Annotated in this window: 49 protein-coding genes and 1 tRNA gene; 29 read left to right on the plus strand and 21 right to left on the minus strand. The window is 73.5% G+C overall.

Going from position 1 to position 55,000, the window contains the following annotated elements; translation table 11 throughout:
* Positions 1-262: 262 nt before the first annotated feature.
* From RKE29_RS03560 to RKE29_RS03575, 4 genes are all read right to left on the minus strand, one after another.
* On the minus strand, positions 263-1,516 hold the full coding sequence (locus RKE29_RS03560; protein WP_312003523.1) for a vanadium-dependent haloperoxidase: 1,254 nt from the start codon (positions 1,514-1,516) through the stop codon (positions 263-265).
* Between the two features lie 272 nt (positions 1,517-1,788).
* The gene (locus tag RKE29_RS03565; RefSeq protein ID WP_312003524.1) at positions 1,789-2,202 is read right to left on the minus strand and encodes a DNA-binding protein; all 414 of its coding nucleotides are present in this window, start codon (positions 2,200-2,202) and stop codon (positions 1,789-1,791) included.
* Positions 2,199-2,462, minus strand: a complete 264-nt coding sequence (locus RKE29_RS03570) for a CopG family transcriptional regulator (protein ID WP_312003525.1) — start codon at positions 2,460-2,462, stop codon at positions 2,199-2,201. Before RKE29_RS03570 ends, RKE29_RS03565 begins: the two co-directional genes overlap by 4 nt.
* 120 nt (positions 2,463-2,582) lie before the next feature.
* Positions 2,583-7,022, minus strand: a complete 4,440-nt coding sequence (locus tag RKE29_RS03575) for a 5'-methylthioadenosine/S-adenosylhomocysteine nucleosidase (protein WP_312003526.1) — start codon at positions 7,020-7,022, stop codon at positions 2,583-2,585.
* A 319-nt stretch (positions 7,023-7,341) separates the two neighbouring features.
* Here RKE29_RS03575 and RKE29_RS03580 point away from each other — a divergent pair, with 319 nt between their 5' ends.
* Positions 7,342-7,923 (plus strand): DUF262 domain-containing protein, encoded by a 582-nt coding sequence (locus tag RKE29_RS03580; protein WP_312003527.1) that lies wholly within the window; start codon positions 7,342-7,344, stop codon positions 7,921-7,923.
* Here the strand turns inward: RKE29_RS03580 and RKE29_RS03585 are convergent.
* The 12 genes from RKE29_RS03585 to RKE29_RS03640 all read right to left on the minus strand — a co-directional run bounded on the left by RKE29_RS03585 (position 7,895) and on the right by RKE29_RS03640 (position 20,231).
* On the minus strand, positions 7,895-8,566 hold the full coding sequence (locus RKE29_RS03585; protein WP_312003528.1) for a TetR/AcrR family transcriptional regulator: 672 nt from the start codon (positions 8,564-8,566) through the stop codon (positions 7,895-7,897). The two genes, RKE29_RS03580 and RKE29_RS03585, sit on opposite strands and share 29 nt — an antisense overlap.
* A 61-nt stretch (positions 8,567-8,627) precedes the next feature.
* Positions 8,628-10,487, minus strand: coding sequence for a TIM barrel protein (locus RKE29_RS03590; protein ID WP_312003529.1), 1,860 nt, complete (start codon positions 10,485-10,487; stop codon positions 8,628-8,630).
* A gap of 93 nt (positions 10,488-10,580) precedes the next feature.
* Positions 10,581-11,441, minus strand: a complete 861-nt coding sequence (locus RKE29_RS03595; RefSeq protein WP_312003530.1) for a shikimate dehydrogenase — start codon at positions 11,439-11,441, stop codon at positions 10,581-10,583.
* Entirely contained in the window at positions 11,438-11,908 is a 471-nt protein-coding gene (aroQ, locus tag RKE29_RS03600; RefSeq protein ID WP_312003531.1) for a type II 3-dehydroquinate dehydratase, read from the minus strand. Before aroQ ends, RKE29_RS03595 begins: the two co-directional genes overlap by 4 nt.
* A 97-nt stretch (positions 11,909-12,005) precedes the next feature.
* Positions 12,006-13,379, minus strand: coding sequence for an MFS transporter (locus RKE29_RS03605; protein ID WP_312003532.1), 1,374 nt, complete (start codon positions 13,377-13,379; stop codon positions 12,006-12,008).
* 320 nt (positions 13,380-13,699) lie between these two features.
* A complete protein-coding gene (gene pcaD / locus RKE29_RS03610; protein WP_312003571.1) occupies positions 13,700-14,806 on the minus strand; it encodes a 3-oxoadipate enol-lactonase in 1,107 nt (368 codons plus the stop codon).
* Between the two features lie 5 nt (positions 14,807-14,811).
* Positions 14,812-16,167 carry a 3-carboxy-cis,cis-muconate cycloisomerase gene (pcaB, locus tag RKE29_RS03615; RefSeq protein ID WP_312003533.1) on the minus strand — a complete coding sequence of 452 codons (1,356 nt, stop codon included), beginning with the start codon at positions 16,165-16,167 and terminating at the stop codon, positions 14,812-14,814.
* Complete coding sequence (gene pcaG / locus RKE29_RS03620) at positions 16,164-16,781, minus strand: protocatechuate 3,4-dioxygenase subunit alpha (RefSeq protein WP_312003534.1); 618 nt, start codon at positions 16,779-16,781, stop codon at positions 16,164-16,166. The genes pcaB and pcaG overlap by 4 nt, the downstream gene beginning before the upstream one ends.
* A 4-nt stretch (positions 16,782-16,785) precedes the next feature.
* Entirely contained in the window at positions 16,786-17,556 is a 771-nt protein-coding gene (gene pcaH, locus RKE29_RS03625; protein ID WP_312003535.1) for a protocatechuate 3,4-dioxygenase subunit beta, read from the minus strand.
* A 41-nt stretch (positions 17,557-17,597) separates the two neighbouring features.
* Positions 17,598-18,806: a thiolase family protein gene (locus RKE29_RS03630; RefSeq protein WP_312003536.1), complete on the minus strand. Its 1,209-nt coding sequence runs from the start codon at positions 18,804-18,806 to the stop codon at positions 17,598-17,600.
* The gene (locus tag RKE29_RS03635) at positions 18,803-19,450 is read right to left on the minus strand and encodes a 3-oxoacid CoA-transferase subunit B (RefSeq protein WP_312003537.1); all 648 of its coding nucleotides are present in this window, start codon (positions 19,448-19,450) and stop codon (positions 18,803-18,805) included. The genes RKE29_RS03630 and RKE29_RS03635 overlap by 4 nt, the downstream gene beginning before the upstream one ends.
* Positions 19,451-19,457: 7 nt before the next feature.
* The gene (locus RKE29_RS03640) at positions 19,458-20,231 is read right to left on the minus strand and encodes a CoA transferase subunit A (RefSeq protein WP_312003538.1); all 774 of its coding nucleotides are present in this window, start codon (positions 20,229-20,231) and stop codon (positions 19,458-19,460) included.
* 146 nt (positions 20,232-20,377) lie between these two features.
* Between RKE29_RS03640 and RKE29_RS03645 the strand changes: the two genes are divergently transcribed.
* Both RKE29_RS03645 and RKE29_RS03650 read left to right on the plus strand, forming a co-directional pair.
* The gene (locus RKE29_RS03645; protein WP_312003539.1) at positions 20,378-20,839 is read left to right on the plus strand and encodes a MarR family transcriptional regulator; all 462 of its coding nucleotides are present in this window, start codon (positions 20,378-20,380) and stop codon (positions 20,837-20,839) included.
* 292 nt (positions 20,840-21,131) lie between these two features.
* The gene (locus RKE29_RS03650) at positions 21,132-22,277 is read left to right on the plus strand and encodes an extracellular solute-binding protein (protein ID WP_312003540.1); all 1,146 of its coding nucleotides are present in this window, start codon (positions 21,132-21,134) and stop codon (positions 22,275-22,277) included.
* A 26-nt stretch (positions 22,278-22,303) separates the two neighbouring features.
* On the opposite strand, the gene RKE29_RS03655 is transcribed toward RKE29_RS03650, so the two are convergent.
* Positions 22,304-23,047: a TetR/AcrR family transcriptional regulator gene (locus tag RKE29_RS03655; protein WP_312003541.1), complete on the minus strand. Its 744-nt coding sequence runs from the start codon at positions 23,045-23,047 to the stop codon at positions 22,304-22,306.
* Between the two features lie 423 nt (positions 23,048-23,470).
* On the opposite strand from RKE29_RS03655, the gene RKE29_RS03660 reads away from it, so the two are divergent.
* Entirely contained in the window at positions 23,471-24,925 is a 1,455-nt protein-coding gene (locus RKE29_RS03660) for an APC family permease (protein WP_312003542.1), read from the plus strand.
* Positions 24,926-25,036: 111 nt separating this feature from the next.
* Entirely contained in the window at positions 25,037-26,698 is a 1,662-nt protein-coding gene (locus RKE29_RS03665; RefSeq protein ID WP_312003543.1) for an amidohydrolase, read from the plus strand.
* A 16-nt stretch (positions 26,699-26,714) separates the two neighbouring features.
* On the opposite strand, the gene RKE29_RS03670 is transcribed toward RKE29_RS03665, so the two are convergent.
* A complete protein-coding gene (locus RKE29_RS03670) occupies positions 26,715-28,076 on the minus strand; it encodes an aspartate aminotransferase family protein (protein WP_312003544.1) in 1,362 nt (453 codons plus the stop codon).
* 272 nt (positions 28,077-28,348) lie between these two features.
* Between RKE29_RS03670 and RKE29_RS03675 the strand changes: the two genes are divergently transcribed.
* The 3 genes from RKE29_RS03675 (at position 28,349) to RKE29_RS03685 (ending at position 31,886) form a co-directional block, all read left to right on the plus strand.
* Entirely contained in the window at positions 28,349-29,803 is a 1,455-nt protein-coding gene (locus RKE29_RS03675) for a gamma-aminobutyraldehyde dehydrogenase (protein ID WP_312003545.1), read from the plus strand.
* A gap of 116 nt (positions 29,804-29,919) precedes the next feature.
* Positions 29,920-31,314 carry an FAD-dependent oxidoreductase gene (locus RKE29_RS03680; RefSeq protein WP_312003546.1) on the plus strand — a complete coding sequence of 465 codons (1,395 nt, stop codon included), beginning with the start codon at positions 29,920-29,922 and terminating at the stop codon, positions 31,312-31,314.
* An 86-nt stretch (positions 31,315-31,400) separates the two neighbouring features.
* Positions 31,401-31,886, plus strand: coding sequence for an Lrp/AsnC family transcriptional regulator (locus RKE29_RS03685; RefSeq protein WP_312003547.1), 486 nt, complete (start codon positions 31,401-31,403; stop codon positions 31,884-31,886).
* Positions 31,887-32,351: 465 nt separating this feature from the next.
* Here the strand turns inward: RKE29_RS03685 and RKE29_RS03690 are convergent, their stop codons facing one another.
* Both RKE29_RS03690 and RKE29_RS03695 read right to left on the minus strand, forming a co-directional pair.
* Positions 32,352-33,599: an XRE family transcriptional regulator gene (locus RKE29_RS03690; RefSeq protein WP_312003548.1), complete on the minus strand. Its 1,248-nt coding sequence runs from the start codon at positions 33,597-33,599 to the stop codon at positions 32,352-32,354.
* 157 nt (positions 33,600-33,756) lie between these two features.
* The gene (locus tag RKE29_RS03695; RefSeq protein WP_312003549.1) at positions 33,757-34,107 is read right to left on the minus strand and encodes a winged helix-turn-helix domain-containing protein; all 351 of its coding nucleotides are present in this window, start codon (positions 34,105-34,107) and stop codon (positions 33,757-33,759) included.
* 1,045 nt (positions 34,108-35,152) lie between these two features.
* On the opposite strand from RKE29_RS03695, the gene RKE29_RS03700 reads away from it, so the two are divergent.
* The 14 genes from RKE29_RS03700 to RKE29_RS03765 all read left to right on the plus strand — a co-directional run bounded on the left by RKE29_RS03700 (position 35,153) and on the right by RKE29_RS03765 (position 46,468).
* Positions 35,153-35,431: a DUF6284 family protein gene (locus RKE29_RS03700; RefSeq protein ID WP_312003550.1), complete on the plus strand. Its 279-nt coding sequence runs from the start codon at positions 35,153-35,155 to the stop codon at positions 35,429-35,431.
* A complete protein-coding gene (locus tag RKE29_RS03705) occupies positions 35,428-36,093 on the plus strand; it encodes a GGDEF domain-containing protein (RefSeq protein WP_312003551.1) in 666 nt (221 codons plus the stop codon). The genes RKE29_RS03700 and RKE29_RS03705 overlap by 4 nt, the downstream gene beginning before the upstream one ends.
* Entirely contained in the window at positions 36,090-36,710 is a 621-nt protein-coding gene (locus RKE29_RS03710) for a hypothetical protein (protein ID WP_312003552.1), read from the plus strand. The genes RKE29_RS03705 and RKE29_RS03710 overlap by 4 nt, the downstream gene beginning before the upstream one ends.
* A complete protein-coding gene (locus RKE29_RS03715; RefSeq protein ID WP_312003553.1) occupies positions 36,707-37,624 on the plus strand; it encodes a DUF2637 domain-containing protein in 918 nt (305 codons plus the stop codon). The genes RKE29_RS03710 and RKE29_RS03715 overlap by 4 nt, the downstream gene beginning before the upstream one ends.
* On the plus strand, positions 37,624-38,013 hold the full coding sequence (locus RKE29_RS03720; RefSeq protein WP_312003554.1) for an RRQRL motif-containing zinc-binding protein: 390 nt from the start codon (positions 37,624-37,626) through the stop codon (positions 38,011-38,013). Before RKE29_RS03715 ends, RKE29_RS03720 begins: the two co-directional genes overlap by 1 nt.
* A complete protein-coding gene (locus RKE29_RS03725; protein ID WP_312003555.1) occupies positions 38,010-38,429 on the plus strand; it encodes an NUDIX hydrolase in 420 nt (139 codons plus the stop codon). Before RKE29_RS03720 ends, RKE29_RS03725 begins: the two co-directional genes overlap by 4 nt.
* Before the next feature lie 78 nt (positions 38,430-38,507).
* On the plus strand, positions 38,508-39,017 hold the full coding sequence (locus RKE29_RS03730; RefSeq protein ID WP_312003556.1) for a hypothetical protein: 510 nt from the start codon (positions 38,508-38,510) through the stop codon (positions 39,015-39,017).
* A gap of 15 nt (positions 39,018-39,032) precedes the next feature.
* A complete protein-coding gene (locus tag RKE29_RS03735; RefSeq protein ID WP_312003557.1) occupies positions 39,033-39,374 on the plus strand; it encodes a hypothetical protein in 342 nt (113 codons plus the stop codon).
* A gap of 108 nt (positions 39,375-39,482) precedes the next feature.
* Complete coding sequence (locus tag RKE29_RS03740; protein ID WP_312003558.1) at positions 39,483-39,929, plus strand: hypothetical protein; 447 nt, start codon at positions 39,483-39,485, stop codon at positions 39,927-39,929.
* 19 nt (positions 39,930-39,948) lie between these two features.
* Complete coding sequence (locus RKE29_RS03745) at positions 39,949-42,126, plus strand: FtsK/SpoIIIE domain-containing protein (protein WP_312003559.1); 2,178 nt, start codon at positions 39,949-39,951, stop codon at positions 42,124-42,126.
* A gap of 332 nt (positions 42,127-42,458) precedes the next feature.
* On the plus strand, positions 42,459-43,388 hold the full coding sequence (locus RKE29_RS03750) for a bifunctional DNA primase/polymerase (protein WP_312003560.1): 930 nt from the start codon (positions 42,459-42,461) through the stop codon (positions 43,386-43,388).
* Entirely contained in the window at positions 43,385-44,572 is a 1,188-nt protein-coding gene (locus RKE29_RS03755) for a DUF3631 domain-containing protein (protein WP_312003561.1), read from the plus strand. The genes RKE29_RS03750 and RKE29_RS03755 overlap by 4 nt, the downstream gene beginning before the upstream one ends.
* Before the next feature lie 241 nt (positions 44,573-44,813).
* Positions 44,814-45,008, plus strand: coding sequence for a helix-turn-helix domain-containing protein (locus RKE29_RS03760; protein ID WP_312003562.1), 195 nt, complete (start codon positions 44,814-44,816; stop codon positions 45,006-45,008).
* Entirely contained in the window at positions 45,005-46,468 is a 1,464-nt protein-coding gene (locus tag RKE29_RS03765) for a tyrosine-type recombinase/integrase (RefSeq protein ID WP_312003563.1), read from the plus strand. The genes RKE29_RS03760 and RKE29_RS03765 overlap by 4 nt, the downstream gene beginning before the upstream one ends.
* Before the next feature lie 133 nt (positions 46,469-46,601).
* Here RKE29_RS03765 and RKE29_RS03770 read toward each other — a convergent pair.
* Positions 46,602-46,673: transfer RNA gene (locus RKE29_RS03770), tRNA-Arg, on the minus strand.
* Positions 46,674-47,026: 353 nt separating this feature from the next.
* Here RKE29_RS03770 and RKE29_RS03775 point away from each other — a divergent pair.
* From RKE29_RS03775 to RKE29_RS03805, 7 genes are all read left to right on the plus strand, one after another.
* Positions 47,027-47,458 (plus strand): response regulator, encoded by a 432-nt coding sequence (locus RKE29_RS03775; protein ID WP_312003564.1) that lies wholly within the window; start codon positions 47,027-47,029, stop codon positions 47,456-47,458.
* A gap of 110 nt (positions 47,459-47,568) precedes the next feature.
* A complete protein-coding gene (gene nrtL / locus RKE29_RS03780; RefSeq protein ID WP_312003565.1) occupies positions 47,569-48,618 on the plus strand; it encodes an ArgS-related anticodon-binding protein NrtL in 1,050 nt (349 codons plus the stop codon).
* A 33-nt stretch (positions 48,619-48,651) separates the two neighbouring features.
* The gene (gene lysA, locus RKE29_RS03785) at positions 48,652-50,043 is read left to right on the plus strand and encodes a diaminopimelate decarboxylase (RefSeq protein ID WP_312003566.1); all 1,392 of its coding nucleotides are present in this window, start codon (positions 48,652-48,654) and stop codon (positions 50,041-50,043) included.
* A gap of 115 nt (positions 50,044-50,158) precedes the next feature.
* Complete coding sequence (locus tag RKE29_RS03790; protein ID WP_312003567.1) at positions 50,159-51,451, plus strand: homoserine dehydrogenase; 1,293 nt, start codon at positions 50,159-50,161, stop codon at positions 51,449-51,451.
* Positions 51,452-51,542: 91 nt separating this feature from the next.
* Complete coding sequence (gene thrC, locus RKE29_RS03795) at positions 51,543-52,637, plus strand: threonine synthase (RefSeq protein WP_312003568.1); 1,095 nt, start codon at positions 51,543-51,545, stop codon at positions 52,635-52,637.
* 529 nt (positions 52,638-53,166) lie between these two features.
* On the plus strand, positions 53,167-54,081 hold the full coding sequence (thrB, locus tag RKE29_RS03800) for a homoserine kinase (RefSeq protein WP_312003569.1): 915 nt from the start codon (positions 53,167-53,169) through the stop codon (positions 54,079-54,081).
* A 386-nt stretch (positions 54,082-54,467) separates the two neighbouring features.
* A partial coding sequence (locus RKE29_RS03805) for a Rho termination factor N-terminal domain-containing protein (RefSeq protein WP_312003570.1) occupies positions 54,468-55,000 on the plus strand: 533 nt, incomplete at its 3' end.

Here is a 55,000-nt window from a genome sequence, read left to right on the forward strand (position 1 = left end):
GTCCGCGATACGCCGCAACCGCGCCAGTCGATCACCGAGGTGCTCACTCGCCATGAAGACGACGGTACGCCGTCGTTGGACCCGGCCCTGCTGCGGCGGGAATCACAAAGGGCCGGTTGTCGGGCTTGGCCGACCGGTGCGGACTGCCCGGACGAAGGATTCCCGCGTGCTGTACCTGATCGCCTGCGCCGCGCCGTCCGTCCGGCGCGTCCGTACCGGTGTCGAACGGGCCCGGCCGCCGGGTGGGCCGGGCCCACCGGGATCACAGGTCGCCGAACAGCCGCCAGGCGTCCCGCAGCGCCGCACCGGCCACCCGCCTGCCGAGCGTCGCCCCGACCTCGTCCGCCGTGCGGGTGTGGATGCCCGAGAAGACCCGCGCGTCGACGTTCTCCTCCGTCAACTGCCGCCAGGCGGTGTACGTGCGGGTGACCCCCGGGGCCGTGGCGCTGGTCAGCTCGAACGGGCCGGTACGCGGCCCGGTGAGGGCTGCGAGCACCGCTTCCGCCGCGCCCGCGTAGGCGCCGTGGCCGCTGGGGTACTCCGGCTGCGGCGGGGCGGCGTGCAGCGGGGTCCAGGCCGGGTCCGGGTCGATGGCGCCGGTGCGGATGGCGGTGACCGGACGCCACCACACGTAGGCGAACTTGCTGTCCGAGATCGCGATCTGGGTGTCCACCGACGCCACGTGGAACAGCGCCACCAGCCGGGCCCGTTCCGGCACCGGCTGCCGGGACCGGGCCAGCGCGACGCGCAGCGTCCCGGTGTAGACGTCCAGCGGCACGCCGTACCAGAAGGCGGCCGTCTGCGTCTGGTGCGCGGTGCGGCGGGTGCTGTCCAGCGCCCCGTACGCGCGTACCTCGGCCAGATCCTCGCGGTAGCGGTCGGAGTCCAGCGCGGGCGGCGGGCCAGGGCGGAACTCGTCGGCGCTGTCCATCAGGAATGGGCGGGCCAGGCGGCTGCCGTACCCGGCGGCCGGGGCGTAGGCGGGCGGCGTGGGCTGCCAGACTCCGGGGCCGGGCGGCGGCGTGGTGAAGGGGGCCGACACCGACGCCGGGTCCAGCCCGTCGCCCGCGCGGGAGGCCAGCACGGCGTGGGCCTCACGCGCGCCCGCCGCCACGCCCCGGTCCTCGGCCGGGCCGTCCGGGATGCCGTCGAGGGTGGCGTGCCAGGCGGCGTCCAGCTGTTCGGCGCGGGCGGGCGCGAGGGCGACCAGGGAGTGGTGCACCGCGGTGGCCAGCGCCGCGTCCTGGAACGCGCCGCGGTCGACTCCGGCGGGCGCCCGGCGGGTGGCCCGTGCCGCCGCGAGCCAGCTGACCGCCCAGGTGCGGCTGTTGGTCACCTGGGTGGGCGCCTTGGCCTTGGCGACGGTCTCGGCCGTGATGTCGTACCAGGCCAGCGTCACCGTGCCGCCGCGCTCGGCGGGCGCCGCGGCGGTGGTCGGGGCCATGGCCGCGGTGGCGGTCAGCAGCGCGGCGGTGCCGAGGGCCAGTACGGCCGGGCGGATTCCGAGCGGACTCAACGCTCACTCCCCTTCACATTCCTCGTCGTTGCGAGTTTCGTTCCCCTGTGCCGCACGGGCCGAGCCGGGTCCCCGGCCAGCAGCCCCTGGACCCGCCCACCGCTGCCTGCGCGTCGACATGACGTCATGGCGGTCCGATGTCGCCCAGAATCCAGGTGAGGTCCTGGTCGGTGCGCTGCCGGTGGCGGGTGCCGAGCTGGTCGCTGGCGCCCTTTCTCACCGACTGTGGACGTTCTCGGATCGGCTCACTCGCACACTGCGTGACATGCGGCTCATACTTTTACGGCGGTGGCGCGCCCGCCGCACAGGACGGTGAGGTCCTCCGGGTCGGAGGTGAGGATGGTGACCGGTCCGGGGGCCGCGAGTGCGGTGGCGCCGAGCATGGCGTCGATGGCGTACTTGTGGCCGTGCAGGCCGGAGTCGGTAAGGAGGGCGGCGGCCTGGTAGGCGATCGACTCGGTGACCGGCTCGATGACGACGCGGGAAAGTGTCCACTCCAGGGCGGGGCGGTTGATCCGGGGGTGGATCACCTCGACGAGGGTGGCAGCCGATGTGATCACCCGTAGGTCGTCGGCGCGAGCGAGGGCGAGCCAGGCGGTGACCGCCCGGTCGCGCAGCACGGCCTTGGCCAGCCCCTCACTGTCGAGGACCAGCGTGCCGCCGGGGACGGCGGAGGAGCGGGTCACGCGGCGTCCGCTCCGCTGTGCGTCTGCTCGCGGCGCGCCTGGTGGAGCTGGTCGCGTAGCGTCTGGACCTCCTCGTCTGTGATGGGGCCGTGCTCGGCCTCGGCGACGGCGATGAGCTCGTTGAGGTTGTCCCTCTCGATCTGCCGGGCGACGGCGGCGGCGACGTAAGCGGACAGGCCGGACGGGCCGCTGCGGGCCTTGGCGGCTTCGGCGATGTCACGCGGCATGGTGATCGAATATTTGCCGGTAGGTTCGCTCATGCCACTGATCCTACCTTTCATCCTCCTGTCGATGTGTGTGCGACGCCGAAGCGCTGTCGTACCCGGGCACACCGGCATACGGATTCCGGGCGGTCCGTCCACCCACGCCGACGCAGGCCGTCACGGCGGCCCGTCGTCGCCCAGAATCCAGGTGAGGTCCTGGTCGGTGCGCTGCCGGTGGCGGGCGCCGAGCTGGTCGCTGATGCGCTTTCTCACCGACTGCGGCGTTCTCGGATCGGCGAGGAGGTCTTCCAGCGGTTGGCGGGTGGTTTCGTACGCTCTGCGGATCGCCGAGCTGACCAGTGACAGGGCGTATCTCTCCGGAAAGACGAAGTGCTCCCCGGCGGCATTCTCCCCGGTCGCCCGCAGGTGGTCCCACAGCAGGGCGTTCGCCGCCGGGGAGCCCCGGTCGAAGACGCTGTCCATCGCGCCCCGGAAGGCCTTGGACAGGTGGTTCTCCGCCGCCGCTCCCTGCCCCGACCCGACCGCCCGCCTGATCACGCGGACCAGCAGCCGCGCGGCGGGCACCGGGCCGTGAGCGGCCGCCGTACGGCGGACGAGCTGTCCGAGGTGGGTGATCAGCCCCGCGTCGGTGGGCGGAGCGAAGGCGAGGCCGATGGCGGCGTACACGGCGTCCTCGGCCAGGGATCCGGTCTCGCAGGCGGCGTGCAGGAGGGCCCTGCGCGCGGCGGACCTCCGCTCGCCGTCCGGCACGCCGCGCAGGGGCGCGAGGGCTCCGTCCGGCGCGTAGAGCAGCCCGGACAGGAACCGGTGCGCCGCGGGGTACTGGCCGGGGTCCCGGGCCGCCGCCGTGCCCACCAGCCCGAGGAACGCCGCCTGGCTCTTCTGGTCCGACAGCGCGTCGTAGCGCCGCAGCAGGCGGTCGACCTCCGGGGGCGGCAGCACTCCGGCCAGCACCGAGCACTCCCAGAGGGTGAGCGCCTGGCGCAGCCGCTTCCCGCTGCCGCCGTGGTCGAGTTCGGCGTCGATGAGCGCGGTGAGAGCGGGCGCCGACCCGCGGAGCGTCGACAGCACCCGGTCGTGTGCCGGGGGCGGCAGCGCGCTGGTGCCCTTCTTCGCCCGGCCGGTGGTGACGGCCTCCAGCAGTACGGTGTCGGCGTCCAGGAGGCACAGGTCCACCAGCAGGCCGGTGTGCTGTTCGGCGGCGGTCCGGCCATCGGCGACGGCGCGGTGCAGCGACCTGCGGACGAAGGCGCGGGCGGCCGGGGGCGCCGCCGTCGCCTCGCTGATCCCGCGCACCGCGGGCGGGTGGTCGGCGAGCGCGGCGGGCAGCAGCAGTTTCGCCAGGCCGTCCGGGCGCAGCCACAGGTCCGGGGCGGGCGCCCAACCGGAGGACTCCAGCGTCTGCCGGACCCGCCGGGGCGGCACGTTGCGCTGGGCGAGGATCTCGCGGGCGACGGCCGCCCACCGCTGGGAGGTCGTCAGGGACCGGCTCTCGTCGCTCGGCAGGCCCCTCAGCAGCGCGCCGAGCCTGCGCACCAGCGCCTCGGCCGCCGCGCTCCGGCCGGCCAGCAGCCGGGGCAGGGCCGCCTGCTGCTGGAGCGCGCGCGGGGCGCCCTGGCCGGTCAGGGCCAGGAGCCGGTCGAGGGTCGGTTCGACGGCCCAGTGGCCCGCGGGCAGGCCGTCGAGGACGGTGGTCGTGGCGAAGAGTTCGGCGTTCGCGACGGGGTCCTGGTGGTCGGCCTCCAGGCGTGCCGCGCAGCGGTCCAGGCGGTACGGCCACGGGTGGCCGTCCGCGGCCGACGGCGCCGCACCGGGGAGCCGGTGGTCCACGGTCCACGACGCGGCCAGGACCTCGCCGAGAGCCGTCTGGAAGAGTTCCGCGTCCCGGGACTTCGGCGCGGCCCGGGCCCGTACGACCCGGTCCCGGACGGCGTCCGCCTCCCGCGGCGAGCCCAGCAGGCGCCAGTGCCGGGCCCACAGCGCCATGACGGCGTGGGCCAGTTCGGCCAGCCGCGCGGCGAACGCGAAGTCCAGGACGTCCCGGAAGCCCTGCCGGGCGGCGGCCGCGTCCACGTGCGCGGTGAGGACCAGCAGGCGGGGCACGACCTCGACGCCCACGGTGTTCCGGCGGCGCCCCAGCAGCTCGGGCAGGCAGCCCCAACCGGTGAGGGCGGCGTGGACCGCCGGGGCGTCCTGGGCCGCGAGCCGTTCCAGCGCCTCCAGGACCGCGACCTGGAGACTCGGCTCCTTCCGCTCCCACAGGCCGCGCAGGTGGGGCAGGATCGTGCCCACGTCGGCGTCCCGCACGCTCGGCGCCAGCACCGCGTACCTGCGGCTGACGGTGTGCGGGGCCCGGTCGAGCAGGGGGCCCACCGGCGGGCCCACCGCCGGGTTCCGGGCGGCGACGGCGACGGCGATGGAGTGCAGCACCACCGCGTCCGGCCGCGACACCATGCGTGCCAGGGTGTCCTGTACGGCCGGACGGTGCCGTTCGTAGGCGGCGGCCAGCATGAGGAGCTGTTCCAGGATCGCGCCGACGAAGAAGTCCCGCTCGTGCCGCTCGATCCACGCGCACAGCCACTCCAGGGCCCGGGGCCCGCGGTGGCGGAACATGCCGCGGGCGGCCGCGTACTCGAACATGGTCTGGTGGAAGAAGCGGACGCCGCCGTCCGCGCCCGCCGCGAGCACCCCGCGGGCCAGGAGGCGGTCGAGGTCGGCGTGCGCACCGGAGGGCGTGCACGGAGGTAAGGGCCCCGGGCCGCCATGCGCGGAGGTGAGCAGTTCCACCAGGTCTTCCCGGGGCAGCTCCGTACGGCCCGCGGACATCAGCGCCACGGCGACCGCCCCGGTGGCCTCCGACAGATCCTCCCCTGTGTCGGCGGGGCGGCCGGGGCGGCGGTCGGGCAGGGCGCGCCGGTCGGCGACCACCCGGTGGTTCCAGTACCGCTGGTAGAGGCCGGTGACGTCGATCTCGGCGCTCGGGAACGCCCGGTCGTCCCGGGCCAGCTCGAACAGCAGCCGCAGGTGCAGCGGGCTCCGGCACACCTCCCGCACCGGCAGCCCCCGGGTGACGGGCTCCATGAGCCGGCGCACCCGCGCCGCGTCGTCGCGCGGCGCGGCGTCCGGGCAGTAGTGGGCGGCGTGGCCGCGGATCGCGTGCGGGATCTCGTGGTCGTCGTACGGGCCCAGGGTGATCGCGGTGAAACCGGCGCGCAGGCGCTTCGCCTCCTCCGGCCGCGAGGTGAGCACCAGGCGGGCCCCGGCCGCGACGAGGTCGTCGCACAGGTCGAGCAGCACCATCTCGTGGCGGTCGTCGTGCAGCAGCAGGTCCGCAGTGTCCAGCAGCACGACCGGGGAGCGGCCCCGCGCCCGGGCGTGGACGGCCGCGTCCACCACCGCCGGCGGCGACAGCGCCCCCGGTGAGCCGGCCGCGGGGTGCAGCAGCCAGGCCGCGTTCACCAGGAACACCTCCGCGTCCCGCGGCGCGGCCAGCTCCCGCGCCACGCCCCACAGCAGGCTGCTCTTGCCGTGCCCCGCCTCGCCTCTCACCAGCACCGGTTTCGGATCGGCGCCGTGCAGCGCCGCCACGACCCGGTCCTGGGCGGCCCGGCGCACGTACAGGCCCTCGCTGAGGTGGGACGGCGCGTCGTCGCCGCCTTCCGCGGGCGGCCGGGAGTCCACCACGTCCAGGTCGTCGGAGAACCGCCGCGACCAGCGCTGGAGCTGCCGGTAGGCGGCCGGGTCGCCGGGCCCGTCGCCGGGCCCGGAGCCGCCCGGCCCCGCGCCCTGCGGCTCCGGGCCCGGCCGCCCCGCGCCCGTCGGCCCGTCGGGCGGGTCGAGGGCGCGCAGGACGCGGAAGGCGAAGGCCGCGGCGTTGCGGGCCGCGACGGCCTGCCACCCCTCCGCGTCGGTGTCGCTCTTCCGGCCGTCGGCGTGGTCGCTGATGCCGCGGACGATCAGCGCGGGCAGCGACGCGTTGAGGTGCGCGGCCTGGGCGACACCCGCGGCCTCCATCTCGATGGCGGCGGCGTCCTGGTACGTACGGCGAAGCTGCCGCCGCAGCGGGGAGGCGGCGGAGTTCAGGACGACCTCGCCCGCCGCCACCGGCTTGAGGTGCACCGCGGGCGGCCCCTCGCGGACCCCTGCCGGCAGCGAGCCGCCCCACGCGCCGTCCCTGCGCACGGCCTTGGCCGTCTGCTCCAGCTCGTGGCTGAGCGCCCACACCCGCGGCCGGGCCAGGAACTCCCCGTCCTCGTCCTTGCCGCCGTGATACGCGTAGACGTGCGTGGCCACGACCACGTCCCCGAGCCGGACGTCCTGCTTGAGGCCCCCGGCGACGCCGACGAAGGCCACCGCGCGCGGATCGAACACGGCCACCGCGCGCTCGGTCAGCGCGGCGGCCCCCTGGTTGCCCTCACCCAGCTCCGCCAGGGCGACTTGCCAGCCGGTGCCGTCCAGGCGGCCCACCTCGAACCGGGTGCCCGAGCCGTGGCGGTACGGCCGCAGGTCGGACAGGTGGGCCCGTACCGCCAGATACTCCACTTCCAGGGCCGTCAGCACGACAAGCGAGCCGCTGTGGTGACGTCCGTCCGCCACGAAATCCCCTGTGCCGTCATGCGCCGATGCCGGGGGAACTCTACCCGTCCGCGGAGGCCTGCCTGGCAGGGACAGCCGTGGGACACGTTGCGGGGGCGGGCGGCCTCGGCGAGGTCGCGCGGCATGGTGATCGAGTACGTGCGGCCGGGCTCGCTCACGCGACCTACCCACTCCCGGTAGTCCACTCCCAGGCCTCCGCCTGATGGGGACCTGTGCGGACCAGGCAGGGAGATTCGGCCCGCGTCGCTTCTGACATGCGGGAACAGGCGTTGTCAGTGGCGGCACGTACGATCGCCGCGAGAGTCGATGGGGGAACAGCATGGTTGGTCTGTCTGCACAGCGTCGCGAGGTTCAGGACCCGGAACCCGCCGTGCCGAGGCTGGAAGCCCTGGCGAGCCGGGTGTTGAGCGGAGACATCGTCCTGCCCAAGTTCCAGAGAGGCTTCGTGTGGAGCCGTCAGCAGACCCTGGACCTGTTGGACTCGGTATCCCGCAACTATCCCATCGGCAGCGTTCTCCTCTGGCAGAGCACGGAACGACTCGCCAGCGAGCGTACCGTCGCGGGCCTCAATGTGGAGCCGCAGCGGCACGGCTATCCGGTGAACTACATTCTGGACGGACAGCAACGCCTCGCCAGCATCTGCGGAGCCCTGTACTGGCGCCCGGACGGTGACCCGGAGAGCTCGTGGCCGCCACGCGGCTCGGGCAGGCACCGGGTGGCACGGCGGGCGTCGTACGTGCTGGGGGGCGAGCTGCGCGTGTCCAATGGCCGAGGCATGCGAGACCGGCTCGCCGTCCGGGCCGACGAGAGGCGACAGGACGGGCTCCGGGCGATTCCGCGCCACCGGGCAGCCGCGGATCCGGCCGGGCGGTTCAGGGCCGCCGGGGGTTCTCGGCCGTGAGGTGGGCGATCACCATGTCACCGAGCATCGCGCGGTAGTGGTCGCGGCGGTCGGGAGCGGTGAGGTCGCGCCCGAAGAGGGTGCGGAAGGTGTGCCGGTTGGCGATGCGGAAGAAGCAGAAGGAGCTGATCATCGCGTGCAGGTCGACGGCGTCGATGTCCGCGGTGAAGACCCCCTCCTCCCGTCCGGCCGCCAGGATACGGGCGATGACCTCGGTCGCCGGGGAGCTGAGCGAGCTGAGGCTCGCCGATCCGGCGATGTGCTCGGCCTCGTGGATGTTCTCGATGGACACGAGCCGGATGAAGTCGGGGTGCGCCTCGTGGTGGTCGAAGGTGAGCTCGGCCAGGCGGCGGATCGCCGAGACCGGGTCGAGGTGCGCGACGTCCAGCTGCCGCTCCTGCTCGCGGATGACCGCGTAGGACCGCTCCAGGACTTCGGTGAACAGCTTCTCCTTGCTGCCGAAGTAGTAGTAGATCATCCGCTTGGTGGTGTGCGTGCGGGCGGCGATCTCGTCGACCCGGGCCCCGGCGAAGCCCTGGCGGGAGAACTCCTCCGTCGCCACGTCGAGGATCTCCGTCCGGGTCCGGGCCGCGTCCCGGGGGCGCCGGGCGGGCTGGGACGGCGGGGAGACGGCGGCTGCCATGCGGCTCCTCGGGGCGGACTTCTCCGGCGGCGGTCCGTGTGACCACGGGTCTCGTCCGGGATCATACGCCGCTGCGGCGGGCGAGCTGGGCCGCGAGCCGGACGCCCGCGTTCTGCGCGCCGTACCCGCGGTATCCGCCGGTCCGCTGCACGAGTTCGAAGAACACCCGGCCCACGGTGGCCGTGTAGCAGTGCAGGAACTCGCCGTGCTCGTCGCGGTCGTAGAGGATGCCGAGGTCCGCGAGAGCGGTCAGGAGGCCGGGGTCGAGGTCGTGGCGGGCGTCGAGGTCGTCGTAGTAGTTCGCCGGGACGGGGAGCAGGGCCGCGCCGCGTTCCCGGACGTGGCGGGCGGCCGTGACGATGTCGTCCGTGGCGAGCGCGACGTGCTGGACGCGGGCGCCGTCGGCGTCCCGCGCGTCCGGTGCCGGGGCGATGTTCAGTGCGATGCGTACGGCGCCGTCCTCGGTGGCGACGGCCCTGCTGCGCAGCAGCCCGTACGGGTCGGCGAGGTCGAGGCTGTCGTCCGCCCGCAGGCCGAGGACGCCCTGGTGGAAGAGGGCGGCCTCGTCGAACTGGTGCCAGGGCTGGGTGAGGGCGATGTGGTCGATCCGCCGGAAGGCGGCCGGTCGGGGGAGGGTCCCGGCCCCCGGTCCGGCGCCCGGGCCGGCGCCCGGTTTCGCGCCCGGTACGGGGGTGAAGTCGCCGGTCCAGCCGGGGCGGCCGGGGGCGTCGGTGCGGCAGAAGAAGACCTCGGTGCCGTCGGGGGCGGCGACCGCGTCGAGCGGCGCGTCCCGCGGGGCGCGGCGGCGGGGGACGACGGGGGCGAGCATGGCCTCGGCCCGGCGGGCGGCCCGGTCCGGGTCGGGGGTCTCCAGGCCGATGGCGGTCAGCGCGGGCCCGGGGCGGCGTCCGGCCGCCGGGGCGGTGTTGAGCAGGATCCGGGCCTCGCCCTGTTCCCACAGCTCGACGGGCTTGGAGCCGTGCCGTCCGGTACGGGCGAAGCCGAGGGCGCCCAGCAGGGAGCGCAGCGGCTCGGTGTCGGCCGCGTGGAGTTCGGCGAAGGCGAAGCCGGTCGGGACGGCGGGCGCGGGCGGGGCGGTGAGGCCGGTCGCCTCCTGGAGGAGGAGCAGGGAGCGCAGCGCGTCGACGGCGGTGGCGGCGGCGTCGGACTGCCGGAAGACGTCGTTGAAGACCTCCAGGGACAGCGGCCCGGCGTATCCGGCGCGTACGGCGGCCCCGGCCACCCCCGCGACGTCGAGGCCGCCCTGGCCGGGGAAGCAGCGGTGGTGGCGGCTCCACTGGAGGACGTCCATCGCCATCAGCGGGGCGTCGGCCAGCTGAAGGAAGAAGATCTTCTCGCCCGGGATGTCCGCGATGCCCCGGGGATCGGAGCCGCGCGAGAGGATGTGGAAGCTGTCGAGGCAGGTGCCGAGGGCGGGGTGGCCGGCCTGTTCGACGACCCGCCACGCGTGGTCGTACGTGCTGACGTGGCGGCCCCAGGCCAGCGCCTCGTACGCGATCCGGATGCCGTGCGCCGCGGCCCGGTCGGCGAGCAGGTGCAGCTGCTCGGCGGCGAGGGAGTCGTCGTCGACGGCTTCGGGCGCGACGCTGGAGCAGACGAGGAGCAGGTCGGCGCCGAGGCGTTCCATGACGGCGAACTTGCGCTCCGCGCGCCGCAGGTTGCGGGCGAGGAGGCCGGCGGGGACCGCCTCGAAGTCGCGGAACGGCTGGTAGAGGTCGATGCTCAGGCCCAGGTCGGCGCAGCGCAGCCGGATCTCCTCGGGGCTGTGCGCGCTGCCGATCAGGTCGTTCTCGAAGATCTCGACACCGTCGAAGCCGGCGGTGGCGATCGCGGTGAGCTTCTCGGTCAGCGGGCCGCTCAGGGAGACGGTGGCGATCGACGTGCGCGGGGGGAGGGGCATGGCGGTCTCTCCTCGGTGGGGGAGCGGGCGGCTCGGGAGGCGGTGGCTCGGGGCGGTTCAGCGAAAGGAGGCGGCGCAGCGAAAGGGGGCGGCTCAGGAGGAAGCGGCGGCGAGTTCGGTGAGGTCGGCCAGCATCCGCTCGGTGTGCGGTTCCAGCCCGGTGAACAGGCGGAAGGCGTCGGCGGCCTGGAAGACGGCCATGCCGCCGCCGTCGAGCGTGCGGCAGCCCAGCGCGCGGGCCTCCCGGAGCAGCGCCGTCTCCAGCGGGCGGTAGACCACCTCGGCGACCCACAGGCCGGGGCGGAGCAGGGCGGCCGGCACCGGAAGTCCGGGGTGGGCGGCCATGCCGGTCGGGGTGGCGTGGACGAGCCCGTCGGCGGCCGCGAGGCGTTCCGCCGCCTCGGCGGTACGGCCGGCCGCCGCGCGGCCGGGACCGAAGCGGGCGGTGAGCGCGTCGGCGAGGGCGGCCGCGCGGGCCGGATCGGTGTCGAGCAGGGTGAGCCGGTCGGCGCCGAGGGTGAGCAGCGCGTGGGCCACGGCGGCGCCCGCCCCGCCCGCACCGAGCTGGACGACGTCCCGGGTGGGCACGTCGGGCAGGCCGCGGGCGAAGGACCGGGCGAAGCCGGTGACGTCCGTGTTGTGCCCGACGGCCCGGCCGTCCCGGAAGACGACGCTGTTCACCGCGCCCAGCTCGGCGGCCTCGGGCGCGAGCTGGTCGAGGTGCCGCATGACGAGCTGCTTGCACGGGTGGGTGATGTTGAGTCCGTCGAAGCCCAGCAGCCGGGCGGCGCGGACGAGGTCGCCGACGGCCTCCGGGCCGGCGCCGAGCGCGTCGATGTCGAGGGTGCGGTAGAGCAGCCGGACGCCGTGCCGGTCGGCCTCGCGCTCGTGGAGGGCGGGGCTGAGGGACGGGCCGATTCCGGCGCCGATCAGTCCGGTGAGGTAGGAGGTCATCGGGGGCTCCCCTGGGGCGCGGCGGATGAGGCGCGGTGGCAGAGGTGGGCGAGGTGCGTCAGCGCCAGGGCGTAGCCGTGGGCCCCGGCGCCGCAGATGACGGCGTCGGCGACACCGGAGACGAGGGAGCGGTGCCGGAACGGCTCGCGACGGTGGACGTTGGTCAGGTGCACCTCGACGACGGGCAGCGCGGCGGCGGCGAGCGCGTCGCGCAGGGCGACGGAGGTGTGGGTGTAGCCGCCCGGGTTGATCACGATGCCGCGGTGCGCGGTGCGCGCCTGGTGTACGGCGTCGATGAGCACGCCCTCGTGGTTGCTCTGCCGGAAGTCGATGCGCAGCCCCAGCGGAGCTGCGGTGGTACGGCAGAGTTCCGCCACGTCGGCGAGGGTGCCGCTGCCGTAGACAGCGGGTTCGCGCTGGCCGAGGAGGTTGAGGTTGGGCCCGTTGAGGACGAGTACCGGAGTCATGGTGGCGCGATCCTTAGGAACTAACTTGTTAGTTCGTTGATATTCCCGGGCGGCCTTCCGGTCTTCCGAGGGGAAGGCCGCCCGGGTGCCCGGCCCGTCAGAGCGCGGCGGTCCGGCGGGGCTGCACGGGCGCGGATTCGGCCGGGGTGCGCAGGCCCAGCTCGGCCGTGGGGACGCGGTGCGTCTCGCGCCCGGTGGCCACGGCGACGGCGCAGACGACGCAGCAGGCGGCGGTGAGGACCGCCACACCGAGCCAGTTGCTGCCGTCGGGTCCGTCGATCTCGGCGGCGAAGGTGACCGCGAAACCGGCGACGGCGAAGCCGGTCTGGGTGCCGACCGCGGTGCCGGACAGCCGGACGCGGGTGGGGAACATCTCGCCGTAGAAGGAGGGCCAGATGCCGTTGGCGGCGCTGTAGACGACGCCGAAGAAGGCGAGGCCGGTGACGCAGACGAGCGGATAGCTGCCGGTGGAGATCGCCCACAGGTAGACGAAGACCATGACGCCGCTGCCGAGCGCGCCGATCAGGAAGACGGGCTTGCGCCCGATGCGGTCCGACAGCCGGGCCCACAGCGGGATGGCGAGCAGGGCGACGCCGTTGGCGCAGCCGTTGACCCAGAGCATGCTGGTCCGGTCGAGCCCGACGGCGTCGCTCGTGGCGTACGTCAGGGCCCAGACGGAGAAGATGGTGGAGACGGTGGCGATGGTGGCGGCGGCGACCACCCGCAGCACGTCCGCCCAGTGGTCGCGCAGCAGCTCGGCGAGCGGCATCCGGGCCACGGCCCGGCCGGCGGCGGCCCGCTGGAAGACCGGGGTCTCCTCCAGGGTCCGGCGGATGACGTAGCCGACGACGGCGACGACCACGCTGAGCAGGAACGGGACGCGCCAGCCCCAGGTGTAGAGCTGCTCGTCGGGCAGCGCGGCGACCGGGATGAAGACGAGGGTCGCCAGGATCTGGCCGGCCTGCGTGCCGTTGAGGGTGAAGCTCGTGTAGTAGCCGCGCCGGTGTTCCGGCGCGTGTTCCAGTGTCATCGCGTTCGCGCTGGCCTGCTCGCCCGCGGCGGACAGGCCCTGGAGGACGCGCATGACGACCAGCAGGACGGGAGCGAGGGTGCCGGCCTGCTCATAGGTGGGCAGGCAGCCGATGAGGAAGGTGGACAGGCCCATCAGGACCAGCGTCCACACCATGATCGTACGGCGGCCGAGCCGGTCGCCGAGGTGTCCGATCAGGAGCGCCCCGAGAGGGCGGGCGGCGTACGCCACGCCGAAGGTCGCCAGCGAGATGAGAGTGGCCGTGGCCGGGTCGGACGGGTCGAAGAAGACCTTGGGGAAGACCAGGGCCGCGGCGCTGCCGTAGATGAAGAAGTCGTAGTACTCCAGCGCACTGCCGATCCAGGCGGCGAGCGCGGCCTTGACCGGCTTGCCCTTGGGCGGGGCCGCGGGCGGCGGGGCGGCCTGCGGGTGAGCGGACATGTGAACTCCTCGGGGGCGCAGCCTACCCCGGGACGGGGCGGGTGAGGTGAGCGGCGAGAGCGGCGGGGCCCGGCGGGGGAGGGGCCCGGAGCCTGACGGTGACGCGTGGCGTCACGGACCCGGAAGCAAGTGTTAACGTACTAGATAGTTCATTAACCTGGTGGTGATGCTCTCCCGCCCCTCAGGCGGTGTCAATACATCTGGTCGTAACAGATGCCCGGTTTTCGCCGTTCTTTCGTCGCCTCCGGGCGCCGTGTCCGGGCGCGGCGCGGCGCGTGAGGCCGCCGGCCGTCGCCGCACGGGACGGCAGCGCTGCCGTGTCAGCCGTCCGCATCCTCCGCGAGCACGCGCTGGGCCACCGCGAACGCGCTGTTCGCGGCCGGTACACCGCAGTAGACGGCCGTCTGGAGCAGGACGGCGCCGATCTCGTCGGGGGTGAGCCCGTTGCGGCGGGCCGCGCGGACGTGCAGGGCCAGCTCCTCGTGGTGGCCGCGGGCGACCAGGGCGGTGAGCGTGACCAGGCTCCGCTCGCGGCGCGTAAGGACGGGATCGGTCCAGATCTCGCCCCAGGCGTAGCGGGAGACGAAGTCCTGGAAGCGGGCGGTGAACGGGGTCTGCCGGGCCTGGGCGCGGTCCACGTGCGCGTCCCCGAGGACCTGGCGGCGCACCTCCATGCCGCGGGCGGCGCACCCCGTGAAGTGGGCGCGCAGGGCGGCCACGACGGCCTCGGGCTGTTCGGCCGGGGCCAGGTGCCCGGCGCCGGGGAGTTCGGTGAGCGCGGCGCCGGGCACGGCGTCGGCGATCTCCCGCAGGTGGGCGGGCGGGGTCGCGCGGTCCTCGCGGCCCGCGACCAGCAGGGTCGGCGCGGCGATCGAGGCGAGCCGGTCCCGCAGGTCGAAGACGGCGATCGCGTCGCAGCAGGCGGCGTACGCCTCCGGGTCGGCCCTGAGGTGGCCCTCCACCAGCTCCGGGGCGGTGAAGCCGGGAGTGAACCACCGGGCGTCCGCGGTCGCCGCGAGCGCTTCGAGACCCTCGCGGCGGACGGCCGCGGCCCGCTCCCGCCACCCCTCGGAGTCGCCGAAGCGGGCGGAGGAGCACAGCACGGCCAGCCGCTCGACCCGCCCGGGATGGTACGCGGCGAGGTGGAGCCCGACGGCTCCGCCGAGCGAGACCCCGGCGTACGAGAAGCGCTCGGCGCCGAGCGAGTCGGCGAGGTCCAGCACGAGGCGGGCGAGGTCGCCGACGGTCGCGCCGGGGCCGATCAGGGAGGCGGGTGACCGGCCGTGGCCGGGCAGGTCCCAGCGCACGACCCGGTGGGTGGCCGACAGCTCGGGCGCCACCGTGTCCCACACGGCGGTGGTGGTGCCCAGCGAGGGGCCGAGAAAGAGGACGGGGGCGGTGGCCGGGCCCTCCGCCCGGTGGTGCATGACGGTCACGGTCGCTCCAGGGCACGGTCGGTGAGGGCTGCGGCGCAGCCGGTGTAGCGGGCGGGGTCGGTGAGGCCGGCCAGGTCGATGCCCGCGAGCGCCGGCTCCTCGGCCAGGACGTCCGCGAGCGGCCGGTCCTCGGCGCGCGCGCGGCGGGCGGCCTCGGTGAGCAGGTCCGCGGCGCGGGCCCGGCCGAGCACCGGGGCGAGCTCCGTGGAAAGCCGCTCGGAGACGAGCAGACCGCGGGTGAGCCCGAGGTGCGCGCGCATGGCGCCGGGGTCCACCCGCAGGCCCTCGGCGAGTCCGGCCGCGTCCCGGGCGGCCCCGCCGGCCAGGCGCAGCAGGTCGCGCAGCGGCTCCCACTCGGCGTGCCAGGCGCCGGCGGGCCGTTCGTCCTCGGCCGCCATGGACGCGTACAGGGTCGCGGCGAGGCCGGGCGCGCGGCGGGCGGCGGCGGCGATCAGCGTGGCGCGGACGGGGTTGGCCTTGTGCGGCATGGCGGACGAGCCGCCTCCGGCGCCCTCCGCCACCTCCGCGATCTCGGTACGGGCGAGCGTGAGCACGTCGGCGGCCGCCTTGCCCAGGGCGCCGGTGGTGCAGGCGAGGGCTCCGGCGAGGTCGGCGACGGGCGTGCGCAGGGTGTGCCAGGGGAGCGCGGGCGCGGCGAGGCCGAGTTCGCGGGCGTACGCGGCCGGCAGGGCCAGCGGGTCGGCCAGGCCGTGGGCGCCGAAGGCGGCCAGGGTTCCGGCGGCGCCCCCGAGCTGGGCGGGCAGCGCGGCCCGTACCGTACGCACCCGGTCGCGCGCGTCGAGGACGAGCGAGCGCCAGCCCGCCGCCTTGAGGCCGAAGGTGGTGGGGACGGCGTGCTGGGTGAGGGTGCGGCCGGGCATCGCGGTGTCCCGGTGGGCGGCGGCGAGGCCGGCGAGCGCCCGCTGCGTACGGTCCAGGTCGGCGAGCAGCGGGTCCAGGGTGCGGGCGGCGACCAGCATGGCCGCGGTGTCCAGGATGTCCTGGCTGGTCGCGCCCTGGTGCACGTACCGGCCCCACTCACCCGCCGCCGAGGTCAGCTCCGCCACCAGCGGGATCACCGGGTTGCCCGCGCCGCGCGCCCGCAGGGCGATCGAGCGGAGGTCGAAGCGGGCCGCGTCGGCCGCCTTGGTGACGGCGCGGGCGGCCTCGGCCGGGGCCAGCCCGAGGCCCGCCTGGGCGCGGGTGAGGGCGGCCTCCGCGTCCAGCATCGCCTGGAGGACGGCGGTGTCGCCGGTGGCGGCCTCGGCGGGGGTGCCCGCCCGGCCGGGGGCGAGCAGCCCGGCGTCGGGTCCGGCGGGTGCCGGCGGGACTCCGGGAGGGACGGGTGTCACGGGAACTCCAGGAAGACCGTTTCGTCCTCGCCTTGAAGGCGGATGTCGAAACGGTACACGCGGTGCGGCTCCTCGGACGCGATCAGCGTGGCGCGCCGCCCGGCCGGAAGAGCGTCGAGCAGCGCGTCCGGCCCGTCGGCGAGGTAGGCGCGGGTGAACAGGTGGTGCAGCAGCCCGCGGGCGAAGACGCACACGCTGACGTAGGGCGGACCCGCGTTCCGTCCCGGCGGCAGGGTGTGCAGGGCGTAGTGGCCGTCGGCGTCGGTGGCGACCCGGCCGAAGCCGGTGAAGCCGATCCCGTCCCGACCCGGGAAGCCGCCGGTGACCGGGTCGCGGCGCATCGAGCCGGGCGCGCCCGCCAGGGAGCCGTCGGGGGCGGCCTGCCAGAAGTCGAGGAGGGCGTCGGGGACGGGCTCTCCCGCGCCGTCGAGGACGCGGCCGTGCAGGTGGATCGTGTCGGGGTGGCCCTGGGGGGCGACCTGCCCGCCGCCGGGGAAGGGGAGGGCGTAGCCGAAGAAGGGGCCGACGGTGTGGGCCGGGGTGGGCGGCGGGGCCGAGCCCAGGGGCGTCCCGCTCAGGGAGGTCGGGGAAGTCGGGGAGGTCGGGGAGGCCATGGAGTCAGCGTCCTTCTTCGATCCAGGTGGCGGAGGGACCGTCGAGGACGATGTCCCACTCGTAGCCGAGGGAGAACTCCGGCACGGACAGGTCGTGCCGGTAGGCGGCGACGAGCCGGTCGCGGGCGGCCCGGTCGGTGACCGAGCGCAGGATCGGGTCGTACGCGAAGAGCGGGTCGCCCGGAAAGTACATCTGCGTCACCAGCCGCTGGGCGAACGCCGTGCCGAAGAGGGAGAAGTGGATGTGGGCGGGGCGCCAGGCGTTGGTGTGGTTGCGCCAGGGGTAGGGGCCCGGCCTGACGGTGGTGAAGGTGTAGCGGCCCTGGTCGTCGGTGAGGGTGCGGCCGACCCCGGTGAAGTGGGGGTCGAGCGGGGCCGGGTGCTGGTCGCGCAGGTGGGCGTACCGGCCCGACGCGTTGGCCTGCCAGATCTCGACCAGCTGGCCGCGCACCGGGCGGCCGGCCCGGTCCAGGAGGCGCCCGGAGACGGTGATCCGCTCGCCGAGGGGCTCGCCGAGGTGCTGCCGGGTGAGGTCGTTGTCGATATCGGTGATGTCGGTCGTACCGAAGACCGGACCGGACAGTTCGACGGTCTCCGGGTCCCCGCCGGTCACGGCGACGAGCGGCTGCCTGGGGTGGCGCAGCCGGGAGCTGCGGTACGGGGGGTAGTCGCGCGCCGGGTGGTGCTCGGCGGGGGCGCCGCCGGACACCGCCGTGTCGTAGGCGCTCTGGAGGGCCGCGATCTCGGCGTCGATGTCGGACTGGGTGAGAGCCATGGTGACTCCTGCTGGTGTGGCGCTGGGCGTTCTTGGCGTTCTCAGCGTTCGAGGACGAGGGCGAGGCCCTGGCCGACGCCGACGCACAGGGCGGCGACGCCGGTCCCGGACCCCTTGCGGGCGAGCTGGTGGGCGACGGTTCCGGCGAGGCGGGCGCCGGAGGCGCCGAGCGGGTGGCCGAGGGCGATGGCACCGCCCTGCGGGTTGAGGATCGCCGGGTCGAACTCGGGCCATTCGGCGAGGCAGCCCAGGACCTGGGCGGCGAACGCCTCGTTGAGTTCGAGGACCGACAGGTCGGCGAGGGCCCGGCCCGCCCTGGCCAGTGCCCGGTTGACGGCCTCGACCGGGGCGAGGCCGAAGTAGTGCGGGTCGAGCGCGTGGACGCCGGTGGCGCCGATGCGGGCCAGCGGCTCGCGTCCGGTGGCCTTCAGGCCCTCGTCGTCGGCGAGGAGGAGGGCGGCGGCGCCGTCGTTGAGCGGCGAGGCGTTGCCCGCCGTCACCGTGCCCTTCTCGGTGCGGAACGAGGGCCGGAGCCGGGCCAGGGCCGCCGCCGACGCGTCCGGGCGTACGCACTCGTCGCGGTCGGCGAGGACCGGTCCGCCGCCGCGCCGGGGCACGGCGACGGGCGCGATCTCGGCGTCGAAGAGCCCGTCCGCCTGGGCCGCCGCGGCCTTGCGGTGGCTGGCGAGCGCGAACGCGTCCTGCCGCTCGCGGCCGATCGCGTGCTTCTCGGCGATCAGCTCGGCGGACTCGCCGAGCGGGACGGTCCACCGCGGGTCCATCGCCGGGTTGACCATGCGCCAGCCGAGGGTGGTGGAGTACAGCTCGGCGTGGCCGGCGGGGAAGGGCCGGTCGCCCTTCGGCAGGACGTAGGGGGCCCGGGTCATCGACTCGGTACCGCCGGCCACGGCGACGTGGGCGTCGCCGAGCGCGATGGCCCGCGCGGCCTGGATCACCGCTTCGAGGCCCGAGGCGCACAGCCGGTTGACGGTCACGCCGGGCACGGCGGCGGGCAGGCCGGCCAGCAGGGCGGCCATGCGGCCGACGTTGCGGTTCTCCTCGCCCGCGCCGTTGGCGTTGCCCAGGTACACGTCGTCGATCCGGGCCGGGTCCAGGCCGGGGGTACGGGCGAGGAGCGCGCGGATCGCGTGGGCGGCGAGGTCGTCGGGGCGGACCGGGGCGAGCGCGCCGCCGTACCTGCCGACGGGGGTGCGCACGGCGTCGACGACGTAGACGGCGGACCGGCTCATGACGCGGCCTCCTCCGGGACGGCGACCTTCGCGGCGGTCTTCGCGGCGATCTCCGCCGCGCTCACCCCGGGCGCGGTCTCCACCAGCACCAGGCCGTGCCCGGTGACGTCCAGCACGCCGAGGTCCGTGATGATCCGGTCGACGCAGCCCCTGCCGGTGAGCGGCAGACCGCACTCCGCGACGATCTTCGGCGTCCCGTCCTTGGCGGTGTGGGTCATGACGGCGATCACGGTCCGGGCGCCGTGCACGAGGTCCATCGCGCCGCCGATGCCGGTGATCAGCTTGCCGGGGACGGACCAGTTGGCGAGGTCGCCGCGCTCGGAGACCTGCATGGCGCCCAGGACGGCGACGTCGATGTGACCGCCGCGGATCATCCCGAAGGACAGCGCGGAGTCGAAGAAGGAGGCGCCGGGCAGGACGGTGACCGTCTCCTTGCCCGCGTTGACCAGGTCGGGGTCGACCTGGTCCGCGGCCGGGTACGGGCCGGTGCCCAGGATGCCGTTCTCCGACTCCAGCACCACCTCCACGCCCTCCGGCAGGTGGTCGGGGATCAGCGTCGGCAGGCCGATGCCGAGGTTGACGTACTGGCCGTCACGCAGCTCGCGGGCCGCGCGGGCGGCCATCTGGTCGCGGGTCCAGGCCATGGCGCGCTCACCGCCCCCGTGCCGCGGGCGCGGAGACCGTGCGCCGTTCGATCCCCTTGTCCGCGGCCTCCCGCGGGGTGAGGGCGACGACCCGCTGTACGAAGATCCCCGGCAGGTGGACCTGGTCCGGATCGATCGCGCCGGGTTCGACCAGCTCCTCGACCTCGGCGATGGTGACGTGGCCGGCCATGGCAGCGAGCGGGTTGAAGTTCCGGCTGGACTTGCGGAAGACCAGGTTCCCGTGCCGGTCGCCCCGGGCGGCCCGTACGAGCGCGAAGTCGGTGCGGATTCCGCGCTCCAGGACGTGACCGACGCCGTCGAACTCCCGCGCCTCCTTGGGCGGCGAGGCGAGCGCGACGCCGCCCTGCCCGTCGTACCGCCAGGGCAGTCCGCCGTCGGCGACCTGGGTGCCGACGCCGGCGGGGGTGTAGAAGGCGGGGATGCCGCAGCCTCCGGCGCGCAGGCGCTCGGCGAGCGTGCCCTGCGGGATCAGCTCGACCTCCAGCTCTCCGGCGAGGTACTGGCGGGCGAACTCCCGGTTGGCGCCGATGTACGAGCCGGTCACGCGGGCGATCCGGCCGGCGGTGAGCAGGATCGCGAGCCCCGAGTCCATCGCCCCGCAGTTGTTGGAGACGACGCTCAGCCCCGTGGCGCCGCCGGCGTACACCGCCTTGATGAGGACGTTCGGCACGCCGCTCAGGCCGAAGCCGCCCACCGCGAGCGACGCTCCGTCGGCGATGTCGGCCACCGCCTCCGCCGCGGTGGCCACCACTTTGTCCATGCGAGGTCCTTAGTCAGTGCACTGAGTATCTTCGTTGCCATGCTGGCACTCCACATCGGCTACGTCAACGGGAATCTCGGACCGCTCGCGGCTGCCGGGGCCCGGTAATATTCCGTGCACCAACGAACTCTTGTGGAAGGCACCCCATGACCGCGGTGGACTTGACCACCCATCCCGGGCACCTGGCCCGGCGACTCCAGCAGGCCCACCATCTGCTGTGGACGACGATGGTCTCGGAGGAGATCACCTCCCCGCAGTTCGGCGTCCTCAACACGCTGACGGCCGAACCGGGCCTGGACCAGCGGACCGTGGGCGAGCGGGTGGGGCTCGACCGTTCGACGATCGCGGAGGTCGTCAGCCGGCTCACCCGCCGGGGACTGCTCGACAAGGTGCGCGACCCGGAGGACGGCCGCCGGTTCCTGCTGGGGCTGACGGAAGAGGGGGCGCGCACGCACCGCAGGCTGACGGTGCGTACGGCCCGGATGAACCAGGTGTTCCTGGCGCCGCTCTCGGCCGAGGAGCGGGTGCTCTTCCTGACCCTGATGCGCCGGGTGTCGGACGCGGCGGAGGAGCTGCGCGACCCCGCCGGGCCGGCTCCCGCCTCCTGACCGGCCCGTCAGCCCGGGCGGAGCCGGTCGCGGCCCGGGGAGGGGTGCCGCGGAGGGCGCTCCCGGGCCCGGTCAGCGGCCGTGGGAACACTTTCCGGTCCCCGCGTCAACCGTTCGGATGAATCCGGTTTCCACCGTCCGCACCCCCGGGGTCGGACGTTCGGGCGGCGCGCGGCGGCTCCGGCCCGGGAAGAATCACGGGCGACGAAGCCCCGCGCCCGCGCTCCCGCCCTGTTCCGCCTCCCGTCCGCGGTCAGCGGAGCACGCGGGCAGGAGAAAGGACCACCCCCCCATGAGCAGCTTTTTCAGCAGGCGCCAGGCACTCGCCGCGAGCGCGGGCGCGGCGCTCGGCGCCACCGCCCTCGGCGGCTCGCTCGCCGGCGGCGCGGCGGCGGCCCCGTCCGGCAGGCCGGGCCTCGTGCGCGAGGAGACCAGGAGCCTCGACGAGCTGTACCGGGACGCGCTGGCCGAGGGCGGCGACCTCCTGATATACGCCGGGGGTGACACCGCGGACCAGCAGGACTACACCAGGGACGCCTTCCTGAAGCGGTTCCCGCGCATGAAGGTGAAGATCATCGTGGACTACAGCAAGTTCCACGACGTCCGGCTCGACACCCAGTTCGCGACGGACACCCTGGTGCCCGACGTGGTGCAGCTCCAGACGGTGCAGGACTTCCCCCGCTGGAAGGAGCAGGGCCGGCTCCTGTGCTACAAGCCGGCCGGGTTCTCGGCCGTCCACGACGGGTTCAAGGACCGGCACGGCGCCTGGGTGGCCGTCGAGGTCTACACCTTCAGCTTCCTGTACGACGCGGCGGCGGTCGGCGGCACGGCGCCGTCGTCGCCTGAGGACCTCGTCGACCCGCGGTGGAAGGGCCGGATCGCCTCCTCCTACCCCCAGGACGACGACGCGATCCTCTTCCTCTACCGGCTGTACGCGCAGAGGTACGGCTGGGACTGGATCGCCCGGCTGGCCGCCCAGGGCATCGAGTTCGGCCGCGGCACCAACTCCCCCGGCGACGCGGTGGGCGCGAAGCGGAAGGCCATCGGCATCGGCTCGTACGGCACGCTGACCGCGCCCTCGACCGACCCCGTGAAGTGGGTGGCGGCCGGTGGCCACCCCTTCATGGCATGGGGGCAGCGCGCCGCGATCCTGAAGGGCGCGAAGCACCCCGCGGCCGCCAGGCTCTACCTGAACTGGCACCTCTCCGCCGAGAAGCAGCGCACCGCGGACACGGGCTGGTCGGTACGCACCGACGTCGCACCGGTCGGCGGCCTGAAGCCGGTCTGGGAATACCCCGACGCCCACGTCGAGGAATTCCCCCGCTTCATGGCGGACCGCGCCGAGGCCGAGCGCTGGCGCCAGACCTTCGCCCTCTACTTCGGCGAGGTCAAGGGCGCCCCGAGCCCCGGCCGGCTCGGCCTCCACCCGGGCCGGTAGCCGCGGCGGCCGGCTCGTCCGCGCGGCTACTCGGCGGGAGCCCCTCCGGCGGGCCGGGACGCACCGGGCAGCAGACCGGCGAGGCCGTCCAGGAAGAGGCCGAGGGCCGCGGGATAGGCGCTGCCGGCCATGGTGGCGGCCAGGGCGTCGGCGCACGCGCTGATGTGCGGCTGGCTGGCGGCGGGGAGGGCGGCATAGGTGGAGCGCCAGGCGTCGTGGTCGGCTCGGGCCGCGGCGCGGGGCAGGGCCTTGTAGGCGGCGTCGAGCGCGGCGAAGCCGAGGGTCAGGTCGATGAAGCTGTGGTAATGGCGTGCCGCCTGCTCCGGGGAGAAGCCGGCTGCCAGCAGGATGCCGAGGACGGTTTCGACGGCGCGGATCTCCTGCGGGCGGCCGGTGACGCGGGCGGTGGACAGTACCGCCGCCTGCGGGTGGGCCAGCCAGGTGGCGTGGATGCGGTGGCCCAGGTCGCGCAGGCTCTCGCGCCAGTCGGCGGTGGGCCGGAAGCCGTCTACGCAGCGGCCGATCAGAGTGTCGGCGATGGCCAGAACGAGGTCGTCGGTGCTGTGGAAGTACCGGTACAGCGACGAGGGGTCGGCGCCCAGGGCGGTGCCGAGGCGGCGGACCGTCAGGGCGTCGGTTCCGTGCTGGCCGAGCAGCCGGATGGCGGTGTCCACGATCAGGCCGCGGGAGAGCACGGCGCCGGTCTTCGTGGGCCGTCTGCGGCGCTGGGCGCTGATCACCCGTTCCGGCCGGTTCGTCGGCTCGGGCATGGCCCGTCCCTTCTGTTCGGTGGCGGAGACAGCTTATGACAACGCAGTTGACCATAGTGGGGGGGTGCTGTTTCATGACGGTCACCGGTCGGCCGCCGGCGACCCGGGGGCCGGCCCGTGCGAGCACCCACGTGGCCCCGGAGGGCGGGTGATATCACCCGATGTAGGCGGTCATGGTCGAAAGCGCCCGCAATTCGCTGTTTCTTCGGCATTTGTCCCCGCCTGTCCCGCGCGTAGGCCGTCGGGAGACTCCCGGCCCCCGCGCGGACCCTCAGCCTCACCCGCCGGCTGTACCGCTCCGCCGCCGTCCCCTCGCCAGGGGCCGCGGTCCCCGTCTACCCGGATCGGTTGCCCATGAACGATCACAGCGCACCCACCCGTTCCGCCCCACCGTCACCCACCCCTCCCGAAAAGCCGCTGGGTGTGGTGCACGGAGTGGGCATCGCCGCTTCGAGCATCGCCGCCACGAGCACCATCGGCGTCGGACTGGGTGTGCTGGCGGTGTTCGTGGGCCGCCAGACGCCGGCGCTTCTGCTGCTGGCGTTCCTGCCGATGCTGGGCATCGCCGGTGCCTACGCGCGGCTGAACCGGGTCGAGCCGGACTGCGGCAACGGCTACGCGTGGGTGGGGCGGACCATGGGTCCCTGGCTGGGCGTGCTGGCCGGCTGGTTCCCCATCGCCGGAACGGTCATCTTCCTCTCCTACACCACCTCGATCACCGGCTCGGTCCTGGCCCAGCTCGGGCGGAAGGCAGGGGTGCACTCGGTGCTGGGCTGGACCCTGGATCCGAACTCCACCGTGCAGTGCACGCTGGTGGGCCTGGTGGTGCTGGCGGCGGTCACCTTCACCGCGATCACCGGCGCCGCCAAGGCGGCCGCCCTCCAGATCTGCCTGCTGGCCTTCGAGTACACCGTCCTGCTGGTGTTCTGCTGCTGGGGCCTGTTCGCCGGAGACCAGGGATTCTCGCTGTCCTGGCTGAACCCCTTCGCCATCGGCTCCTTCGACGGCCTGGCTCAGGGGCTGGTCCTCGCGGTGTTCTGCTACTGGGGGTGGGACGCCGCGTTCACCGTGACCGAGGAGACCCGCACCCCCGGCGACGCCTCCCGCAGCGGCTTCATCGCCCTGTGGTCCGTACTGGGACTGTTCCTGCTCGGGGCCGTCGCCTTCCAGCGGGTGATGCCCACTCAGGAGATGGCCGCCAACGGCGCGCAGGGCCTGACCCACTACGCCGACCGGCTGGCGTCCGAGCCCCTGGCCACCTTCCCGCTGGTCGGGCTGATGTTCTCCGCGGTCGCCTCCCTGCAAGCGGGTGTCATCCCCACCGCCCGGCTCACGCTGGCCATGGGCCGCGACGGCACCCTCCACCCGGTGTGGGCCAAGGTCCACGCCCGGTACGGCACACCGGCCGCGGCGACCCTGCTGGTCGCGCTGATCAGCACGGGGATCGCGCTGCTGACCCTGGCCATCCCCCGCCTCGACCAGGCCATCCTCGCCTCGGTGAACACCATCGGCATCCTCGTCTCCCTCTACTACGCGCTGACCGCCCTCACCTGTGCCCTGCGCTTCCGCGGTCTGCTGCGCACCGATCCCCGCGAGGCCCTGCGCGCGGTGGTCATCCCCGCCGCCAGCGGCCTGGCCCTGCTGGCCGTGGGCGGCTACCTCGGCTACCACTACGCCACCCTCAGCGACGGCTTCGCGGTCAGCGCCGCCAACGGCTGGTTCAGCCTCGCCTGCCCCGCCGCCGTCCTGCTGCTCGGCCTGGCCACCGGCGCCATCGCCAAGTGGCACCGCCGTTCCCCCCGCTTCACCCGATCACGCCCCGTCGGCGGGCGGTCCGCGCCCGCGCTCCCGGCCGGGTCCGAACGTCTGACCTCCTGAACCGGCCTCCTGAACCGGCCTCCTGCACCGGCCTCCCGAAGGCGAGAGGCGGGTGCGCGCCGGCTGAAGGCGCGCACCCGGCCGCCCGTCGTCCGCCGCGACCCCACCACGATGGGAAGTGCTTCCGTGCCGATCCAGCCCGCTGACCTGCTGTTCACCGGCGGCCCCATCCTGACCATGGACCCGGCCCGCGCCCGGGCCACCTGCCTGGCCGTCCGCGAGGGGCGGATCGCCGCCGTCGGGCACGACGAGGTCAGGGAGCTCGCGGGGCCGCGGACGGAGGTGGTGGACCTGCGCGGGCGGCTGCTGCTGCCCGGCTTCCAGGACTCCCACATCCACGCCGTCCAGGGGGGAGTGGAGCTGGGAGAGTGCGACCTCACGGGCACCACGGACCCGCGTGAGTACGCCCGCCGCGTCCGCGCGTACGCCGACGCCCACCCCGGCAAGGAGTGGATCACCGGCAGCGGATGGTCCATGGAGAGCTTCGACGGCGGCGTCCCGCGCCGCGACCTGCTCGACGCGGTCCTGCCCGACCGGCCGGTCTTCCTGACCAACCGCGACCACCACGGGGCGTGGGTCAACAGCCGCGCCCTGGAAGTGGCCGGAATCAGCGCGGACACCCCGGATCCGGCCGACGGCCGGATCGAACGGGACACCGACGGCACCCCCTCCGGGGTGCTCCAGGAGGGAGCTCTCTCCCTGGTCAGCGCCCTGGTCCCGGCCCTGACCCCGGCCGACCGCCTGGCCGGGCTGCTGCGCGCCCAGGAGCTGCTGCACAGCCTGGGCGTCACCGCGTGGCAGGACGCCCTCGTGGCGGGCAGCGACGGCTACCCCGACCCCTCCGACGCCTACCTGGCCGCCGCCCGCGACGGCTCCCTCACCGCGACCGTGGTCGGCGCGCTGTGGTGGGCCCGCGGGCGGGGCGCCGAACAGATCCCCGACCTCCTCCAGCGGCGCGAGGCCCTCTCCCACGGCCGGCTGCGCTGCACCAGCGTGAAGATCATGCAGGACGGCGTCGCGGAGAACTTCACCGCCGCGATGACCAGCCCCTACCTCGACGCCTGCGGCTGCGCCACCGCCAACACCGGCCTGAGCTTCTTCGACCCGGAGGCGTTGAAGGAGTACGTCACCGCGCTGGACGCACTGGACTTCCAGGTGCACTTCCACGCCCTGGGCGACCGGGCCGTACGCGAGGCGCTGGACGCCGTCGAGGCGGCCCGTACGGCGGGCGGCTGGCGCGACACCCGCCCGCACCTGGCCCACCTCCAGATCGTCCACCCCGACGACATCGCCCGGTTCCGCGCGCTCGGCGCCACCGCCAACATCCAGCCGCTGTGGGCCGCGCACGAACCGCAGATGGACGAGCTGACCATCCCCTTCCTCGGCCCGCGGCGCGCCGCCTGGCAGTACCCCTTCGGCGACCTGCTGCGCTCCGGGGCCACGCTGGCCGCCGGCAGCGACTGGCCGGTCAGCAGCCCCGACCCGCTCCAGGGCGTCCACGTCGCCGTCAACCGCGTCGCCCCGGGCGCCGACGGCAAGCCGTTCCTGCCCGAGCAGGCCCTCGACCTGACCGCCGCCCTGGCCGCGTACACGGCGGGCAGCGCCTACGTCAACCACCTCGACGACGCCGGAAGCCTGCGGCCGGGCCACCGCGCCGACCTCGTCGTCCTGGACCGCGACCCCTTCGACGGCCCCGCGGACGCCATCGCCGACACCCGCGTCGCGCTCACGTACGTCGACGGGCACCGGGTCCACACCGCCCCCGACGCCTGAGCCGGACCGACCGGTGTCAGAGCTTCGACCACGCCTCCGTCAGGACCGCGCGGAGCACCTGCTCGATCTCGTCGAAGAGCGGCTGCCCGGCGATCAGCGGCGGCGCGAGCTGGACGACCGGGTCACCGCGGTCGTCGGCGCGGCAGTACAGCCCCGCGTCGTACAGCGCCCCGGACAGGAAGCCGTACAGGACGCGCTCGGTCTCCTCGTCGGTGAAGGTCTCCTTGGTGGCCTTGTCCTTGACCAGTTCGATGCCGTAGAAGTAGCCGTCGCCGCGCACGTCGCCGACGATCGGGAGGTCGTGCAGCCGCTCCAGGGTCGCCCGCAGTGCGGCCTCGTGGTCCAGCACGCGCTGGTTGAGGCCCTCGCGCTCGAAGAGGTCGAGGTTGGCCAGGGCGACCGCGCTGGAGACGGGGTGGCCGCCGAAGGTGTAGCCGTGCAGGAAGGCGTCGCCGCCCCGGTAGAACGGCTCGGCGACGCGGTCGGAGACCAGGCACGCGCCGATGGGGGAGTAGCCGGAGGTCAGGCCCTTGGCGCAGGTGATCATGTCGGGTACGTAGCCGAACTTCTCGCAACCGAACATCGTGCCCAGCCGGCCGAACGCGCAGATCACCTCGTCGGAGACCAGGAGCACGCCGTAGCGGTCGCAGATCTCCCGCACCCGCGCGAAGTAGCCGGGCGGCGGCGGGAAGCAGCCGCCGGCGTTCTGCACCGGCTCCAGGAAGACGGCGGCGACCGTCTCGGGTCCCTCGAAGAGGATCTGCTGCTCGATCTGGTCGGCGGCCCAGAGCCCGAACGCCTCCGGGTCGTCGCCGTGCAGGGGAGCCCGGTAGAGGTTGGTGTTCGGCACCTTGAACGCGCCGGGCACCAGCGGCTCGAAGGGGGCCCTGAGGGCGGGCAGCCCGGTGATGGACAGCGCGCCGTGGGGGGTGCCGTGGTAGGCGACGGCCCGGGAGACGACCTTGTGCCTGCCGGGCCGCCCGGTCAGCGCGAAGTACTGCTTGGCCAGCTTCCAGGCGGTCTCCACGGCCTCGCCGCCGCCGGTGGTGAAGAAGACCTTGTTCAGGTCGCCCGGGGCGTACCCGGCCAGCCGCTCGGCGAGCTCGACGGCCTTGGGGTGGGCGTACGACCAGATGGGGAAGAAGGCCAGCTCCCGCGCCTGCCGGTGCGCGGCCTCGGCCAGCTCGGACCGGCCGTGGCCGGCCTGGACCACGAACAGGCCGGAGAGCCCGTCGATGTAGCGCTTGCCCCGGTCGTCGTAGATGTGGGCGCCCTCGCCGCGCACGATGGTCGGCACGGGGGCGTCGCGGTATCCGGACATGCGGGTGAAGTGCATCCACAGGTGCTCATAAGCGGTGCGGGAGAGGTCCTCGCTCATTGCCTTCTCGCTCCCCAGGGGTAGGTCGGTCTGTCCGCGCCGGCGTGCGACTCCCGGCGGAGCCCGCGCCGCGCGCCGCGCGGTCCGGGTGGCGCGCCGCGTATCACGATACGTCCGCGAAGCAGTCGCGAGCCAGGCGTATTCGTAGCCTGAGCCCGTATACCTTGCTGATTCTGGCGCACATGGCCAAGATAGATACTGAAACCGCTGTCCCGGGTGGCGGGTCACCGAGTGGCGCCACGCCCCGGACCCCTGGCAGAAAGGGCTGGCACGTGGCCACCGACCCACACCGTCTGCGCAACTACGTCGACGGAGAGTTCCGGGACGCCGCCGACGGGCGGAGCACCGAGGTGGTCGACCCGGCCACGGGCGAGCCGTACACCACCGCACCGTGCTCCGGCCCGGCCGACGTGGACGCCGCGATGACCGCCGCCGAGGCGGCCTTTCCCGCGTGGCGCGACACGACCCCCGGCGAGCGCCAGAAGGTGCTGCTGCGCATCGCCGACGCCTTCGAGGCGCGCGCGGAGGAGCTGACCGCGACCGAGAGCCGGGACACCGGCAAGCCGCTCCACATCACCCGGGCGGAGGAGATACCGCCGGCCGTCGACCAGATCCGGTTCTTCGCCGGCGCGGCCCGCATGCTGGAGGGCCGCTCGGCCGGCGAGTACGCCCGCGGACTGACCTCCCTGGTCCGGCGGGAGCCGGTCGGGGTGTGCGCGCAGGTCGCGCCGTGGAACTACCCGCTGATGATGGCGGTCTGGAAGTTCGCCCCGGCGCTGGCCGCGGGCAACACGGTGGTCCTCAAACCCTCCGACACCACACCGGCCTCCACCGTGCTGATCGCCGGGATCGTCGGCGACGTCCTGGCCGGTCTCGGCCACCCCCGGGGCGTCTTCAACGTGCTGTGCGGCGACCGCGACACCGGCCGCCTGATGGTCGAGCACCCGGCCCCGGCCATGGTCTCCGTCACCGGGTCCGTACGGGCCGGCCACGAGGTGGCCGCGACGGCGTCGATCAGCCTCAAACGGGTCCACCTGGAGCTGGGCGGCAAGGCACCCGTGGTGGTCTTCGAGGACGCCGACCTCGACAGGGCCGTCGAGGGCATCCGGGCCGCCGGCTTCTTCAACGCCGGCCAGGACTGCACCGCCGCCACCCGGGTGCTGGTGCACGAGTCCGTCCACGACGCCTTCACCAGCGCCCTGGCCAAGGCGGCGGCCGCCACCCGGACCGGCGCCCCGGACGACGAGAGCGCCTACTACGGCCCGCTGAACAACGCCGACCAGCTCGCCCGGGTCAGCGGTTTCATCGACCGCCTGCCCGCGCACGCCACGGTCCTGACCGGCGGCCACCGGATCGGCGCGACGGGGTACTTCTACGCGCCCACCGTCGTCGCCGGCCTGAAGCAGGACGACGAGATCGTCCAGGACGAGGTCTTCGGCCCCGTCGTCACGGTCCAGCCCTTCACCGACGAGGCCCAGGCCGTCGCCTACGCCAACGGAGTGGAGTACGGCCTGGCGTCCTCGGTGTGGACCCGCGACCACGCCCGCGCCATGCGGATGTCCAAGGCCCTGGACTTCGGCTGCGTATGGATCAACACCCACATACCCGTGGCCGCCGAGATGCCGCACGGAGGGTACAAGAAGTCCGGATACGGCAAGGACCTCTCCGCCTACGGCTTCGAGGACTACACCCGTATCAAGCACGTGATGACCTCGCTCGACGCCTGACCGGCCGGAGCCGGCGAGGCCCCCGCGAGGACTTCCGGACACGCGCCGCCCCCGCGGGCGGGCGGCGCCTCCCCACCCCTGCCGCGCACCCGACCCCGGAACGGACACCGCCCCTCATGAACCCCGCCTCCGCGCTGCGCGACGTGCGGCTCGCACCCTTCTGGCTCGACGAGCCCGGCCGGCCGCGCCCCCGCCCGGCGCTGGCCGCCGGCACCGAGTGCGACCTGGTCGTCGTCGGCGGCGGCTACACCGGACTGTGGACGGCTCTGCTGGCCAAGGAGCGCGATCCCGCCCGCGACGTCGTGCTGCTCGAAGGCCACCGCATCGGGTGGGCGGCCTCCGGCCGCAACGGCGGGTTCTGCGACGCCAGCCTCACCCACGGTCTCGCCAACGGCCACCAGCGCTGGCCGGAGGAACTCCCCCTGCTCCAGCGCCTCGGCGCCGGCAACCTCCAGGGCATCGAGGACACCCTCACCCGCTACGGCATCGACTGCGACTGGCAGCGCACCGGCGCGATCGACGTCGCCACCCGGCCGCACCAGGTGGCCGACCTCCACGCCGCCGCCCGGCTCGCCGCCCGCTACGGCGGCCACGTCGAGCTCCTGGACGCCGAGCAGGTCCGCAACGAGGTCGATTCCCCGGCCTTCCTGGCCGGCCTGTGGAACAAGGAGGACGTCGCCCTGGTCAACCCGGTGCGGCTCGCCTGGGGACTGGCCGACGCGTGCGCCCGACGGGGAGTACGCGTCCACGAGCACACCCCCGTCACCGCACTGCGAGCCACCCGCACCGGCGTCGCCGTCCACACCCCCTCCGGCGTGGTCCGCGCCCGGCAGGCGGCCCTGGGCACCAACGCCTTCCCCGCGCCGCTGCGGCGCGTACGGCCGTACACCGTACCCGTGTACGACTACGCGCTCATGACCGAACCGCTCACCGAACAGCAGCGGGACGCGATCGGCTGGCGGCGGCGGCAGGGCCTGGCCGACGCCGGCAACCAGTTCCACTACTTCCGGATGACCGCCGACCACCGCATCCTGTGGGGCGGCTACGACGCCGTCTACCACTACCGGGGCCGGGTCCGTGCCGAGCACGACCACCGGCCCGCCACCTACCGCACCCTGGCGGCCCACTTCTTCGAGGTCTTCCCCCAGCTGGAAGGGGTGCGCTTCACCCACGCCTGGGGCGGCGCGATCGACACCTGCACCCGCTTCTGCGCCTTCTACGGCACCGCCCACGCCGGCCGAGTCGCCTACGCCGCCGGCTTCACGGGCCTGGGAGTCGCGGCCACCCGCTTCGCCGGCGACGTCATGCTCGACCTCCTGGCCGGCACCCCCACCGAACGCACCCGCACCGCCATGGTCGGCACCAAGCCCCTCCCCTTCCCGCCCGAGCCCCTCCGCTGGACCGGCATCCAGCTCACCAGGTGGTCCCTGGCCCGCGCCGACGCCCGCGCCGGGCACCGCAACCTCTGGCTCCGGGCCATGGACCGCGTCGGCTTCGGATTCGACAGCTGACGGGCGCCGTCGGCCGACGGGTCTGACGGGTCTCCGGTCGGAGTCCGCGGCGGGCACCCGGCGGCCCGGCCCCTAGGATGGCGCGCATGTCCGGTCAGGCGAAGCACAGCGGCGGCAAGGGCGCGGCCGGGCTCGACGACGTCTCGAAGGCGATCATCGAGCAGCTCCAGCAGGACGGCCGGCGGCCCTACGGCGCCATCGGGAAGGCCGTCGGCCTGTCCGAGGGAGCCGTCCGCCAGCGCGTGCAGCGGCTGATCGAGACCGGTGTCATGCAGATCGTCGCGGTCACCGACCCGCTCACCCTCGGGTCCTCCCGGCAGGCCATGATCGGCATCCGGTGCTCAGGCGACGTGGAGCTGCTCGCCGACGAGCTGGCCGCCCTCGACGAGATCGGCTACATCGTGATCACCGCGGGATCCTTCGACCTGCTGGTCGAGGTGGTCTGCGAGGACGACGACCATCTGCTGCACATCATCAACAAGCGGATCCGGCAGCTTCCGGCCGTGACCGGCACCGAGGTGTTCGTCTACCTCAGGCTGCGCAAGCAGACCTACACCTGGGGCGTGCGGTAGCGGCCACGGCACCGGTCCGGCCGGCCTGAAGCACTCACGGTCATACCGGCCCTGTGAGCCCACGTGCACAGATCAAGCTCTGCCCGCGATACAGCAGCTGTGACGCCTTGAGGGTTGCGGTCGCGGCTTGGGCGGCAGACCACACGACTTCCCGGCTCCTGCCGTCATCATGGGAGACGTCCGAAGCGCTCACCCGAGCGTTCTGGCAGGTGCAAATTAAGCCCTGACCTGCATCTGTGCAGGTCAGGGCTTTGATTTTCGGTGCCCCCGGCAGGATTCGAACCTGCGCACACGGCTCCGGAGTGATTGTGTCGATCACGCCTCACCACCCTTCTGAGCTGCGGCGGAGCTGGTCAGGGGGTGCTTCGCCACACGGAGTGTGTCGGAGGTGTGTCGCACGCCTCTGACGGAACCTGAGACGGGCACGGCCTTCGTGAAGGCCGTGCCCGTCTTCTGCCCTGCCAGTCAGGAGGGGAGGAACCCCGGCTTCTCCCTGCCCAGCTCTTGCAGATGGCTCAGGTAGTCCTGTGCTGCCGGTTCGGTGCTGTAGCGCTGCCTTATGACGGCCGCGAGTTCCCGGCTGGTCATGATGAGAGAGGGCACGGACTGTCGCTCGCCCTGTAGGGCCCTCTCGCCATGGATGAGGGCCTGTTCGAGGTCTCCCTCTCGCGCTGCCGTCACCCCGAGAGTTACCCGTGCCTCAGCGTTCCGCATCGGAGAGCGCTCGGTGCCGTCGAAGTCCGTACCGGCCCGAAGTACCTCGTTCGCCAGGGTGCTGGCCAACCTGTCCTCACCAACGAGTCGGTAGCAGTCCATCGCGTAGAAGTCGAATTTCGATGGGTCCACCACAAAGTGGTGATCGAGGTTATCCGGCTGCGACATTCCTTCGAGCAGGCGCCGCCCTCGGTCGAGAGCGACCTCTACCTGCCGACGGTCGCCCAATCGAGCCCACGCCTTGGCCTCTTGTGCGGCGAGCTGGACGGCCACGCTGTGGTGAGGCGCGCGCTCGACCCCGGCCTGCGCCGCTGCGATAACGCCCCGATAATCTCCGGTTGTCAGCGCGAACCACGCGCGCATCTCGTGGGCCCAGCCCGCGACCTCAGCGTGGTCAGCTTCGGTCGCGAGAGACAGGGCCGCCCGACGGGTGGACTCGGCCGCATGGCGGTCTCCGGAGTCGTACTCCACGCAACCTACGAGGAGGGCGAGCCATCCCGACAGCGCCAGTACTTCGCGGTGCTGCGCGAGCGTGAGGTTTCTCGAAGTGAGGTCAACTACCCGCCGCAGCCATTGCCGACCCTCGACAAGGAGTTGTTCGCTCGGCATGTACGGGTATTCCGAACACAGGCGGTCTGTGGTGATGCGTAGAGCTTCGAGGGTTGAGTTGTCTACGTCGGACCTGTTGAGACGGCTGACGATTTCGAGCGTTTCCATGCCGCTCGCAACAAGGATTTCGGTATCGCCATTCCTGCGCGATGGAGCGGGGAAAAGCGCGTGCGTCACGGTCCCGAATGTCGCTGCGATGATGGGCCGGTAGAAATCGCCCGGCATGGCCCCGGACTCCCAGCGCTTCCACTGTCGCACCATGCTGTCATCCGCTGGCAGCTCCGTCGGCGCGTGGGCCCGAAGCGCGCGTACCGCATCGAGCTGCGACCAGTCACGTGCGATCCGCTCAGCCGCGATGCGGCGGGCCCACGCGGGCCTGTCGTCGCTCATCTCGCCCTCCTTCGGTTACTACCGCGAGTCTCGTTCGCTGTCGCGGGGGACAGGCAAGAGGACAGAGTGGTGACACCTCAAGTGTCCCCTGTCCTGCCTGCTGACCCTCTGCTGTCACTTATCTCACAGCGGGCGAGACTTGCATGGTTATTCCAGATCACGCACTGCCCTTAGAGCCCTCTTCGAGTGCTGTCACTCGTTCGATCAAATCTTGAATCTGGAGACGCATTTCTGTGAGTTCCTCGCTGACATCTCGTTTATCCGTGGACGATTCTCGGTCGTTCCTCGCGACGAAGTACCCGCGGCTTCCCTCTGACGTGACCCGACCTTCCGCGATCAGGATGCGCATCCCGTCTCGCACGGTCTGTGTGGCATACCCGAACTCGGCTGCCAGTGCTCTGACCGTCGGCAGCTTGCCGCTTGGGTACTTGTTGGCCTTGATCCGGTCGCGCACTACGTCGGCCACCTTCACCGGCTTGGGTCTTGGGTCGCTCGCCACACCACTCATGCCTTCGAGGGTACTGACCAGCGCCGACGGTGGCGTGTAGCACCCGGGGGTTGCGTACTAGCGTGAGCTAGTGCAAGCTAGTTCGTGCGAGCTCGCCTCGGGATCGAGCGGGCGGCCCGTGTCTGACCTGCTTGAACGCGCCCGGAGGGCCCTGTGACAGGGGCCTGAAGGCAGCGATCGGACCTTGAGAACTGAACAGTGAACTGATGGCGCGGTGAGAGTCCGCGCCCCCGTGGCGGCCGGGTGAGGCCCGCTCCCTGGCGGCTGGGTGATGCCGTCGGCGGCACGCACCACGTACCGGCAGCACACGGCGCCTGGCGCTGGTGTGCCAGTCCGGGACGGGCCGCCCCTGCTGGCGTCAGAGCAGCGACGATGACGCACCGGAGAGATAGCCCCAGGCTCCGGGGGGTAGCGCCCGAAAGCCTCTGGGACCCGCGCGGCCGTCCGCCGCGCGGCACTGCTTCAACGAGAAGGGACCGGCGATGCGCCGAAGACCCCTCGGCGCCGCCGGGTTGACCGCCCGGCGGTGAGCGCCCACCGCGTCACCCCCGGGTCGGCGGCCGGTCGGACGATGCTCGTCCGTCCCGGCCGCCGACCCGGGCAGCCCCGGCCAGCTTGGGCCGGGTCACCACCAGCTGACGGTTGCCTGATCCGCTCGTCCGGGTCTTCCTGGCCGGGCGGTGAGGGGGAGCACGTCAGCGCTCCGCAGCAAGCGGCCCCGCCTTGGTGCTGGAACACCGGGGACGGGGCCTTGACCACCCCCCTTGAACCAAGCAAGGAGGCTGATCCTGATGGATGTATCCCGCTTTGCACCACGTGTTAAGAGGCCCGGCCCTGCACCGCGTGCGGGGGTGCCGGGCAGTCGACGGTCACCGAGACCGGCAGCGACGGCGTGACACGCCAGTCGGTGCGGTCGTGCTCGTCCTGCGGCGGCAGCGGCTCCCGCTGACCACCGCTTCCACCTTCCCGCCCCCCGGAGTGACGGTTCCGGCCAAGGACTTCCGCCACCCCGGGGTTTCCCGTCCCTCTTGAGACAGGACTCTCAATGTCCCACACCCATCCCGACCCTTGGGCCGAAACCCCGGGGCCCGGCCTGCACCCCGACCGCGAGCCGACCGAGGCGGAACTGGCCGCCATCGAGCGTGAGATGCCGGTCATCCGCGCTGAGGTTGAGCTGCTGGATGTCCGTATCGCGCTGCTCGACCGGCAGGTGTACCCGATCGACGCCAAGCGCTTCCGGCGGGCGCAGCGGCGGTTGATGGTCGCGCGGGCCCGGGTGTCCAACCGGGCGCAGTGCCCCGCTCTGGTCGGGGGTGCCCTGTGACCCCCGACGCGCTGCACACCCTGGCCGCTGCCGCGCCGCTGGCTGCCGGGTGGGCGGTCCACGGCCTGTGGTGGCGTCGCCGTCTGGCCGCCGCCCGCCGTGACCCCCTCTCCGGCCTGGTAGGTCGGGCCGTCTTCGAGCGTGCTGCCTGCCGGGTGCTGGCCGGGCGGCGGCCGGTGGCTGTGCTGGTCATCGACCTGGACGGCTTCAAGCAGGTCAACGACCGCTTCGGGCACGCGGCCGGAGACGCGGTCATCCGGGCCACCGGCGAGCGCCTGGCCCAGTGGGCCGATGGCCTTGGGGTCGCCGGGCGGCTGGGTGGGGATGAGTTCGCTGCCGCCGTCCGCGTGGACAGCGCGGACGCGTTGCGCGGTGAGTTGGTCCACCTGCATCAGTGGCTGTGCTCCCCGGTCCCCCGCCCAGACGGGCCGCCGCTGGTGGTGGGCGCCTCGATCGGCGCCTACCTGGTTCCCTCCCGCGCCGGGGCGGACCTGTCCGTCGCGCTGCGGCGGGCGGACGAGTCGATGTACCTGGCCAAGCAGGTCAAGGGCGGCTGGCTGGTCGCCGACGGCCCCGCGCCCGTGCACGCCACCGTCTGGGGCCGCCGTGACGGCCGCCCCGGTACCCACCTGCCCGCCCCTGCCGAAGGGAACGCCCGATGACCCGCTGGACGCCGGACACCCTCGTCCGGATCGACGCTCAGTACGACCGGGCCCGCGCCTCGGACGGGCACAGCCGGTTCGGTGTCTACCTGGCCCAGCGGCCCGCCCTGTTCCACGAGCCGGGCGAGCCGGACACCCCGCTGGCCAATGCCGAAGAGTTCGCCGCCGCCGTGTGGCAGGTGGCGTGCGCGCCGGTCATGTCACCCGGTTACGTGCGCGTCCGCCCCGACCTGACGGCCGTGCGCATCGAGCACCGCGAGGACGGGGAGGGTCTGCTGGCCGTGGTCGACGTGCCGCTGCCCCACACCGCCCTGCGGGCACACCTGCCGTACCGGTGGCGTGACTGGCAGCCTGCCCGCGACCTGGACGACGACGCCGACGGCTACGCCGGTTCGTGGCTCCCGGGGGACGACCGGCCGGCCGTTCTGGTGACCGCGCAGGTGCGTGTACCTCTCGTCGGCCCGTGGCCTGTCCCGGCCGCACCGCGCGGCCTGGGTCTGACCGTCAGCGCGATGGACGCGGTCGACCTGCTGGCCGAACAGGTCAACCAGGCGGCCGGGCCGATGGTCACGGCCCTGATCGCGCGCCCCGGTGGCGCGGGCGGGGGTGCGTGGTGAGCCGCAGGCCGAAGGTGCTGTTGGTGGTGGCGCTGGTCGGGGTGGTGGCGCTGGCGTTCCGGGTGTCGTGGAACGCGCTGCGGGATATCGCGCGTGCGATCGGCGCGGACCCGACCGCCGCCACGTTGTACCCGTTCGTGGTCGATGGCCTGATGGCCCTGGCCCTGACGGCTGCCCTGACCCTGACCGGGGACGACCGGCGGTTTGCGCTGCGGGTGCTGGCCGGGTACACCGCCGCGTCCCTGGTGCTGAACTACGTGCACGGCATGGTTCCCGCCCTGCACGAGCCGACCGGGGGCAGGGTCCGGCTGGCCGACTGGGCACCGGCCCACTGGGCCCTGGTCCTGCTGGCAACCAGTCTGCCGGTCGGGTCCATCTTCTTCGGCTCCGACCTGGTCGCCAAAGTCCTGCACCACCAACCCGCCACCCCGGAACCGTATGATATGCGGGCAGAACGGTCGGTGGGTGAGCTGGAAGAGTCGGCCCCCGCCACCACGGCGCCGGTGCCCGGCCCGGCTCCCGTGCAGTCGGCCGAACCCGACCCGACTGGCACCCCGGCCACGGACCCCCAGCCGGAGCCGGAGTCGGGGCCGGAGTCGACCGGCGTGCCGGTCGGGTCGGTGGCCGCGTCGGCGGCACGGCCGCGGCGGGCGACCGGTCGGGTCCCGCACGCCGCCCGCACGCCCCGCCCGGTGCGTACCCCGGAGGAACTGCTGGAACAGGCGCGGGCGGCTACGGCCGCGTGGTCGGACGGTGAGCTGACGGCGGATGCGATCCGCACGGCGGTCCGTACGTCAGCCGCCCGCGCCCGCACCCTGCGGGACGCGCTGCGCGCCGAACGGGCCGAACGGGCCGCGGCGGGCGGCAGCGAGGCCGTCCCGGGCGGGCTGCGGCTGGTCGGGGGTGAGGGCTGATGTCCCTGGCGTTCGGTAAGTGCTACGACCCCACCGGCGCGCGCTACGGGGTTCCCACGTTCCCGTGGCGGCTGGCGCCTGACGGGCTGGCCACCCGGCGGCAGTTACGGGCCCGTGGGCTTCGGCCGGGCGGGCAGCCAGTACAGGCGCAGATCATGCGGGCCAACCGCCGCGCGGGCGGTGTCCGGATCGCCTACCTCTACCGCCTGGACCAGGCGAAGAAGGTCCGGCCGATGACCCCCGCGAAGCACGCCGCGCTCGCTGCCGCCATGCGCGCGCGCCGCACCTGCCCACAGTGCTCTAGGGACGCCGGTTACTGCATCCCCCGCTCGCTGGGGGTGTGCGTGACCTGCGCCTATCCCGACGTTTTCCTGGAGATGACCGCATGAGCGAGACGTTCGAGACCATCCGCTACACCGCAGACATCGTCATCGTCGACACCAGCGGCCGTGTGCTGCTGATCGAGCGCGAGTGGGACCCGTACCGGGGCCACTGGGCCTTGCCGGGTGGGCATGTGGACCCCGGTGAGACCAGCCTTGCCGCGGCCGTGCGCGAGCTGGAGGAGGAGACCGCCGTTCGGGTGCCCGCCGGGGACCTGCGCCTGATCGGTGTCTGGGACGCCCCCCGCCGCGACCCGCGCGGCCGGTACGTGACGGCGGCGTATCTCGCGGTCGTCCCCGCGGGCACCTTGGCCGTCGCCGGGGACGACGCGCGGGCCGCCCGCTGGTGGCCGCTGGACGCCTTGCCGCCCCGCCTCGCGTTCGACCACGCCGCCATCCTGGCCGCAGCAACGCAGAGGGCCTGACCACCTGACACAGCCGCGCCCGCGCCCCGCGCCTGGCTGCCTGCCCCTCCCCCTCGCTCTCCCGCTGGAAGGACCGCCGTGAACTCCCACCTGCCCGATCCCCGTACCCCGCCCCTGCCCGCCTGGCCCGACCCCACCACCGCCCCCAGCACCGGTTTCGGCGTGCCGGTGCCGCTGTCCGGCCCGGTAGAGCTCCACACCGAGCGCACGGAGCGTTCCGGCCCGGTGGTGTGGGTGCCGGACGCCTACGGCCGCATGGTCCCCATGCCCGCCGACCAGATCATCCGCCCGGCCGCCGCAGTGCCGGTGCCGGTGGCCCCGCCGCGTGCGGCCGGGCCGCGTATGGACCCCCTCGCACAGCGGCTGGTCGGCGGCGCCGCACTGGCCGCCGGTACCGGCTGGGGCACCTCCATGGTCCTGTCCCAGGTCACCGCGGGCGCCACCGGCCTGGCACTGCTGGTCGGCGCGCTCGCGCTGAACAAGCTCGCCCGCCCCGGCCGCGCCGCCGGGGGCGACACGCACATCACCACGATCACCAACCACAACCGGTGGTTCGGCAAGAGCCACACCACCACCCGCCACCGCTGACCAGGAAGGATCGACGTGACCGACGTGTACCGCTCCTACACCCGTGCCGAGAAGCGCGAGCGCGCCCGTCTGCTGATACGCGGCGCCAAACAGGCTCTCGCCGGGGCTGAAGCGATCGACCCGCGCTTCGAGCGGCGCCTGGACGCCATCGACGCGCGGGCCGAAGACCGGGGCCGCCGGGAAGCGGCGGCGCTGCGCCGCCAGTACGACAAGGCCCAGGACGACCTCGCCGCCGCCCGCGCTGCCGAGCGGGCCGCGAAGTGGGCCGACCGCGCCACCGCGAAGCAGGCGCGTAAGCAGGCTGAGCGTCGGGTGCGCGACACCGAGCGCGCGATCCGCCGCGCCGGTCTGGCCTGAGCCTGTCCGGCTTCCGTGGCCGCACCCCCGCCCCTGCTGGGGTGCGGCATGCGGTGGCCCGAACAGCCCCGCCCTTCCCGCCCGACGACCACTTCGGGGAGTCCTGCCATGCCTGCGTTACCGCGTCCGTTTGCTGACCTGTCCGCCTACCTGCACGCCCTGGCCGCCACTCCGCGCCCGGTGCTGCTGGCCCGCTGCCACCACCAGTGGACCGGCGCCGCTCTGCTGGCCCTGCTGGCCGTCCCGGCCCTCTTCGGCCACCGGCCCGACCCGCTCAGCACCGCCCTCGTCCTGCCCCTGGCCGCCGCGTCCTGGGCGTTGGACCTGGCCGGAGCCGCCGCCCACGCCGCGTGGGAACGCGGCCGACTGTGGGCCGACGTGTCCTGCCCCTGCTGCGCCGGGCCCGGCGGCCACGGCCCCCACGGCGGCGGGCCCGACGACGACCCCCCGCTTGTCCCGGCCGCCCCCGCCGGGGGCGGGCTGACGGCCGCTGACCTGGCCTGGCTCGACGCCGTATCCCGCCTGCCCCACCCCGCCCCCACCGCCCGCACCTGACTGCTGGAGCCCTTCTGCCATGACGACCGAACCCGCGCCGACGCCGCCGGACGTGGCCAGCGTCCACGACCTCGACACCCACCGCGCCCGCCGCACCCCCACCCCGCCCCCACCGGCCCCGGCCCCGGTGAAGGACACCGGCACCGCGCCGACCGAGGCCCCCACCGTGCCGAACGTGCCGGGCCGGGCGCACCGGGCCTGGCGCACGGTGAAGACCGTGGCCACCCACGACCGCACCCGCACATGCGGCCGCCTGGTCGCCCGCCACACCCTCTACGTGGTCGGCGGCGCCCGGATCACCGCCCGCCGCACGTGGGACGGGCGGACGGCGGCCCGGTATGAGCGCATGCTGCGCGCCGCCGAGGCGGCCGGGAACTACGAGGCGGCAGCCGAGTGGGAGGAGCGCGGGCAGCGGTTCCGCGAAGCCCGCCACCGCCGCCGCATGGAGCTGCTGCGCTCCCCGGTCGTCGCGGCCAAGTCCGCCGCCGTCGGTACCGGGATGGGGATCGGCGGCCTGGTCGCGCTCGGCGTGGCGCTGGCCGTGGCGAACAAGGACACCACCGATGTGGTGACACCGCTGATGGCGGTGGTCGAGTTCATTCGCCTGCTGGTCACCATCGTGACCGTCGTGTGGGGACCGGCGGTCACACTCGGCCCGTTCCTGGCCCTGCTCGGGCTGTGGGCGGTCGGCCGCCACCAGCAGGCCGCCCCGAACTGGGCCCTGCCCACCCACGCCCGCACCACCGGGGGAGACCCCATCACCCCCTCAATCGTCGTCAAGGCCCTGCGCGACCTGGGGGTGGCGGCGTTGCGCACCGCGGTCAAGGAGATGGGCGACGCGGGCGCGTCGATGCTCTCCCCCATCGTCATCGCAGGATGCGGCGTCGAAGTCGACGTCACCCTGCCGTCCGGGGTGTCCACCATCGAAGTGCAGACCCGGCGCCGGAAGCTCGCGGAAAACCTCGGACGGCACGAGCACGAGGTGTTCATCACCCTCCCCGAAGCCGCCCGCACCGTCCGCCTGTGGATCGCCGACTCCGGCGCACTGGACGAACCCATCGGCCCCTCCCCGCTGGTCACCGACGAGACCCTGACCGCCGACTACAAGAAGGGCCGCGCCCCGTGGGGCCAGGACCTGCGCGGGGACGCCGCCGCGATCAGCCTGTACCAGCGGCACCTGCTCATCACCGGCCTGTCCAACCAGGGCAAGACCGCGTCCCTGCGCGCGCTCGCCCTGTGGGCCGCGCTGGACAAGACCGTGGAATTCCGCCTCGCCGACCTCAAAGGCGGCGACTGGGTCATGTTCGACGGCCTGGCCACGGTGCTCATCCAGGGTCCGACCGATGACCACGTCATCCAGGCGACCGAGATGGTCGAAGGCGTCGTGGACGAGATGAACCGCCGGATCGAGGCCCGCCAGAACGACCCGGGCATCGAGTTCCCGCCGCTGATCTGCATCACGGATGAGGCACAGGTGGCGTTCATGTGCCCGGTCAAGGACGACGAGGGCCGCCCGTACGGCGGCTCCAAGGCCACCAGCCGCTACTTCATGGCCGTCCGCAAGATCCACAACCAGGGCCGTGTCGTGAACGTGCTGATGTGGCAGGGCACCCAGGACCCCACCGACCAGAACCTTCCCAAACTCGTACGCGAAGGCGCCCACACCCGCGCCGCCCTCGCGCTGGGCACCGAATCACAGGCCCGGATGGCACTGGGAGACAAGGCCGTCGACGGCGGCGCCGCCCCGAACCTGCTGCGCCCCGGACTGGATCAGGGAACCCTGGTCGTCGCCTCCAGCGGCATCGACATACCCAAGGGCCAGTCGTCCATCACGGTGCGCACGCACTACATCAGCGACGACGACGCCAACGCCATCGCCAACCGCGCCAAGGCCCTGCGCGACGGGGTCACCACGCTGCACGTCATCGAGCGGGGCGGGGAGCGGGACCCGCTCGCCGACATCGCCACCGCCATCGGCGACGCGCCCCGCGTGCTGACCCAGGACGTCCTCAAGCGGCTCGCCACGCTCGACACCGACGCCTACGGCGGCTGGTCGTTCATCGACCTCAAGCGGATCCTGGACGGCACCGGAGCCGAGCCGTACAAGTCCGACGGCCGCATGGTCATCGCCCGCGACCGCATCCACCGCGCGCTCGCCGACCGACCCGAAACCGGTTCCGCTTCCGCCACCGGATAACAGGGAGCCACACCCACACGGGTCAGGGAGGCAGGGAGAACTCCCTACCCCCCTCCCTGACCCGCCTCCCTCCCCCTGACCAGCACGAATGATCCACCAGGGAGACAGGGAGGCACCCGGCCAACACCCCAGAAACCCCCTCCACACGCCCCCCGGCAAGGGGTGCCCCACCCTCCCTGACCACCCCGCACAGCAGATTCCGCTAGCGCCACCATCCCCCTGGACGGCTGGCCCACCACCGCCTGACCCCCGCCCGGGACGGCCGCCTCTCGCCAAAGACCGCGGCCGCCCCGGTCTCCCAGCACTCACAACAGAACTGGAGAACAACCAGCATGACCCAAGACCGCACTACCGCGCTGCTGAACGCCGCACTCGAACTGGCCGCGCGGGCCGTCCCCGTGCTGCCGTTGAGCGCGGGCAAGATGCCGCCCGCCAACTGCCGCGCCTGCACCGGCCGACCGCCCGCGTGCGGCGGCCGGCCGAACATGCGGCACGCGGGCGCCTGCCAGTGCCCCGCACCCTGCCACGCGTGGGCGGCGGCCAGCACCGACCCGGCCGTCCTCACCTCCCGCGCGTGGGCGGCGGCGTGGCGGCAGGCCGTGGCCGTCGCCTACCACCCCGGCGGGGCAGGGCTCACCGTGGTCGACCTGGACAACGCGGCGGCCGTCGCATGGGCCCGGGAACACCTGCCCGCCACCCGGACCGTGCCGACCACGCGCGGCGAGCACTGGATCTACCGGGGCACCATGCGCTCCCACAACGCCGTCCGCCCCGGCATCGACATCAAGTCGCTCATGGCCTACGCCCGGTGGCTGGGGCCCGGCACCGGCCGCATGGCCGACCTGCCGCCCGCCGTGCGCGCCCTGCCGGTGAAGCAAGACACCAGCACCACGCCCAGCGGGGCGGGGGTGGTGTCTTCTGCCCCCGGCGCCACGTGGGACCGGACGGTGGCCACCGGATGCCGCCACACCGAGCAGTACGTCCGCACCGGCCTGAACCGCGGCCTTGCCCTCGTACGGGCCCGCACCACGTCCGGCGCGGGATCACAGGCGTTCGGAGTGGCCCGCTTCCTCGCCGCCCAGCACACGGCATGCCCCGGCCCGTGCGGACTGGACACCATCGGCGAACAGATCGTGGCCGTCGCCGTCGCCGTCGGCGTCCCCGAGCCGTACGCCCGCCGCGCCGTCACCAACGGCCTCCAGACAGCCCCACACCACCCCGGCCCCCGCACCGCCACCGCAAGCGAGAGGACCGCCGCATGACCGACACCACCCCCACCGCCCCACCGGGCCCCGACGCCGCCACCCTGCTGAACGAGGTGGAAGCCTTCCACCGCAGGTTCAACGTCTTCCCACTGGAAGCGGCCTACGTCGCGGTCGCGCTGTGGGACGCCCACGCGCACCTGATCGACTGCTTCGACTCCACCCCCCGCATCGCGTTCCTGTCCCCCGAACCGGGGTCGGGCAAGTCGCGGGCCCTGGAAGTCATGGAACCCCTGGTCCCCAACCGGATGGTGGCCGCACAGGCGTCCGCCTCGGCGATGTTCCGCGCCGTGTCCGCCACCGAAACCCGCCCCACCATCCTCTTCGACGAGGTGGACACGATCTTCGGGCCCAAGGCGGGCGACAACGAACCGCTGCGCGGATTCCTCAACGCGGGCCACCGCCGGGGGGTGGGCATGTGGCGGTGCGTGGGCGACGGCTCCAACCAGACCGTGCAGGAATTCCCCTCCTACTGCGCCGTCGCCATGGCCGGACTCGGCTCCCTGCCCGACACCATCCTGACCCGCAGCGTGATCATCCGCATGCGCCGCCGCGCCCCCAACGAGCACGTGGAACCCTGGCGCAGGCGGGTCCACGAGCCGGAAGGCCACGCACTGCGCGAACGCCTCGCCACCTGGGCGACACGGGTCCGCGACACGGTGACCGGCGCGTTCCCCGCCATGCCCGACGGCATCACCGACCGGCCCGCCGACGTGTGGGAGCCCCTGCTGGCCGTCGCCGACGCCGCCGGAGGCGCCTGGCCTGAGCGGGCCCGCGCCGCGTGCGTGGAACTCATCAACGCCGCCCGCCAGGACGACAAAGCCAGCCTCGGTATCCGCCTGCTCACCGACCTACGCGACCACGTCTTCGGCTACCGCAACCGCATCCGCAACGGCGACGACCGCATGCCCACCGCGCACATCCTGGCCAGCCTGCACGCCATGGACGAATCCCCCTGGGCCGACATCGGCGGCAAACCCCTGGACGCCCGGGGCCTGGCCCGACGGCTCGGGGAGTACGTCACCGTCGATAACCAGCCCATCAAGGCACGCAACATCAAGACCGGCGACGGAGTCGTCAAGGGCTACTACGCCTGCGACCTCACCGACGCCTGGACGCGGTACTGCCCTCCCACCCCCGGAACATCCGCTACCTCCGCTACCACCCCCCCACCCTGCCCCTGACCAGCGACGACTAGGTAGCGGACACACCCCTCACATCCGCTACCGCCCGCTACCAGGGCCCCACTGCCGCTACCGGCCACCCACCGGCCGGTAGCGGCACATCCGCTACCCGTTACCCCATCCGCTACCACGATCATGCCCCTGACCAGGGCGGTAGCGGAGGTAGCGGAAGTAGCGGACCTGACAGAACAAGGGCCACCACCCTTGAGTAGAAGATCAAAACTGAAGAGAGGACAGCGGCATGAGCGCCCGCAGGGTGGACGAGAAGATGACCGTCCAGGAGGTCATTGCCGATCTGAAGGTTGCCCCGTCGACCTTCTATCGGTGGCGCCAGCTAGGAAAGGGACCCCGCTCGATCAAGCTCCCGAACGGCGACGTACGGATCAGGCGGTCGGAGTACGAGCGTTGGCTCACGGAGCGCGAGGACGCTGCGTGAACGCTGAGAACGACACCCCGGCCGGGCGCCCTCGCGGATCAGCCCGGCCGGGCTACACCTTCGACGTCAGGCTGTGGAAAATCTCCAAGACCGGCCGTAAGTCCCGGCCATGGCGCCTTCGTTGGGTGGTGGCAGGCCGGGTTTGGGGCGATACGTTCGCCACGTACCCGCTCGCCGAAAGCCGACGCAATGAGCTGTGGCACGTCATGAACCGGCGCGGTGAAGCGTTCGAGATTGAATCGGGACTGCCGGAGTCCGAGGTGCGCGCGGCGGCCGAAGCCGCCGAAGCAGCGGACGCTGAACCGCCGTTGCGATGGTTCGAATTCTGCCGGAAGTACGTCGCCGGACGGTGGCGTACAGGCGCGGCCAAGTCCCGTGAGGGCATGGCGGACGGTCTTGCCGCCGTGACGCTCGCCATGGTCAAGCGGGGGGACGGCGTTCCCGACGACGAGGCGCTTCGGCTGGCTTTCAGGTGGGGGGTCGTGCCCGCGAACGCGGGAGAGGAGCCGCCAGCCGAACTCAAGGCCGCGTACGACTGGGTAACGACGGCAGACCGGCCCGTGGAGGATCTGGCTGACCCCGGGGTGTTCGAAGACGTGCTGTACCGCCTCAGCTACAAGCTGGACGGCACCCCGGCGGCGGGCGACACGTACAAGCGGCGGCGCCGCGCCCTGAACACCGCCCTTGAACACGCCGTGGTCGCGGGGGAGCTCCCGGAGAACCCGCTTCAGCGCGCCCGTCGGAAGCACGTCGGCTCGAACGACGTGGTGGACCGCCGCGTCCTGGTGAACGCCGTACAGGCCCGGCAGTTGCTCATGGCCGTCTCCTACGTGGGGTCGTGGGATCGTTGCCGTGGGCGGCGCTTGGTGGCCTTCTACGCGGTTCTGTACTACGCGGGGCTGCGGCCCGCTGAAGCGGTCGGACTGCGGCGGTCAGACTGCCACCTGCCAGACACCGGTTGGGGCACCCTGACGCTTCGCGAAACACGCCCCGTCTCCGGGAAACAGTGGACCGACTCCGGGGAGCGGCATGACCGCCGGGGCCTCAAGGCGCGGGAGGCGACCAGCGACCGGCCGGTGCCCATTCCGCCTGTCCTGGTCGCCATCCTTCGGGCGCACCTGGACGGGTTCGGGACCGCCAAGGAAGGGCGCGTGTTCGGCAACGAGCGCGGGGGAGTGGTGGGCTCGTCCACCTACTGGCGAGTGTGGGAGGAAGCGCGGGAGTACGCGCTTCCTCCGGAGCGCGTCGACTCGCCGTTGGCCGGGCGCCCCTACGACCTGCGGCACGCCTGCATTACCCGGTGGCTGAATGCGGGGGTGCCGATCGCTGAGGTGGCCCGGCGGGTCGGCAACTCGCCTGAGGTGATCCACCGCCGGTACCACGGCTGTATCGACGGTCACGAGGAAGCGGCGAACGCGAAGATCGCAAAAGCGCTGGAGGAGGAGGGCGACACAGTCTGACGAGCGTGTCGGAGGTGTGTCGCGAACAGCGAGAGACAGCAAGAAGGAGTGGGAGCCAGTGGGACTGGCTCCCACTCTCCCGCATCGGCATTCAACCTGGTCAGAGCCTGGTTTTTGCTGGCTGACCCGTGAGTGCCCCCGGCAGGATTCGAACCTGCGCACACGGCTCCGGAGGCCGTTGCTCTATCCCCTGAGCTACGGGGGCGTCCCGCCGCCGTTCCCGGCGACGAGTAGAACACTATCAGCTTCCACAGGGTGCTCATGAACAGATAACGGCCGGTCGCGGACCGGCGGCGGTCGAGGGGATCGGGCGAGGCGGCGGCCGCTTTCGAGGGCTCGCGACGGCGGGGTCGGGGTGGCGGGGGCGGGGGCTGGAGTGGCAGGGCCCGGGGAGGTCCCCGCCCCCATACCGCATCCGGCCGTCCNGGTCCCCGCCCCCATACCGCATCCGGCCGTCCGCGTCGCCCCGTCCGGGGAAAGGTCCCCCGCACGGGGCAGAAGTAGGCAAAAGCCAGGCGCGGGCGGCGTGGCGCGCCTACTCTGCGAGGTGTGCATGGCGTGTCCGGCCGGGTCCTTGTGGTCGATGACAACAAGGTCATCCGGCAGCTGATCAGGGTCAACCTGGAGCTTGAGGGCTTCGAGGTCGTGACCGCCGCCGACGGTGCCGAGTGCCTGGAGATCGTGCATCAGGTGCGTCCTGACGTGATCACCCTGGACCTGGTGATGCCCCGGCTGAACGGGCTGCATACCGCCTCCCGGCTGCGGTCCGACGCCCGTACGAGCCACGTGCCCGTGGCGATCGTCAGCGGGTGTACGCGGTCCGAGGTCGAGGTCGGGTGGGTCGCCGGGGTGGACGCGTTTCTGGCGAAGCCGTTCGACCCCGCCGAGCTGGTCCAGCTCGTGTGGCGGCTGCTGCGCGACGGGACCCGCGGGACCGGGGTGGAGGGGGCGCCCGGGGGCGCCGAGCCGGTCGTCGGGCCCACCGGGTGAGGGACCACGGCTGAGGGGCGCGGCGGTCGGCGCGGTGCGGGGTGGCGGCGGCGACCTGCCGGGCGAAAACGGTTCGATTCAGCGTCCCCCTTGTCCCATACCCTTGTTCCGTGACCCCCGCCCAGCTCTCCGACATCGTGCTGCGCACCGTGCGTCAGCTCGTCGAGGCCGACGAGCTGCGCGTGCGGGTGCCGGAGCGGGTCGTCGTCCAGGCGCCGCCCCGGCCGGGTGCCGGGGACTACGCCACGAACGTCGCCCTCCGGCTCGCGCAGGAGAGTCCCTCGGGCGCGCGGGAGATCGCCGAGGTGCTGCGGCGGCGGCTGGTGGGCGCGGACGGGGTCGCCCGCGTCGACGTCGCCGGACCCGGGTTCCTCAACATCACCCTCGATGCCGCCTGCCACGGCCGGCTCGTGCGCGCCATCCTCGATCAGGGGGCGGGCTACGGATGGGTCTGCGCGGTGTCCGGGACCCCCGGGGGGCCCGCGCGGGTTCCGGGTGAGGGGGATTCCGCCGCCGTCTTCCTCCGGTCCGCCTCCGGATCCGAAGGCGAGGACGCCGAGCCCCGCGCCGCCCTCGTCCGCGAGGTGCTGGCGCGGCTCTCCCGGGTCCGCGGCCACGCCCCCCGCCGCCCGCCCCTCCTCCGGCCCGCCGGGATGACCGGCGAGGGCCTGCTGCGCCTCCTCGGGCCCGACGCCGCCCGGTGGGCCCTGCTGGGTACGCCCCTGGCCGAGCCGCCGCGCCTCGACCCCGGCGCCCTCCTCGCCCAGCGCGAGACCAACCCCCTCTTCCGCGTCCGGTACGCCCACGCCCGCACCCGCGCTCTCCTGCGTAACGCCCGTGACCTCGGCGTTCCCGAGGAGCCCGAGGCGGCGTACGGCTACCCGCACCCCGCCGAGACCGGGCTGCTCACGCTCCTCGGGGACGTCCCCCGCGTGCTCGACGCCGCCGCCCTGCGGTCCGCCCCCGACCGGCTGGCCCGGCATCTCGAAGCCGTGGCCGACGCCTTCTTCCGCTTCCACGACACCTGCCTGCTCCTGCCGCGCGGCGAGCAGAAACCTTTGGCCGCGCACCGCTCCCGGCTGGCCCTCGCCGAGGCCGCCGGGACGGTGCTCGGCTCGGGGCTGCGCCTGCTCGGCATCGAGGCGCCCGACCATCTGTGACAACCCCCCTGTGACCAGCGAGAGAGTGCCAGCATGAGCCGATCCGCCCACCCCGCCGGGCCCCGCCACGCCGACGTCCTGCCCGAGGGGCACGTCACCGCCCCGCCCGCCGACCTCAACCGGCTCGACCCGCGCGTGTGGGCCCGTACGGTCACCCGCGACGCCGACGGGGTCGCCACCGTCGGCGGCATCGACGTCAAGCGGCTCGCGGAGGAGTTCGGCACGCCCGCGTACGTGCTGGACGAGGAGGACTTCCGGGCCCGCTGCCGGGCCTGGCGGGAGGCGTTCGGGGCGGACGCGGACGTGTTCTACGCCGGCAAGGCGTTCCTGTGCCGCGCGGTGGTGCGCTGGCTGCGCGAGGAGGGGCTGAACCTCGACGTGTGCTCCGGCGGCGAGCTGGTCACCGCGCTCGCCGCCGGCATGCCCGCCGAGCGGATCGCGCTGCACGGCAACAACAAGAGCGACGACGAGATCCGGCGGGCGGTCGAGGCCGGGGTCGGGCGGATCGTGCTCGACTCGTACCAGGAGATCGTGCGGGTGGCGCACGTCGCGCAGCGGCTCGGCCGCCGCCAGCCCGTGCTGATCCGCGTCACCGTCGGCGTGGAGGCGCACACCCACGAGTTCATCGCGACCGCCCACGAGGACCAGAAGTTCGGCATCCCGCTGGCCGACGGGCAGGCCGCCGAGGCGGTGCGGCGGGTGCTGCGGCTGGACAGCCTGGAGCTGCTCGGCCTGCACTCGCACATCGGCTCGCAGATCTTCGACACCTCCGGCTTCGAGGTGGCCGCCCACCGCGTCGTCGGCCTGCTGCGCCGGATCCGCGACGAGCACGGCGTGGAGCTGCCCGAGATCGACCTCGGCGGCGGCCTCGGCATCGCGTACACCTCCGCCGACGACCCGCGCGAGCCGCACGAGATCGCCAAGGCGCTCGGCGACATCGTCACGGGCGAGTGCGAGAGCGCCGGGCTCGCGGTGCCGCGGCTGTCGGTGGAGCCCGGCCGGGCGATCGCCGGGCCGACCGCCTTCACGCTGTACGAGGTGGGCACGGTCAAGGAGCTGCCGGGCCTGCGCACCTACGTCAGCGTCGACGGCGGCATGTCCGACAACATCAGGACCGCGCTGTACGACGCCGAGTACTCGGTCGCGCTGCTGTCCCGTACCTCCGACGCCGAGCCGGTGCTCTCCCGCGTGGTCGGCAAGCACTGCGAGTCCGGCGACATCGTCGTACGCGACGCCTTCCTGCCCGCCGACCTCGCGCCCGGCGACCTGATCGCAGTGCCCGCCACCGGCGCGTACTGCCGGTCCATGGCCAGCAACTACAACCACGCGCTGCGCCCGCCCGTGGTCGCCGTCCGCGACGGCGCGGCCCGCGTCATCGTGCGGCGGGAGACGGAGGAGGATCTGCTGCGGCTCGATGTCGGCTAGCAAGAAAGAGGTCTCGGATACTGGAACGAGGATAGAAACTTGCGTCCAGTGGGTGAGACTGGAGCGTCAGGTGGACGCCGGGGTGGCCCGGATGGACAAGGGATAGCGAGGTCGGATGATGCGTACGCGTCCGCTGAAAGTGGCGCTGCTGGGCTGCGGTGTGGTCGGCTCCCAGGTGGCCCGCCTCATGACGACGCACGCTGACGACCTGACCGCGCGGGTCGGGAGCCCGGTCGAGCTGGCCGGGATCGCCGTGCGCCGCCCCGCGCGGGTCCGCGAGGGCGTGCCCGCGGAGCTGGTCACCACCGACGCCACCGCGCTGGTCAAACGCGGCGACATCGACGTCGTCATAGAGGTCATCGGCGGTATCGAGCCCGCCCGCACCCTGATCACCACCGCCTTCGAGCACGGCGCCAGCGTGGTGTCCGCCAACAAGGCGCTGCTCGCCCAGGACGGTGCCGCGCTGCACGCCGCCGCCGTGGAGCGCGGCGCCGACCTGTACTACGAGGCCGCCGTCGCGGGCGCCATCCCGCTGCTGCGGCCGCTGCGCGAGTCGCTGGCCGGCGACACGGTCAACCGCATTCTGGGCATCGTCAACGGCACCACCAACTTCATCCTCGACCGCATGGAGTCCACCGGCGCCGGCTACAGCGAGGCCCTGGACGAGGCCACCGCGCTGGGCTACGCCGAGGTCGACCCGACCGCCGACGTGGAGGGCTTCGACGCCGCCGCCAAGGCGGCCATCCTCGCCGGGATCGCCTTCCACACCCGCGTCACCCTGGACGACGTGCACCGCGAGGGCATCACCGAGGTCACCGCCGCCGACATCGCCTCCGCGCGGCGCATGGGCTGCACGGTCAAGCTGCTGGCCATCTGCGAGCGCACGCCCGACGGCCGGTCGGTCACCGCCCGTGTGCACCCGGCGATGATCCCGCTGACCCACCCGCTCGCCTCGGTCCGCGAGGCGTACAACGCCGTCTTCGTGGAGGCCGAGGCCGCCGGCCGGCTGATGTTCTACGGGCCGGGGGCCGGGGGCGCGCCGACCGCCTCCGCCGTCCTGGGCGACCTCGTCGCCGCCTGCCGCAACAAGCTCGCCGGGGCCACCGGCCCGGGCGAGTCGGCGTACGCGCGCCTGCCGGTCAGCCCCATGGGCGAGGTGGCCACGCGCTACCACATCAGCCTGGACGTCGCCGACAAACCGGGCGTGCTCGCGCAGGTCGCCGCGGTCTTCGCGCAGCACGGCGTGTCCATCGACACCGTCCGCCAGCAGGGCAAGGCGGGCGAGGCGTCCCTGGTCGTCGTCACCCACCAGGCCACCGACGCCGCCCTGTCGGCCACCGTGGAGGCGCTGCGCCGCCTCGACACGGTCCGCGGGGTGGCGAGCACGATGCGGGTCGAGGGCGAGTGAGGGCCGCCGCGGGCGGCACGCGTACGGGCGTAAGGGGTGCGCCGGCCGCCGGGCCGGGCGGGCCAGGACACCAGAAGAGCAAGAGGACATCATGAACGCTGTCGCCGACGCCGGGCCTCGAATGTCCGGCACCCGCCAGTGGCGGGGCATCATCGAGGAGTACCGCGACCGGCTTCCCGTCACGGAGGCGACCCCGGTCGTCACCCTGCGCGAGGGCGGCACGCCGCTCGTTCCCGCGCCGGTGCTCTCCGAGCGCACCGGCTGTGAGGTTCATCTCAAGGTCGAGGGGGCGAACCCCACCGGGTCGTTCAAGGACCGTGGCATGACCATGGCCATCAGCGCCGCGAAGGAGGCCGGCGCGCAGGCCGTGATCTGCGCGTCCACCGGCAACACCTCCGCCAGCGCCGCGGCCTACGCGGTACGGGCCGGAATGGTCTGCGCCGTCCTCGTGCCGCAGGGCAAGATCGCGCTCGGCAAGATGGGCCAGGCGCTGGTGCACGGCTCGCGCATCCTCCAGGTCGACGGCAACTTCGACGACTGCCTGCGGCTGGCCCGCGGCCTGTCCGAGCGGTACCCGGTGGCGCTGGTCAACTCGGTCAACCCGGTCCGTATCGAAGGGCAGAAGACCGCCGCGTTCGAGATCGTGGACATGCTCGGCGACGCGCCCGACATCCACGTGCTGCCGGTCGGCAACGCCGGGAACATCACCGCCTACTGGAAGGGCTACACCGAGTACGCGCGTGACGGCCTCGCCACCCGCACCCCCCGCATGTGGGGCTTCCAGGCGTCCGGCTCGGCGCCCATCGTGCGCGGCGAGCCGGTGAAGGACCCGCGCACCATCGCCACCGCGATCCGCATCGGCAACCCCGCGTCCTGGGAGCTGGCCGAGCGGGCCCGGGAGGAGTCCGGCGGCTTCATCGACGAGGTGACCGACCGCCAGATCCTCGCCGCCTACCGGCTGTTGGCCGCCCAGGAGGGCGTGTTCGTGGAACCCGCCTCGGCGGCGAGCGCGGCCGGCCTGCTGAAGGCGGCCGAGCGCGGCCTGCTCGACCCCGGCCAGCGGGTGGTGTGCACGGTGACGGGCAACGGCCTGAAGGACCCGGACTGGGCGGTGGCGGGCGCGCCGCAGCCGGTCACGGTCCCGGTCGACGCGGCCGCCGCCGCCGAACGGCTCGGGCTGGCCTGACCCGGGCCCGGCCGGCCCCGCCGTCGGGTCCGGCCCGGCCCCGGGCGCTACGGGCCGGACCCGCGCGCCGGGGCCGCCGCCTCGCCGTACGCGCGGGCGGGGCGCTTGGCCGTACGCGCGCGCGGGGCGCCCCGCGGCGGCTCCCGGTCGTACCGGCCGGTACGGGCGGGTCCGCGCGGCCCGTACGAACCGGCTCGAACGACCCCCGGCTCCCAGGTGTCCCATCCGGCGTCCGCCGTCACACCGAGGCCCTCACCAGCGGGACCGGCGCGGGCCAGCGTGCGGGTCGGCGGGGGCGCGCGGCGCCGCGGGCGGGTGGTGGCGGGCCGTGGAAGGGAGTGCGACACGCATCGTGCGCCTGCTGTGCGCCCTATGTCGCCACAGAACCTTCCTTCGATAGGCTGTACTGAATCCGCCCCGCCGCAGATCTGTCGAGCCTGCGCGGCGTCGCCGTACTTCCCGTTACGGCCCCCGCGGTTTTCGTACCTCTTCGAGCAACCTCACGGCACACAAGGAGAGTCATCGAACGATGGCCGGTCCCGCGTTCCGCGCCGCCGCCGTCCGGGTTCGCGTCCCCGCAACGAGCGCCAACCTCGGCCCCGGATTCGACGCCTTCGGCCTGGCCCTGGGGCTCTACGACGACGTGGTGGTCAGGGTCGCCGACTCCGGTCTGCACATCGACATCGCAGGTGAGGGCGCGGACACCCTGCCGCGGGACGAGAGCCACCTGCTGGTGCGGTCCCTGCGCACCGCCTTCGACCTGCTGGGCGGGCAGCCGCGCGGCCTGGAGGTGGTGTGCGCCAACCGGATCCCGCACGGCCGGGGCCTGGGCTCGTCGTCCGCCGCGACCTGCGCGGGCATCGTGGCCGCCCGCGCGGTGACCATAGGCGGCGCCGAGCGGCTGGACGACGCCGCGCTGCTGGAGCTGGCCACCGAGATCGAGGGCCACCCGGACAACGCGGCCGCCTGCCTGCTCGGCGGTTTCACCCTGGCCTGGTCGGAGGCGGGAGCCGCCCGGGCGATCAGACTCCAACCCTCGGACTCCATCGTTCCGGTGGTCTTCGTGCCCGGTTCGCCGGTGCTGACGGAGACCGCCCGCGGGCTGCTGCCGCGCACCGTCCCGCACGTCGACGCGGCCGCGAACGCGGGCCGGGCCGCCCTGCTCGTGGAGGCGCTGACCAGGCGCCCCGAGCTGCTGTTCGCGGCCACCGAGGACCGGCTGCACCAGGAGTACCGCGCCCCGGCGATGCCCGAGAGCGCGGCGCTGGTGCACCGGCTGCGGGCCGACGGCGTGCCCGCGGTCATCTCCGGCGCGGGCCCCACGGTGCTCGCGCTGGTCGAGGACGGCGCGGCCGACAAGGTCGCGCGGCTGGCGGGCGAGGGGTGGGCGGCCAACCGGCTGGCTCTCGACGCCGAGGGAGCGAGCGTCCTGCCGCTCACCTGATCGACATGAGTGCCCGGCTTCGGAGAGGGGGAAATATTTGTTGGATCGGGTAGTGTTAACCTCAAGTCTGCACTGGATGCCTCCCGGACATACTCGGAGGCGAGGTGCTCGGTGTCCCCATCCGGGACCACCCTTCTTCCGGGAGCCTCCACGACTGCCCTCAGCAGCCTGTCTGAGCAGCGTCGAGCACGCTCCGGAACCGGCGTGACGGACCCAAGGTCCCGTTCCGTACGTCGCGTCGGACCCAATGAACTGATCTCTCCCGCCGCTCCTCCAAGCGGCGGACCACCGCCCCGGCCCGGTCCGTGACCGCGCGGACCCAGCCGGACAGCACGACCGGTCGCCGAGCCAGACAGGCCGACGCCCGCTCCAGGGAAGGACCCTTCGTGAGCGACACCACCGATCTGATGGGCGTGAACGCCGCCGGCACCTCCGACAGCCCTGACAGCACTGTCGGTCCTGCTGCCGCGCCCGCCACGGACGCGCCCGCCGCGCCTGCCACCGGTGCTGCCACGGGCACTGCCTCGCGGCGCCGCCGCTCGGGCACCGGCCTCGACGCCATGGTCCTGGCCGAACTCCAGCAGCTCGCCTCCAGCCTTGGGATCAGGGGCACCGCGCGCATGCGCAAGGGCCAGCTGATCGAGGTCATCAAGGAGAGGCAGGCCGGAGGCCCGGCCGCGCCCGCCGCCGAGGAGGCCGAGGCCAAGCCGAAGCGCCGCGCGACCTCCCGGGCCCGTACGGGCGACGACGGCGACGCCGTGGCGGCCCCCGCTGCCCAGGACCAGGGCGCGCAGCCCGCGGCCGGACCGGCCGACGGTGCCGGGCGGATCGCGGGTCAGCAGCAGATCGACATCCCCGGCCAGCCGGCCGACGGCGAGCAGCCCGCCGCCGAGCGCCGCCGCCGGCGCGCGACCGCGCC

Source organism: Streptomyces sp. B1866, assembly GCF_031932565.1.
In the GTDB taxonomy this organism is placed as follows: domain Bacteria; phylum Actinomycetota; class Actinomycetes; order Streptomycetales; family Streptomycetaceae; genus Streptomyces.

Excerpts from the sequence above, each read along its gene's own strand:
- thrB (WP_312003569.1), top strand. The coding sequence starts at position 53,167 with ATGGCCGGTCCCGCGTTCCGCGCCGCCGCCGTCCGGGTTCGCGTCCCC.
- aroQ (WP_312003531.1), bottom strand. The coding sequence starts at position 11,908 with ATGACTCCGGTACTCGTCCTCAACGGGCCCAACCTCAACCTCCTCGGC.
- RKE29_RS03635 (WP_312003537.1), bottom strand. The coding sequence starts at position 19,450 with ATGGCCTGGACCCGCGACCAGATGGCCGCCCGCGCGGCCCGCGAGCTG.
- RKE29_RS03700 (WP_312003550.1), top strand. The coding sequence starts at position 35,153 with ATGTCCCACACCCATCCCGACCCTTGGGCCGAAACCCCGGGGCCCGGC.
- RKE29_RS03760 (WP_312003562.1), top strand. The coding sequence starts at position 44,814 with ATGAGCGCCCGCAGGGTGGACGAGAAGATGACCGTCCAGGAGGTCATT.
- RKE29_RS03710 (WP_312003552.1), top strand. The coding sequence starts at position 36,090 with ATGACCCGCTGGACGCCGGACACCCTCGTCCGGATCGACGCTCAGTAC.
- RKE29_RS03585 (WP_312003528.1), bottom strand. The coding sequence starts at position 8,566 with ATGGCAGCCGCCGTCTCCCCGCCGTCCCAGCCCGCCCGGCGCCCCCGG.
- RKE29_RS03605 (WP_312003532.1), bottom strand. The coding sequence starts at position 13,379 with ATGTCCGCTCACCCGCAGGCCGCCCCGCCGCCCGCGGCCCCGCCCAAG.
- RKE29_RS03655 (WP_312003541.1), bottom strand. The coding sequence starts at position 23,047 with ATGCCCGAGCCGACGAACCGGCCGGAACGGGTGATCAGCGCCCAGCGC.
- pcaD (WP_312003571.1), bottom strand. The coding sequence starts at position 14,806 with ATGCACCACCGGGCGGAGGGCCCGGCCACCGCCCCCGTCCTCTTTCTC.
- RKE29_RS03720 (WP_312003554.1), top strand. The coding sequence starts at position 37,624 with ATGTCCCTGGCGTTCGGTAAGTGCTACGACCCCACCGGCGCGCGCTAC.
- lysA (WP_312003566.1), top strand. The coding sequence starts at position 48,652 with ATGAGCCGATCCGCCCACCCCGCCGGGCCCCGCCACGCCGACGTCCTG.
- RKE29_RS03750 (WP_312003560.1), top strand. The coding sequence starts at position 42,459 with ATGACCCAAGACCGCACTACCGCGCTGCTGAACGCCGCACTCGAACTG.
- RKE29_RS03725 (WP_312003555.1), top strand. The coding sequence starts at position 38,010 with ATGAGCGAGACGTTCGAGACCATCCGCTACACCGCAGACATCGTCATC.
- RKE29_RS03590 (WP_312003529.1), bottom strand. The coding sequence starts at position 10,487 with ATGCCCCTCCCCCCGCGCACGTCGATCGCCACCGTCTCCCTGAGCGGC.
- RKE29_RS03740 (WP_312003558.1), top strand. The coding sequence starts at position 39,483 with ATGCCTGCGTTACCGCGTCCGTTTGCTGACCTGTCCGCCTACCTGCAC.
- RKE29_RS03755 (WP_312003561.1), top strand. The coding sequence starts at position 43,385 with ATGACCGACACCACCCCCACCGCCCCACCGGGCCCCGACGCCGCCACC.
- RKE29_RS03695 (WP_312003549.1), bottom strand. The coding sequence starts at position 34,107 with ATGAGTGGTGTGGCGAGCGACCCAAGACCCAAGCCGGTGAAGGTGGCC.
- RKE29_RS03570 (WP_312003525.1), bottom strand. The coding sequence starts at position 2,462 with ATGAGCGAACCTACCGGCAAATATTCGATCACCATGCCGCGTGACATC.
- RKE29_RS03670 (WP_312003544.1), bottom strand. The coding sequence starts at position 28,076 with ATGAGCGAGGACCTCTCCCGCACCGCTTATGAGCACCTGTGGATGCAC.
- thrC (WP_312003568.1), top strand. The coding sequence starts at position 51,543 with ATGAACGCTGTCGCCGACGCCGGGCCTCGAATGTCCGGCACCCGCCAG.
- pcaH (WP_312003535.1), bottom strand. The coding sequence starts at position 17,556 with ATGGCTCTCACCCAGTCCGACATCGACGCCGAGATCGCGGCCCTCCAG.
- RKE29_RS03790 (WP_312003567.1), top strand. The coding sequence starts at position 50,159 with ATGATGCGTACGCGTCCGCTGAAAGTGGCGCTGCTGGGCTGCGGTGTG.
- RKE29_RS03630 (WP_312003536.1), bottom strand. The coding sequence starts at position 18,806 with ATGAGCCGGTCCGCCGTCTACGTCGTCGACGCCGTGCGCACCCCCGTC.
- RKE29_RS03685 (WP_312003547.1), top strand. The coding sequence starts at position 31,401 with ATGTCCGGTCAGGCGAAGCACAGCGGCGGCAAGGGCGCGGCCGGGCTC.
- RKE29_RS03680 (WP_312003546.1), top strand. The coding sequence starts at position 29,920 with ATGAACCCCGCCTCCGCGCTGCGCGACGTGCGGCTCGCACCCTTCTGG.
- RKE29_RS03665 (WP_312003543.1), top strand. The coding sequence starts at position 25,037 with ATGGGAAGTGCTTCCGTGCCGATCCAGCCCGCTGACCTGCTGTTCACC.
- pcaG (WP_312003534.1), bottom strand. The coding sequence starts at position 16,781 with ATGGCCTCCCCGACCTCCCCGACTTCCCCGACCTCCCTGAGCGGGACG.
- RKE29_RS03650 (WP_312003540.1), top strand. The coding sequence starts at position 21,132 with ATGAGCAGCTTTTTCAGCAGGCGCCAGGCACTCGCCGCGAGCGCGGGC.
- RKE29_RS03580 (WP_312003527.1), top strand. The coding sequence starts at position 7,342 with ATGGTTGGTCTGTCTGCACAGCGTCGCGAGGTTCAGGACCCGGAACCC.
- RKE29_RS03690 (WP_312003548.1), bottom strand. The coding sequence starts at position 33,599 with ATGAGCGACGACAGGCCCGCGTGGGCCCGCCGCATCGCGGCTGAGCGG.
- RKE29_RS03645 (WP_312003539.1), top strand. The coding sequence starts at position 20,378 with ATGACCGCGGTGGACTTGACCACCCATCCCGGGCACCTGGCCCGGCGA.
- RKE29_RS03745 (WP_312003559.1), top strand. The coding sequence starts at position 39,949 with ATGACGACCGAACCCGCGCCGACGCCGCCGGACGTGGCCAGCGTCCAC.
- RKE29_RS03595 (WP_312003530.1), bottom strand. The coding sequence starts at position 11,441 with ATGACCTCCTACCTCACCGGACTGATCGGCGCCGGAATCGGCCCGTCC.
- RKE29_RS03640 (WP_312003538.1), bottom strand. The coding sequence starts at position 20,231 with ATGGACAAAGTGGTGGCCACCGCGGCGGAGGCGGTGGCCGACATCGCC.